This is a genomic window from Streptomyces sp. NPDC053076, from assembly GCF_044546845.1.
Classification (GTDB): Bacteria; Actinomycetota; Actinomycetes; order Streptomycetales; family Streptomycetaceae; genus Streptomyces.
This window is the reverse complement of the sequence record NZ_JBITZL010000002.1, coordinates 171092-225609: the sequence shown is the minus strand read 5'-3', so window position 1 is coordinate 225609 and position 54518 is coordinate 171092. Positions and strand designations below refer to the sequence as shown.

The window sequence follows — 54518 nt, the reverse complement described above, 5'->3', positions numbered from 1 at the left end:
GCGTCAGATGCACACCGCGTCCGGGCTCCTCGCGGAGCTTGACCACGGCACGACCCTGGAGGACGCCCAGGAGCAGGTGCTGGCGTACGTGAAGGAGTACGTGAAGGAGCCCGGCAAGGCACCGTTGTGCGGCAACTCCGTGGGCACCGACCGGGGCTTCCTGCTGCGGGACATGCCGACCCTGGAGGAGTACCTCCACTACCGGATCGTCGACGTGTCCTCGATCAAGGAGCTGGCCCGCCGCTGGTACCCGCGGGCGTACTTCAACAGCCCGGAGAAGAACGGCAACCACCGGGCCCTCGCCGACATCCGTGAGTCGATCGCCGAGCTGCGCTACTACCGCGAGGCCGTCTTCGTGCCGCAGCCCGGCCCGGACTCCGACACGGCGAAGGCGATCGCCGCCAAGCACGTCCTGCCCGCGCAGTAGCCCGCCCGCGGGCCCCCGGGCCCCGCGGGAGCCGGCGAAGGGATCACGAAGGGGCCCGCGCGAAAACCTGTGCGCGAGCACCCCTTCGGACCCTGTAGACTTCTTCTCGGCCGGTCGGGGAAACGACAAGTTCCACCACCGGTCATGGTGGGTGTAGCTCAGCTGGTAGAGCACCTGGTTGTGGTCCAGGATGCCGCGGGTTCGAGTCCCGTCACTCACCCTGAGTCAGCAGCCGGTGACTCCGTCGCGAGACGGAGTCACCGGCTGCTGCGTTTTCCGGGGGCGGCGCGGGCCGCCTCGGCCGCCCCGGGGCGCGCGCCGTTCACGACGACGCCCGGACCACCAGCTCCGTGGGCAGCACCGCCTGCCGCCGCTCCGGCTCGCCGGACGCGGCCGGCCGGCGGCCGGCGATCTCCGCGAGCAGGAAGTCGATCATCGCGCGGCCCATCTCCTCGATCGGCTGACGGACGCTGGTGAGCGGCGGGTCCATGTGGCGGGCGATGGCGGAGTCGTCGTACCCGACCAGGGCGACGTCGTCGGGGATGCGGCGGCCCGCCTCGCGCAGCACCTGCCGGGCGCCGGCCGCCATCACGTCCGAGCCGGCGAAGACCGCGTCCAGGTCGGGATGGCGGGACAGCAGGGTCGTCATCGCGCGGCGGCCCCCCTCCTCGGTGAAGTCACCCGCCTCGATGAGGAGTTCGTCCACCGCGTGGCCGGCGTCGCGCAGGGCGTCGCGGTAGCCGGCCACGCGGCGCTCGGCGCCGTAGACGTCCAGCCGGCCGGTGATGTGCGCGATCCGGCGGCGGCCCCGGCTCAGCAGGTGCTCCACCGCCGAGCGGGCGCCGCCGTAGTTGTCCGAGTCCACCGAGGTGAGCGACTCGGCCGCCGAGCGCGGGCCGCTGATCACGGCCGGGATCTCCAACTGGGCCAGCAGATCGGGCAGCGGGTCGTCGGCGTGCACCGAGACCAGCAGGACGCCGTCGACGCGGTGGGCCGCCAGGTACTGGGCCAGACGCTGCCGTTCCCGGTCGCTGCCGGCGAAGATCAGCAGCAACTGCATCTCGGTGTCGGAGAGTTCCGCGCCGACCCCGCGCAGCATGTCGGAGAAGTACGGCTCGGCGAAGAACCGGGTCTCCGGCTCGGGAACGACCAGGGCGATGGCGTCGGTACGGTTGGCCGCGAGGGCTCGGGCCGCGGTGTTGGGGACGTAGCCGAGCTCGGCGACGGCCGCCTCGACGGCGGCGCGGGTGGTGTCGCTGACCCGGGGCGAGCCGTTGATCACCCGGGAGACCGTGCCCCGGCCGACCCCGGCCCGGGCGGCGACCTCTTCCAGGGTCGGCCGCCGGCCGCCCCGGCCCCTCACACCGTTGCCCGCCATAGTCGCCGCCTTCCGCTCACCGCCGTCAGGCCAGGAATGTAACAGCCGTGACGGCGGTGCCCTCGATTCCGGCGGCTGCGGCGGGCGGGACCGGAGCCCGGGTCACGCCCGCCGTCCGGCGCAGGTCAGCCGGGCAGGGCGTTGCCGCGGATCACCTCGGCGTACCAGTGGGCGCTGTCCTTCGGGATGCGGCGCTGGGTGGGGTAGTCGACGTAGACGGCGCCGAAGCGCTTGGAGTAGCCGTAGGACCACTCGAAGTTGTCCAGCAGTGACCACAGGAAGTAGCCGCGCACGTCGGCGCCGTCGGCGATGGCGCGGCGGACGGCGTCCAGGTGGGCATGCAGATAGGCGATCCGCTGGGGGTCGGCGACCCGTCCCTCGGGGGAGACGTAGTCGTCGAACGCGGCGCCGTTCTCGGTGACCATGAGCGGCAGTCGCGGATGCGAGGCCGCCAGTCCGGTCAGCAGTGTGTGCAGTCCGTCCGCGTCGATGGCCCAGTTCATCGCGGTCAGGTCGGCATTGGCGAGGTGGAAGGCGATGTGCTCGGAACCGGTCCACGGCGAGTGGTCGCTCGCGCCGTGGCCGTCGTTCCCGGTGCTCGCGGCTCCGTCGGCGGGCAGGGAGACCACGGTCGGCGAGTAGTAGTTGACGCCGAGCACGTCGATGGGCCGGGAGATCTCCGCCAGGTCCCCGTCGCGCACCAGCCGGCCCCAGTCGACCAGGTGCGCGGTGTCGGCCAGCAGGTCCTCGGGGTAGGCGCCGTCCAGGAGGGGGCCGGTGAAGATCCGGTTGCCGACCGCGTCGATGCGGCGCGCGGCCTCGGCGTCGTCGGGGCTGCCGGTGAGCGGGCGCACCTGGTGCAGGTTCAGGGTGATGGAGGTCTGGGCGGTGGCCGGCAGGGCGGCGCGCAGGGCGCCGACGGCCTGGCCGTGGGCCAGGTTCAGGTGGTGCGCGGCACGCAGCGTGGCGGCCGGATCGGTCCGCCCCGGCGCGTGGACGCCGGAGCCGTACCCCAGGAACGCCGAGCACCAGGGTTCGTTGAGGGTGGTCCACGTCCCGACCCGGTCGCCGAGAGCGCGGGCCACGAGATCGGCGTAGTCGGCGAAGCGGTGGGCGGTGTCACGGTGCGGCCAGCCGCCCACGTCCTCCAGTTCCTGCGGCAGATCCCAGTGGTAGAGGGTGGCGACCGGGGTGATGCCCGCCTCCAGGAGCGCGTCGGTGAGGCGGCGGTAGAAGTCCAGACCGCGTTCGACGGCGGGCCCGCGGCCGGTGGGCTGGACCCGGGACCAGGAGACGGAGAACCGGTACGCCTTGAGGCCGAGGTCCTTCATCAGCGCCACGTCGTCGCGGTACCGGTGGTAGTGGTCGGCGGCGATGTCACCGGTGTCGCCGTTGCGGACCTTGCCGGGGGTGTGGCTGAAGGTGTCCCAGATGGACGGGGTGCGGCCGTCCTCGGCGGCGGCGCCCTCCACCTGGTAGGCGGCGGTGGCGGCACCCCAGACGAAGCCGGTCGGGAAGGACGGTGCCGAGGCCGGCTGGGCCGTGATCTCGGGTCGTACGGCGGTCATCGTGAGAACGCTCCCAAGGGGGTCGGAAACGGGCGGCGGACGGCGGTCCGGCGGTGCGGGAGTAAGAGAGAGGAGGGCGGAGGCAGGAGAGAAAGGGGGCGGGACGCGGTGCGCGGATCCGGGCGGAGCGCCCGGTCCGGTACGGCCCACCGCGGGGCGGTCTCAGGGGCGGTCGGTACCGGACCGGACACGCGGGGCGGGCCGGCGGGGCCAGGTGCGCGCCGGCCACGGGACGGGCCGGCGGGATCGGGTGCGCGCCGGCCACGGGGCGGGCCGGCACCGTGGCGGCCGGCCCGGCGGGCCGTCTCAGCCCTTGACCGCGCCCGCCATGATCCCGCCGACGATCTGCTTGCCGAAGATCACGAAGACCACCAGCAGAGGCAGGGTGCTGATCAGCGCCCCGGCCATGACGATGCTCTGGTCCGGGGTGTACGAGGCACTGAGCTGGCCGAGCGCCACCTGGATGGTGGGGTTCTCCTGGTTCAGCGCGAGGAAGGGCCAGAAGAAGTCGTTCCACGCCTGGACGAAGGTGAGCATGCCCAGCACCATCATGGCGGGCCGGGCCACCGGGAGGACCACGCTCCACACGATGCGGAAGTTGCTCGCCCCGTCCACCTTGGCCGCCTCGATCAGCTCGTACGGCAGGGCCTCCACCAGGTACTGGCGCATGAAGAAGACCCCGAAGGCGCCGACCAGGGTCGGGAAGATCACCGACTCCAGCCTGCCGCCCCACCCGATGTCCGACATCATCATGAACAGCGGGACGACGCTGAGCTGCGGCGGGATCGTCAGCGTGGCGATGACCGCGGTCATCAGCGCGCCACGGCCGCGAAAGCGCATCTTGGCGAAGGCATAGCCGGCGAGGGTGCAGAAGAAGAGGGTGGCGGCGGTGATGCAGCCGGCCACGATGACGCTGTTGACGATGGCCTTGCCGAGGTGAGCCTGCTCCCAGGCCGCCTGGAGGTTGCCCCACAGCCTGCCGCCCGGCACGAGCGGTGGCGGGCTGTCCAGGACGCGCTGCTGATCGTGCGAGGCGGCCACCAGTGTCCAGTACAGCGGGAGGACCGAGCCGAGGCCGACGACGATCAGGGCGGCATAGGTGAACGGGCCGCCCCGCAACTGCTGGCCGGCTCCCACCCGGAAGCGGCCGGGGCCCTTGCCGGGGGCGGTGGGAAGCGGTGCCGGGCCGAGGTCCGGCACGGTCGTGGTGGGACTGGTCGTGGTCATCGATGTCGCTCCCGTCAGGCCGCGTTGTTGCGCACGAACCGGCCGACGATCCAGTTGATCAGGGCGATGAGCAGCAGCAGGACGAGCATGGCCCAGGCCACGGCCGCTGCCGGACCCAGATGACCCAGCTTCCAGCCGTAGTTGAAGAGGTAGATGCTGAGCGTCTCGTACTGGTGCTCGCTGCCGCCGATCGAGCCGAGAGTGCCGCCCTGCAACAGCAGCGGCTCACCGAACAGCTGCATCGAGCCGATGGTGGAGATGACGATGGTGAACAGGATCGTCGGCCGCAGCGAGGGAACGGTCACCTTGCGGAACTGCTGCCAGCGCGACGCCCCGTCGATCGACGCGGCCTCGTACAGGTCGGTGGGGACCGCCTGCATGGCCGCCAGGTAGATGAGCGCGTTGTAGCCGGTCCAGCGCCAGATCACGATGACCGAGATGGCGATCTTGGAGGTCCACTCCCCGTTGCCCCACTCGATGTTGCCGGCGCCGAAGAAGTGCAGCACCCAGTTGAGGATGCCGCCGTCGGCGCGGAAGACCAGCGCGAAGACCAGGGCGGCGGTGGCCACCGAGGTGGCGTAGGGGGTGAGGATGACGGTCCGCCAGAACGTGCTGGCCCGCAGCTTGTAGTTGAGCAGGTGGGCCAGGCCCAGCGCCACCAGCAGCTGCGGGACGGTGGAGATGACACCGATGACGAAGGTGTTGAAGACGGCCGTCCAGAACTCGGAGTCCTGGAGGATCTTGGCGAAGTTGTCCCAGCCGACCCACTGGGACTGGTCGAGGCCCGTCATCTCCACCCGGTGCAGGGCGATCCAGCCGGTGTAGAGGAGCGGGTAGAGCCCGAAGGCACCGAAGATCAGGAAGAAGGGGGCGATGTAGGCGTACGGGGACACCTTGTCGTCGAAGCGCCACAGCCGGGCGCGCCATGTGCCGCGTCCGTTCGACGCGGCACCGGTGCCGCCTGGCGGCGGGGTGCAGGCACCCCGGGCGGGGGTTGTCGTTGCCACGGAGGGAGTCCTTCCCTGAAGGTTTCGGCCGGGTGGGGCGGCAGGCGCGTCCGGGACCGGGACCGGCCCGCCGCTCCCGGTGCCGGATCGGTACGGTGGCGAACGGCCCACGCCGCGGCCTGACGCGCGAGTGAGGCGAAGCCCGGCCGTCGGCTGCCGGGCCCCGCCGGGTGGTGCGGCGGCGCCGCCCGTTCGCCGGGCAGCGCTCACGTCGTCGAGCGCTCACCGGCGCGGTGCGGGCGCCTGGTGGGCCGCCGCGCCGGAGCGGCTAGCCGAGCGCCTTGTCGATGGACTCGCTCGCGGCCTTCCACGCGTCGGCGGACTCGGTGCCCCGCTGCTCCATGTTGTTGATCTGGGTGGAGATCGTGTCCTTGATCACGCCGTCCTTCGGGCCGAGCACCGCCTCGGGGATGGACTTGGCCTCCTCGGCGTAGATCTGCCCGATGGGGGCGTCGCCGAAGTACGCGAGTTTGGCGTTCTTCACGTCGGCCAGCTCGTAGGCGCCCTTGTTGGATGGGAAAACCCCGATCGCCTTGAACACCGCGGCCTGCTGCTCGGGGGCGGTCAGCCACTTGACCAGCTCCGTGGCCTCCTTGAGGTGCTTGCCGCTCTTCGGGACGGCCAGGAAGGAGCCGCCCCAGTTGGCCGCCGTCGAGCCGGGGGCACGGGAGATGTCCCACTTGCCCTTGTAGGCGTCACCGGAGTTGACGGAGATCTGGCCGGCCATCCACGCGGGGCAGGCCACGGTGGCCACCGTGCCCTTGCGCAGCGCCGCGTTCCAGGCGTCGGTGAACTGCGGCAGGCCCTGGCTCAGCTTCTTGTCGGCGGCCTCGGCGGCCAGGTCCCAGCCCTGCTTCACGGACTGGCTGTCCTTGTACACCGGCTTGCCGTCGGCGTCGTAGTACTGCTCGGAGGAGGAGCTGACGACCGCGTTGTACATGGCGGACGCGGAGTCCATGAAGTACGTGCCGGACGGCGCCTTCTTCTTGTACTGCTCACCGAGCCGAAGGTAGTCCTCCCAGCCGCCGGCGACGGCCTTGGCGACGGCCTCGCGGTCCGAGGGCAGGCCCGCCTTCTCGAAGAGGTCCTTGCGGTAGCACAGGGACATGGGGCCGATGTCGGTACCGGCGCCTATCACCGTGCCGTCCTCGGCGGTGGCCTGCTTCTCCTTCCAGGACACCCAGTCGCTGACGTCGATCGTCTTGCTGAGGTCGGCGAACTTGCCCGCCTGGGTGTCCACGACCTCCTTGATGCGCCCGACCTCGATGCCCGTGACGTCCGCGAGGCCACTGCCCGTGTTCAGCTGCTGCAGGAGCTTCGGGTAGTAGTCCTGCTCGTTGGCGGTGGTCTCTTCCTTGACCGTGATGTTCGGGTGCAGCTGGTGGTACTTGGCGAACAGATCGGCCTCCTTGTAGCCGAACTGCCCGAAGTCGGCCACCGTGAGGGTGATGTTCCCGTTGGCATCCGAGCTGTCCGAGTCGTCGTCGCTGCTGCAGCCGGTCAGCAGCAGGGCGGAGGCCGTCAGGACCGTCGTGGTCAGGGTCGCCGCTCTGCGGCCGTGACCGCCGCCGGTACGGGTGATGCGCATTCCACTACTCCTTGTTCCAGTGGGGAACGGGACCTCAGGAATCGGACCGCCGGGCCCGGCGGTCCGGACCTGCCCTCTCGGTTTTGAGCAGCGACTAGCCGACAGCACATGGCGTGCGGAGGAAAGGTGCTGGTCAACGGTGTGCCATGCAAGGTAGAGGGGAAGGCCATGGGTGGTTCGATCCGAACGGGAGAGACCCCCGGTCACCCCGTGGGACCGCTCCCACGCGGCATGCCGGAAGACTCGTTGGTGCCGGGCCGGGTGTCAAGACTTGAAGACGGCGTTGTTGCGTAAGCGTGTTCAGCGCGTCACGTGAACGTGTCGCGCGACACCGCGCGGCCGGCTCGCCCTTCGGCCGTGCGGTACCGCGTCGGGCCAGGTCACCGGCGGGTCCATCGGCGACTGCGGACAATTCGGCATCGGCGCGGGGTGGTTGCCGCACGCTCTGGTCCAGAATGAAGCGCTCTCCCCCCGACATGCCGGAAGGTGAACGATGAGCCCTGCCGAACCGCCGCAGCCGCCCAGAACCGCGGAGGCCCGGCGCCCGACGTTGAACGCCGTGGCCGCACGGGCCGGCGTGGGCCGCGGCACGGTCTCGCGGGTCATCAACGGCTCGCCGAAGGTCAGCGACCGGTCCCGGGCGGCCGTCGAGCGAGCGATCGCGGAACTCGGCTACGTCCCCAACCGTGCCGCCCGTTCGCTGGCCACGCGCCGCACGGACTCGGTCGCGCTGGTCGTGCCCGACGCCGAGAACCGGCTCTTCTCCGAACCGTACTTCTCGGGGATCATCCGGGGCGTGTCCGCCGGACTCGCCGACGCGGGGATGCAGTTGCTGCTGGTCCTCACGGGCGACGAGAAGGAGCACGGCCGGCTCGCCGCCTACCTCGCCGCCCAACGGGTGGACGGTGTACTGATGATGGCGGTCCACGGCGAGGACACGCTGCCCGACCGGCTCGACGAACTGGCCGTGCCGACCGTGCTGGCCGGGCGGCGCAGCGACCGGGAGCGGCTGGGCCATGTCCGCGCGGACAACCGGGGCGGCGCCCGGCTCGCCGTACGGCATCTGCTGGCGAGTGGCCGCCGGTCCATCGGCACCATCACGGGCCCCCTGGACATGGACGTGGCGAGGGCGCGGCTCGACGGCTACCGCGAGGCCCTGCGGGAGACCGGGGCCGCCGTCGAGGAGGACCTGGTCGCGGCGGGCGACTTCACGGAGGAGGGCGGGCGCGCGGCCATGCGGGAACTGCTGCACCGGCGCCCGGATCTGGACGCCGTCTTCGCCGCCTCCGACGTGATGGCCTTCGGCGCGGTGCAGGAACTGCGCGCGGTGGGCCGCCGGGTACCGCAGGACGTCGCGCTGATCGGTTTCGACGACTCGATCGTGGCCCGGCACGTCGACCCACCGCTGACCAGCGTCCGCCAGCCGCTGGAGGAGATGGGCCGGGCGATGGCGGGTCTCCTGCTGGAGGAGATCGCCCACCGCGGCACCGGACAGCGGGGCGTGGTCCTGCCGACCGAACTGGTGGTACGCGAGTCGGCCTGACGGGACGACACCCCGCACACACTCCGGCCCGCCCGCCTCCGCCGCCCACCGACCCGGCCCGCCCGGAGCAATCCCCTCGGCACACCGTTCCGGCCCGCCCGAATCGGCATCCTCCGCACATCGGTCCGCCCGCCCGGATCGACTCCCTCCACGCACCGGCCCGCCCGCCCGGATCGGCAGTCTCCACACACCGGTCCGCCGAATCGGCACCCTTCGCGCACCAGCCCCGCCCCCGGATCGGTGCCCTCCGCGCGGCGAACCTGGCCGCCCCCTTTCTCGCGGGAGCGCTCCCCTGCATAATGCGAGCACCTGATGCCCTGGGAGACCGGACGGGAGTGTCGGCGCAGGTGCGACCGCGGTCTGACCACAGCCGGAAGGGGCGCGGCCCTCCCCCCGGAGTACCGCGCCCCCGCTCAGGCGACCCGTCGGCGCCGGGTCAGTTGAACGCCCCGAACGCCTTCGAGAAGGCGGACTTGTCCTGGATGATCGAGCTGCACGTGGCGTCCGCGGTGGGCTTGGTACCGCCGTCGCACTGCTTGTCGCGGGTCGCGGACCACATGGAGAGCCCGCCGAGGCCCTTGGACTTGGCGAAGTCGACCAGCTGGCCGGCGTCCTCGACCTTGAAGACCTCGGAGGAGACGTCGTTGACACCGATCATCGGGGTGACCGCGACCGTCTTCCAGGCGGCGGAGTCCGACCGGCCCAGCACGCTCTTGACCTGCGCCTGGGTGGCGGTCGCCGCCTGCTCCGCGTAGGTGCCCATGTCACCGCTGTACGAGGCGCCGTAGTCCATCGCCATGATGTTGACGGTGTCGATCCGCACGCCGTTGGACTTGGCGTCGGCCAGGAGGTTCACGCCGTCCTGGGTGAGCCCCTCGGGCATCACCGGGAGGGTGAAGGAGACGTCCAGGCCGGGGTGCTGGGCCTGGAGTTCGGCGATGGCCCGGGCGCGGCGGGTGTTGGCGGCGGTGTTCGGCAGCGCGCCGCCCTCGATGTCGAAGTCGACCTTGGTGAGCTTGAACGCGTCGATCGCCTTGCCGTACGCCGCCGCCAGCGCGTCGGCGGAGGAGCAGGTGGTGGCCAGCTCCGAGCCGGAGGCGCCGCCGAAGGAGACGCGGACGTCACCGCCCTTGGCGCGCAGGGCGCCGATCTGCGCGGCCACGCCATCGCCGGTCAGGTCCGTGACACCGCCCCACTTGGGGGTGCAGCCGCCGCCGTCGGTGAGGAAGGCGAGGTTGTAGTTCTTCACTCCGGTGGCCTCGGCCGTGCCGAGGAGGTCGAAGGCCGGATAGAGGGAGGTGTCGACGTAGGGGGCGAAGCCGGCGGAGGCGGTGGTGCCGGTGCCCGTGCTGGCGGTGGGGGTCGGGGGCGCGCTCTTCGTGGGGGTGGCGGTGCTGGTGGGGGCCGGGGTGTTCGTCCTGGTGGGGGTGGGGGTCGGCGACTGGGGATCGGTCGGCCGGCCGCTCGGCTCGGGGGTGGCGCCGCCGTCCGCGGAACACCGGGTGTCGTCGATACGGCAGCCCGTCGGGTCGCCGCTGCCGCTCACCACGAAGCCGAGGGTGACCGACTTGCCGGGGGCCAGGCCGGCGGTGTCCCACTTCGCCGGCTTGACGGTGACGTGCCGGCCGCTGACGCTCGACTCGCCGTTCCACAGGGAGCTGAGCCGCGCGCCCGCCGGCAGGTCGAACTCCAGCGTCCAGGTCTTCTCGGTCTGGCCGCTGTTGTTGGTGACGACGTACTGGGCGGTGTAGCCGGTCGACCAGTCGCTGGTCCTGGTGTACGCGGCGTTCACGCCGGCCGCGTTGGCGGTGCCGGTGAGCAGGACCGCGGCGCCGCCGACCACGGCCGCGGCGACCAGGCCGCCTATCGCCTTGTTCCTGCCGCTGATCCTGCGCCGGTGCGTGCTCATGCGCGTGCCTGCTTTCGCTGCTCACTGGGGGTTCACAGGGGGTGGTGGGCCCTGTGGGTGTGGCAGCACGCTAGCGAGCCCGATTCGGACAATCGGCTTGTTCAGGGCGGTGGTTGAGTAGCTTATGGTCCGCTTAAGGGAGCGATCGGGATCGGTTAAAGGTAGAGACCAGTCGGCCCGGCCGGCGGCGCCGCACCGCACCCCGGTGACCCCGGCCCACCGGTTTGCGCCCGTCCAGCTGGAACCAGATCCGCACCTCGGTGCCGCCCAGCACCGACGCGCCGATGCGGACGTCGCCGCCGGTGGACTCGGCGAGCCGGCGGACGATGTCCAGGCCGAGGCCGGTCGAGCCGGCGGCGCCGGAGCCCCGGCCGCGGGCCATCGCCGCCTCGGGGTCGGGTATGCCCGGGCCCGCGTCCGAGACGAGCACGATCACCGCGTCCTCCCCGTTGTGCACGTCGACCGCGAAGGCGGTGCCCTCGCAGGTGTGCCGGAAGACGTTGCCGAGCAGGGCGTCGAGCGCGGCGGCCAGGTCGGCGCGGGCCACGGGCAGCCGCACCGGCCGCTCGACGCCGGCCACCCGCCACTTGCGGCCCTCGTCCTCGGCGAGCGCGGACCAGAACTCCATGCGCTGGCGAACCACTTCGGCCGCGTCGCAGCCGGCTCCGGGCACGGCGGCGGCCGTCTGCGGCTTGGCCTCCCGGGCCGTCCGGATGATGGTGTCGACCTCGCGCTCCAGCTGGGCGACGGCGGCCCGGGTCTGCTCGGCGGCCGGTCCGGCGCCCAGGGAGGCCGCGTTCAGCCGGAGGACGGTGAGCGGGGTGCGCAGCCGGTGCGAGAGGTCGGCCGCCAGCTCGCGTTCGTTGGCGAGGAGCTGGACGACCTGGTCGGCCATGGAGTTGAACGCGACTGCGGCCAGGTGGAGTTCGGTCGGGCCCTCCTCCGGCACCCGGGCGCCCAGCTTGCCCTCGCCCAGCTCCTGCGCGCCCTCGACCAGCCGCCGTGCCGGACGCACCATGCGCACCCCGAGCCGGTCGGCGACGGCGACCGAGCCGACGATCAGCCCGAGACCGACGGCCGCGAGCACCGCCCAGGCCGTTCCGACGCCGTTGGTCATCTCGGTCTCGGGGACGTACACCTCGACCACCGCGATGGCGCCGGAGCCGAGCGCGACCGGCTGGAGCAGGGTGGAGCCGCCGGGCACGGCGGTGGTGGAGGCGCGGCCGAGTCTTCGCACGGTCTCGACGTCGCGGGCGGCGGCACGCTGCCGGCCGAGGTCGAGTGCGGCCCGGCCGTCGTCGGCCGGCAGGTGGACGGCCATCCCGGAGTCGGCACCGGCCGAGGCCACCACCCGCTCCAGCTCGTCCCGGTCGGCGGTGATGGACAGGGCGGGCGCGACCGCGGCGGCCTCCCGTTCGGCGTTCGAGAAGGCGCGGTCGCGGGCCATCTCCTTGACGACCAGGCCGAGCGGCACGGCGAAGGCGACCACGACCATCGTGGTGACCGCCAGGCAGACCTTGACCAGCGCCCACCTCATCGCGGCTCCCCGTCCACAGGGGGTTCGAGCTTCACGCCGACACCCCGGAGCGTGTGCAGATAGCGGGGCCGGGCGGCCGTCTCACCCAACTTCCGGCGCAGCCAGGACAGATGGACGTCGATGGTCTGGTCGTCGCCGTAGGACTGCTGCCAGACCTCCGCGAGGAGTTCCTTGCGCGGGACGACGACCCCGGGCCGACCGGCCAGGAAGGCGAGCAGGTCGAACTCGCGGCGGGTGAGGTCGAGCCGGACGCCGTCCAGTTCGGCCTGGCGGCGCAGCGGGTCGACGGTCAGGCCGCCGACGCACAGCACGGTCGAGGGCGTGGCCTCGGCGCCGCCGGTACGGGCCCGGCGCAGTACGGCCGCGATCCGGGCGGAGAGGTGCTCGACGGAGAACGGCTTGGTCAGATAGTCGTCCGCCCCGGCGTTCAGCAGTCGGACGACCTCCGTCTCGTCGTCCCGGGCGGTGGCGATGATGACCGGCACGTCGGTGATGCCGCGGAGCATCTTCAGTGCCTCGGAGCCGTCCAGGTCGGGCAGTCCGAGGTCCAGGATGACCACGTCGAAGCGGAAATGGGCGACCTCGCGCAGCGCCTCCAGTGCCGTACCGACGCTGCGCACGGTGTGTGCGGCGTCGGTCAGATGCCGGATGAGCGCCGAGCGTACGAACTGGTCGTCCTCGACCACGAGCACACTTGCCATGCGCCGCACCGTACGCCATGCGGGCCACGCCGGGCGGGCCCCTGTGGACAACTCCGGGCGGCGCCTGTGGACAACTCCCGCCATGTGCGCACGGCGGTACCGCTGAGGCAGTATGGCCCGCGATGCGCAGAGGACTCGTACACCTACTGGCGTGGCTGCTCGCGACCGGAGCGGCGGTCACGCTGTCGTGGTGGGGCGTGCACACGGTGATGGCGGGGACGGCGTACGACCCGCCGCGCGCCCTGCCGGTCACGGCTGCCGACGCGACGGCGCGGGACGCGGGGCCCGCGTCCCGGGTGCCCTCTCCCTCCGCCACCGTCTCGCGCGAGCGGCCGGCCCGGCCGACACCGACCCGCACCCCGGCCCGCGAGCGGCCCCCGTCCCCCACCGCCACCGCCTCCGCCTCCGCGTCCGGCCGGGTCAGGTCCTACGACACCGACGGCGGCCGGGCGGTGTTCGACCTGGGCCCGGCCGCCGCCACGCTCGTCTCGGCGACCCCGGGAACCGGCTGGTCGATGCAGGTGTGGAAGACGGAGAGCTGGATCCGGGTGGAGTTCAGCCGCGGCGCGGACCGGGTGTCGGTCTTCTGCACCTGGCACGACGGTCCGCCGCGGGTGGAGGTGGGCACGTACTGAGCCGCCCGGGGCGAAGGGGCTCGGACGGTCAGCGGAACACCGAGGGCGGCGGGGCCGGTGAGGCCACCGCCGCCTCGTCCGTGACGGGAAGCGCGCCACCGGTGAAGTCGGTGAGCGGCCGGCCGTGTTCGACCCGGCCGGGGTGCGGGTCGGAGGCGGCTCGGCGGGTGAGTTCGGCGAGCGGCAGCGGCAGGTCGGAGGCGACCAGGATCGCGTTGCCGAAGCGCTTGCCACGCAGCACGGCCGCGTCGGCGACCAGCGCCAGTTCACCGAACCGGGCGGCGGCGGTGGCGATCTGGCCGCGCAGGTGGGCGAGCGGCGGGCCGTCGGCGAGGTTGGCCGCGTAGACACCGGACGGCTTCAAAGCCCGGCGGACCTCGTCCAGGAACTCGGTGGAGGTGAGGTGGGCGGGGGTGCGGGCGCCGCTGAACACGTCGGCGACGACCAGGTCCGCCCATCCGTCCGGCACCTTGGCCAGGCCCGCGCGCGCGTCCACCGCCCGTACCCGGATCCGCGCGCCCGGGTCCAGGGGCAGTTCGCGACGGACCAGTTGGACCAGAGCGGCGTCCCGTTCCACGATCTGCTGGGTGGAGCGGGGGCGGGTGGCGGCGACGTACCGGGCCAGGGTGAACGCCCCGCCGCCGAGATGCACGGCGTGCACGGGCTTGCCGGGCGGGGCGACCAGGTCGATGACATGGCCGAGGCGGCGCTGGTACTCGAAGGAGAGGTGGGCCGGGTCGTCCAGGTCGACGTGCGACTGGGGCGCTCCGTCGATCAGCAGCGTCCAGGCCCGGCCGCGGTCCGGGTCGGGCAAGAGCTGCGCGAGCCCGCCGTCGACCGGCTCCTCGACGGCCGTGACGGCGGCCGACCTGCGCCCTGTCTTCCCGGCCGCGCTCCTTGACCTGCCCACCGCTCCATTCTCGCAGCTGCCGCGGGGGCGCGCGTCACCGGCAGCTGTCGGCCGCCTCGATCAGCCGGGCCGCCTCCCCCAGGGCCCGGCGCAGCACCACGGGGTCGGTGGCGAGGTCGGCCTCGCCGGGCGGCAGCAGCCAGTCGGAGCCCTTTACCGGTGGGTCGGGATTCAGCCGCAGCCCGCGCCCGTCCGTCTCGGTACAGGTGCTGCCGGGCAGGTCCCAGCAGGCGGCGGTGCCGGCCGGCACCAGGAAGCCGAGGGTGTCGCAGCCGTCGTCGTGCAGGACGGGCCCCACCGCGTCCGCGGCTCCGCGCCGCAGGATGTCGACCGCCTCCAGCCCCTGCCGGGCCGGTACCGTCACGAGGTCGCATGCCGGGTCCCCCGGCACGGACGCGGACGGCGACGGCGACGGCGACGTACAAGGTTCGTTGCTCTGGCTGGTCTCCATGCCCGCCTCCACCACACAGCCCTGTTGCGGTCCATGGGGTCCAACGCGCGAGCCCGTCAACGGCTACGGCACAAGTGCGCCGCAAAGGATGGCACTTCATGGCAGATCTTGGATGAGATATCCGGTTTGTAGCCAAACACCGCGTGGCGGGTCCTTCACAGCAGGTACGTTCATGCCCGCCGGAACCAGGGCGTCACACGGGCGACTCGTCCCGAAATCGCCCCGGCCCGGCATGGTTCGACGGTTCGCACGAGAGGACCCGGCCATGGCGTCGTCAACCGTGACCTCGTCACAGCCCGAACGGCCACCCCGGCCGAATCCGGCCTTCCGACAGCTGCGCGGCAGGCGCTCACCGGCCGAGTTCGCGGCGCTGGTACGGCGGGCGGCACGCGAGATCGGTGAGCGCGTGAGCTGTGACGCGCGCTACATCGGCCGGGTGGAGGCCGGCGAGATCCGCTGCCCCAACTACGCGTACGAACGGGTGTTCCTGCACATGTTTCCCGGCCGCACGCTCACCGACCTCGGCTTCGCGCCCCGCTCGTCCGTCCGCGGACGCGCGGCGCGCCCGGCCGTGGAGACACCGGAGACCTCCGCCCCCGACGGGGTACCCGGTGAGGCCCGAGGAGCCTTCGAGCCGTACGACAGGCAGGAGCCGCACCAACCGCACGAACCTCCCCCGAGTTCTCGGCTCCGCTCGAACAGAGGGGACCCCCATGCGAAAGACCCCCTGAACCACGAGGAGAGCGACGTGCTGCGTCGCGCATTCATGACCGGCGGAGGCGCCACGGTGGCCGCCGCCACGCTGGCCCCGCTGGGGCTCACCACCGGTGCCGCGGCGGCGCAACGGCCGCTGCGGCGCGCCGGGACCCCCGAGGCGACCGCGCTGGAGGAGGCGGTCCGCCGCATCCGGCTGCTCGACGACCGGCACGGCGCGGACGGCCTGTACCGGCGCGCGGCGGCTCCGCTGCGCGCGGCCTACGCGCTGCTCGACGCCGGCGCCACCCGGCAGACCACCGCCGACCGGCTGCACTCGGGCGCCGGTGAACTCGCCATCTCCGTCGGCTGGCTGGCCCACGACTCCGGCCGCTTCGACGACGCGCGCTCGCACTACGCGGAGGCACTGGCCACCGCCCGGGTGACCGGAGACCCGGGGCTGGAGGCACACGCCTTCTGCAACACCGCGTTCCTCGCCCGGGACACGGGCCGTCCCCGGGAGGCGGTCCGGGCCGCGCAGGCCGCGCAGCGTGCCGCCCGGCCGCTCGGCTCCGACCGGCTGATGTCCCTGCTGGCGCTGCGCGAGGCGGGCGGCTGGGCGGGGCTCGCCGACCGCACCGGCTGCGAGCAGGCACTGGTGCGCGCGCAGACCCTCTTCGAGCGGGGCCGCTCGGACGCCGACCCCGAGTGGATGAGCTTCTACGGCGAGGCGGAACTGGAGGGGCTCGAGGCGCAGTGCTGGTCCACGCTGGGCGACTGGCGGCGGGCGTCCCGGCACGCGCGGCGGGCGACACATCTGCAGGACCCGCACTTCACGCGCAACATCGCTCTCTACACCGCCGAACTGGCCGACGACCTCGCCCGCGAGGGCCGTCCCGACGAGGCGGCGGAGGCGGGGCTGCGGGTGCTGTCCCTGCTGGACCAGGTCCAGTCCTCGCGGATCCAGAGCATGCTGGCGGGGACGGCGAGGGTGCTGCTGCCCCACCGGCGGGCCTCAGGAGTGTCGGAGTTCCTGGACCGTCACGCTTCCGCTCCGCGGACGGGGCGGGCGTAGTTCCGGTCCCGGGGTGGGACGCCTCGTCGTCCCCGGACCGCGGACCGGTGGCGGGCTGGTCGCGCAGTTCCCCGCGCCCCTCCGGGGGCGCTGCCGCGAGCCCTGGACGGGACGGCCCGGTTCGGGGTCCTGGGCGCGCTGCCCCTCATCCCCGACCGTGAGCGGGCGGTGGACCGGTCGCGCAGTTCCCCGCGCCCCTCCAGGGGCGCTGCCGCAGGCCCTGGACGGGACGGCCCGGTTCGGGATCCTGGGCGCGGCGCGCTGCCCCTCATCCCCGACCGTGAGCGGGCGGTGGACCGGTCGCGCAGTTCCCCGCGCCCCTCCGGGGGCGCTGCCGCGCGGGCCCTGGGCGGGACGGCCCCCTGAGGGAAGGCTGTCCCGGGGGCTGGGCGGGGCTTCAGCCCGCCAGGTGCCCCACGTCGTTCCAGCTCTCGATCGCCGGTTCGCCATAGGCCCAGCCCAGCACGGACAGCGAGGTCGGATTCAGTCGTATCCGGGCCGCGAAGTCCAGCGGCAGCCCCAGCCACCGCGCGCCGATGGACCGCAGGATGTGGCCGTGGGCGAAGACCAGGACGTCGCGGTCGGCCGAGCGGGCCCAGGACACCACCTCGTCCGCGCGCGCGGAGACCTCGGCGAGGGTCTCGCCCTCGGGAACCCCGTCCCGCCAGATCAGCCAGCCCGGCCGGACCGCCTGGATCTCGGCCGGGGTCATCCCCTCGTACGCGCCGTAGTCCCACTCCAGCAGCGTGTCCCAGCGCTCGGCACGCTCCCCGAACCCGGCGAGTTCGCACGTCTCACGCGCGCGTGACAACGGGCTGGTGCGCACCTCCGCGCCCTCCAGCCCGTCCAGCGGAGGGCGGTGCAGCCGCTCCCCGAGCAGCTTGGCCCCGCGCCGGCCCTCCTCCAGCAGCGGCACGTCGGTCCTGCCGGTGTGCTTGCCGGACAGCGACCATGCCGTCTGTCCGTGGCGGGCCAGCAGGATGCGCGGTGCCATGAGAGACCTCTCCGGGAGAGCGACGTCACATGGACGCCACGGAAACGACAACTGGACTGGGTCCCTCCATCATCGCGCACACCACGCCCAGGCAACCCGGCGGGCGATCCCGGCGTCTTCGAGGGCTGAGCGCGCGCCAGGCGGAACCGGAGCGCCCTCATGGGTGTCGCAGGGACGCCGTAAAGTGGCACGGTCGCCCGCCGGGGCGCACCGCACAGCAGACGGGGGAGGGCGATCGGATGCCGCAGACCGAGACACCGGGCACCGAGGTGGCCCCACGATCCCGGCTGCGCTGGTGGACCGAGCTGCCGCTGATCCTGCTGGTCTACGCCTGCTACTCGGCCGGACGGCTCCTGGCGCGCGGCGACGTCACCAGCGCCGTCGACCACGGCCTGGCGATCCTGCGCATCGAGAAGGCGCTGCACCTCGACGCCGAGCACCCGCTGAACCGGCTGTTCACACGGGAGTCCTGGCTCGGGGTCCCGGCCGACTTCTGGTACGCCTCACTGCACTACCTGGTCACGCCCGCCATCCTGGTCTGGCTGTTCCACGCGCGTGCCCGGCACTACCGGGCGGCCCGCACCTGGCTGATGACGTCCACCTTCATCGGCCTGATCGGCTTCACGCTGCTGCCGACCTGCCCGCCCCGCCTGCTCTCGGCCGGGCACGGCTTCGTGGACACGATGGCGCAGTACAGCTCGTACGGCTGGTGGGGCGGCGAGGCCAGCGCCCCGCGCGGCATGGGCGGCATGACCAACCAGTACGCGGCGATGCCGAGCCTGCACGTGGGCTGGGCGCTGTGGTGCGGTGTGATGCTGTGGCGGTACGGCGGCACACGCGGGACGAAGGTCTTCGGTGTCGTCTACCCGCTGATGACGGCGCTCGTCGTCATGGGCACCGCCAACCACTACTTCCTGGACGCGGTCGCGGGCATCGCCGTGATGGGCGTCGGCTTCCTGCTGGCACCGCGCGTGATGCGGGCCGCGGACCTGGTCCGGGCCCGGCTGCCGCGCCGCACCGCACCGGTCGCGGGCGACACGGGTTCCCCGATTGTCAGTGCCGGATGTCAGACTTCCGCGGGTGAGCGAATTCCACGGCAGCGAGAGTCGCAGCTCGACACCGCGGCCGGACCGGACGTCTCCCCCACCGACGCGGGCGAAGGGGCTCCGGCACCGGCTCGCTGAGCTGCGCGGTCCCGGCGTACCGGCCAAGTCCCTGGACGCGCGCGCCCTGGCGGCGCTCGCCGCCAACCCCGGGTGCGCCCGGCGGGCGGTCCTGGACGGCGCCGGGGTGGACAAGGCCCGGCTGGCCACCGCGCTGGGCGCGCCGTCCGGCTTCGGGCAGTCCCAGTTCGCGCTGACCCGGGGCAACGCGTTCGAGGCGCGGGTCAAGGCGGACGGCGGCGCCGAGCTGCTGCGGCTGGTGCACGCCCGCCTGGATCCGGGGGCCGCGGCGCCGGAGGGCGCCGCCGTGCCCGACCTGAGCGCGCAGGGCCCCGAGGGGCGTACGGCCCGTACGGCGCTGGCGCTGCGCGAGGCCCTGCGGGACGGCGGCTGGACGCTGCTGGACCATCCGATGCTCGCCCTGGACGTGGCGGGATCGCTCGCCTTCCTGGAGCCGGACGCGGTGGTGGTGCACCCCGACGGCAGCTGGTCGGTGGTGGAGATCAAGTCCTTCCCGATGGTGGACGGCGCCGCGGACCCGGCGAAGGTGGGCGCGGCGGCCCGGCAGGCGGCGGTGTACGTGCTGGCTCTGGAGGAGGTCGCCGCCCGGCTCGAACCGGCCCCGCGCGTGCACCACCGGGTGCTGCTGGTGTGCCCCAAGGACTTCTCCAACCTGGCCACGGGTTCCGCCGTGGACGTCCGCAAGCAGCGCGCGGTGACCGCGCGCCAACTGGCCCGGCTCACCCGTATCGAGGAGCTGGCCGGCGCACTGCCCGAGGGCACGTGCTTCGCGCCCGACCGGCCCGCCGAGGAACTGACGGCGGCCGTGGAGGCGGTGCCGGCGACGTACGCGCCGGAGTGCCTGTCCGCCTGCGAACTGGCCTTCCACTGCCGGGACCGGGCCCGCGCGGCCGGCGCGGTCACCCGCCTCGGCCGGCCCCTGCGGGCCGAACTGGGCGGCCTGGCCACGATCGAGGAGGTCCTCGCGGCGGCCCGCGGCGAGTCCGGCGACCCGGACGACCCGGCGGTGGCCGCGCTGCGCCGGGCGGCCGTCCTGCGCGCGGAAGCCCTCCGGGAGGCCGAGGAGGCTTCGGCCCCGACGGCCGCGGACTCTACGGTGGTGACCGCGTGTCCCTGATCACCACGCTCGCCCGGCTGGAAGCCGTCCACAGTGGCCGGGCGCAGCCGGCCGCGACCGTCCGGCACCGGCATCTGTCCGACCGCCCGCTGGTGTTCGTGCCGCTGACCACCGCCGGTGAGACCGGCGCCCCGCTCGGCGCGCTGGTCGGCACCGACCGGGACGCGCCCCGGCTGCTGGTCGTACCGCAGCCCCGGGACCGCGATCTGCGCTTCACGTTCCTCGCCGAGCTGGCCGACGTCGTCCTGCCGTACGTCGACGGGTACGCCGGGTCCGTGGAGGCGGCCGAGCGCACCGAGACCGACCCGGAGACCGGCAAGCGGGTCAAGGTGGAGGCCGAGCTGTGCGCGGACGCGCCCCAGCTGATCGTGCCGAGCCGCGCCGGCCTGGACCTCGTACGGCTGCTGGGCCGCTCGATGCGGTTCCGGCGCACCGCCGAGCAGGAACCCGAGGCGCCCTATCCGGCGCCGCCCCGGGTGCCGTTGCTCGGCCGTTGGCTGACGCACTACGGCGAGCGGGCCCGGGTCCCCGGCTCCTCGCTGCTGCTCGCCCTGACCGAGGTGCTGTCCCGGCACTGGGCGACCGGCCAGTCCGGCCTGGAGGACCAGCATCTGGGCGCGCTGCTCGCCTGGATCGACCCGCCCGAGGGGCTCAGCGGCGCCGAGGCCGCCCACCGGGCCGAGCTGGCGCGGGACACGGCCGGGCAGCTGCTGTGCCCGCCGGCCGGCCCCGCCACCGACCCGGCGTTCGACAACAAGCTGCTGGCTCCGGCGATCGAGCGCTACGACCGCGCGCGTACGGCCCTGGCCGCCGCCGAGGATCCGCTGGAGGCCGACGACCGGCTGGCCGCGCTCACCGCGGCCGAGCGGGACGTCAGGGACCTCGTCGAGAGCCGCACCCGGCCCACCTGGGACGCGGTGTGGCGGGGCCTGGACCTGCTGCGGGCGCTGCCGGTGGGCGGGCACGTGGACGGGCGCTGGACCCGGGACCGCTGGTCGTTCACCGGGCACCGGGACCGGGTGCTGGCCGGCGAGCCCCCGCAGCCCCGCCGGGACGACGCGGTGACGGCGGCGAACAAGCTGGCCACGCGCGAGCGCGAACAGGCCCGTCTGGAGGCGCAGGAGGCGCTGGACGATCCGCTGGTGATGGCGGGGCGGCGGCTGGCCGGGGAGGCGTTCGCGGGCGAGGTGACCGACGTCGTGATGACGTACAGCGAGGGCAGACGGCTGAGCCCGCGCCCGCTGGTGACGGTCCGCACGGAGGACCGGCCGCATCTGGCGGAGCGCGCGAAGGTGTATCGCTCACTGAACGGCAGGCCCCAGGCTGCGGAGTTCGCCGGACCGCAAGGTGACGGCGTGCTGGTGCTGCGGATCCTGGACAAGATGGGCCGCGGCAAGGAGCCCGAGCCCGGGTCCGTGCCGGAGAAGGGCGACCGGGTCTGCTTCACCCTGTTCGAGCACGAGCAGCGCGGCGGCGCGAAGCTGCCCGAGCCGGAGGAGACGCCGTGGACGCACGGCGGCCCGCCGGGCGAGGCCGCGCCGGAGGCACCCGACACCGTGACCGAGGAGGACGTGCTGTGACGACCGTCGACTTCGATCCCGGAGCCGCGGCCGGCCGCGCGACCGACGCCATCCTCCACGACACGCTGCACGGCACCGAGCGGGGCGTGGTGGTGGATTCGCCGCCGGGCGCCGGAAAGTCGACCCTGGTGGTCCGCGCGGCCCTGGAACTCGCCGACGCGGGGCGCCCGCTGATGGTGGTGGCCCAGACGAACGCCCAGGTCGACGACCTGGTCCTGCGTCTGGCCGAGAAGAACCCGCAGCTGCCTGTCGGCCGCCTGCACAGCAGCGACGCGGACGCGTACGACAAGGCGCTGGACGACCTGCCGCAGGTCCGTACGTCGGCGAAGGCGGCCGACCTGAACGGCCTGCCGGTCGTCCTGTCCACCGCCGCGAAGTGGGCGCACGTCAAGGTGGACGAGCCGTGGCGGCACGCGATCGTGGACGAGGCGTACCAGATGCGTTCGGACTCCCTGCTCGCCGTCGCGGGCCTGTTCGAGCGGGCGCTGTTCGTGGGCGACCCCGGGCAGCTCGACCCGTTCGCGATCGTGGGCAGCGAACAGTGGGCGGGCCTGTCGTACGACCCCTCCGCCTCCGCGGTCACCACCCTCCTGGCCCACAACCCGGGCCTCCCCCAGCACCGCCTGCCGGTCTCCTGGCGGCTGCCGGCCTCCGCGGCCCCGCTGGTCTCGGACGCCTTCTACCCGTACACCCCGTTCCGCAGCGGCACGGCCCACGGCGACCGGCGCCTGACCTTCGCCGTCCCCTCCGACGGCTCCGGCCCGGACCGGGTGATCGACGAGGCCGCGGTGTCCGGCTGGGGCCTGCTGGAGCTGCCCGCCCGGCACACCCCGCGCACGGATCCGGAGGCGGTCCGGGCGGTGGCCGCGGTGGTCCGCCGCCTGCTGGACCGGGGCGGCGCGGCGACCTCGGAGCGCTCTCCCGCCCCCGCTCCCCTGACCGCCGACCGCATCGCCGTGGGCACGGCCCACCGCGACCAGGCGGCGGCGGTCCGCGCGGCCCTGGCCGAGCTGGGCGTGCCGGACCTCACGGTCGACACCGCGAACCGTCTCCAGGGCCGCGAGTACGACGTCACGGTCGTCCTGCACCCGCTCTCCGGCCGCCCCGACGCCACCGCCTTCCACCTGGAGACCGGCCGCCTGTGCGTCCTGGCCTCCCGCCACCGCCACGCGTGCATCGTGGTCTGCCGCGCCGGCGTGACCGACCTCCTGGACGACTACCCCTCCACGGAACCGGTCCAGCTGGGCACGCTGGTGAAGTTCCCGGACGGCTGGGAGGCCAACCACGCGGTCCTCGCGCACCTGGGCGAACACCGGGTGGCCTGGCGGGCCTGAGCTGGGGCTTCCTCGCCCGCTGACGCTGACCAGCCCACGAGTATCGAGATCGTTTATGCCGGATCGGGAATATTTCGGAGTCGGCATGGACGAGGCGCGGTGTGCTCCCTAGCGTCGTCGGGCAGGGGCCCCAACCGGGGCCGGACGAGAGGGGGCACCATGTCGCGGAGCGATCTGACGCGGCTGACGGGCAACTTCAACGGGCCTGACTGTGATGACGACGACTGCCCGAACGTCTACCGCACGGCCAGTGGCTCCATCGTGGTCCAGGGGGACCTGTCCAGCGCCTTCCAGCCACCGGAAGGTGAGGCTCTGGTGGAGATCCCTGAGGCGGTTCTCAGGGAGGCTGTACGTGCTCTTGGATGGTGACGAGTGGCGGAGGACGTTCGACGCGTACGAGCGTGAGGCATGGCGCTTCGAGGCCCAACCCACCTACACCATGCCCAAGGAGACTGAGAACGTCGCCCGCTTCCTTCGCGGGGAGCCGAAGCCTGTGGACCACAACGCGCGATGGCACAAGCGCGTACAGGGCTTCGTGACGTCGGGACGCAGCATCGGGCGAGTGCGGATCGTTCGGCAGCCACTTACGGACTACCAGCGGTACCAATTCACTTGGGGAATTCCCGGAAACATCGAAGCCGGGGAAGACATCCGCATCCTGGATGTGACGAAAAATGACTTCGGGCTCCCCCTATCGGGTACCGACTGGTGGATGTTCGATGAGTCGAGAATCGTCCATTTGAATTATCGGCCGGACGGTACGCAAATTAACCGTGAGCTGCTTACGGGCGACATTGCCCCTTATCTGGAGTGGAAGCGGATCGCTCTGACACACTCCGTACCGTTCGCCGAGTACGTGAAAGAATCTGAGTGACATTCGAGCCTGAACAGCTAGGTCAGTCCAGGACCGACCTGGCGGAAAAACTCCGCGAGTTGCGTAAGCGGGCCGGTCTCACAGGGGACCGGCTCGCTCGGCGTTGCAACATGTCTCAGAGTCAGATTAGTAAGTTCGAGACAGGCAAGAAAACGCCGAAGCTCACTGATGTCGAACGTATCCTTCAGGCGCTTGACGCTCCTCCCGAAATCGTAGCGGAGATTACGTCCCTCGCACGCATAGCGAATACTGAGTGGCAGGACAAGCGCTCTTCCTGGCGGCGCGGCATGGAGAAGCGTCAGACGGAATTGGCTTCGCTGGAGGCCGAGGCCACGGAGTTGCGCTACTTCCTCCCCTCCATGATTACGGGCCTGTTGGCCACCCCCGAATTCATTCGCGCCAGCCTGAGCCACACCCCTGGCGATCCCTCCAAGACAGTGGCACGCAAACTAGAGCGTCAGACGGTTCTGTACGACATGTCGAAGTCGTTTACCTTCCTGCTCACCGAACAGGCCGCAAGATGGGCTATCGTTCCGCCCCCAGCCATGGCCATGCAGATTGACCGTCTCATATCACTGTCTCGCCTGCCGAATCTTCGTATCGGCGTCATCCCAACAGGGACCGAGATACCGCGCGGGCCTATGAACACGTTCACGGTCTATGACGGCCGGCTTGCCACGGTGGAAAACTTCACAGGCCGAATGGTTTTTCGGGATGCTCGTGACGTCTCCGAGTACCTCGCCGTGTTTGCACTCTTCGAACGCCATGCACGCTTCGATGAAGAAGCAAGGATTCTGCTTCAGCGATGGGCAGAGGCCTACCGGTGATCTTTAGTTCAGAACGGGAATAATGTTCGGTGAATCCCTCCGCCTGGTAGATCATGGATAGGTCATAAGGCCGGGGAGGATTGATGACGGGCACACAGAAGCCCCAGGGGTACGTATTGACGGAACTGCCCGCGGAACCGAAGGCCGTGCCAGGGTGCAGCACATGTCTCAGCTTTTGCGTGAGCCGGGATAATGCTCGATCCACAGGCGACTACAGCGCCGTATCTGATGCGAACGTGGAACTGCGTCAGCACCAGGCAGAGGCACACAGCCCGTGAGCCAGAACGCGTACGCGAAACTCTTCGCAGAACGGCCTCTGATGACGCTTCGGGTGTCGCGCGACTCCGGGCGGACTTGGGGTTCCGAACAGGCCGTGTTCGGTACGGATGATCTCCCACCGCTGATGACTGAGGCGTGGCCGCCGTGCGAGTGCGCGCGGTGCGCCGAGCCCAACAAGCGTTCCAACCGCTGAAGCGTTGCGTATTCCCTCGAACTCCCGCCCGAACGGGCGGCGGCGGTCAACCACGACCGCGATCAGTTGGCAGGAAGGTGCAGTGATGCAGAACGGAACCGACCTGTACGCGCTCGACATCAGTGGGGCCTCGTTCCTGAAGGCGTGCGGCGGCAGTACTCACCCGGACGGCGAGGCGTGCGTGACCCTGGCCCGGATCGGCGACGGTCTCTGGGCGCTCGGTGACAGCAAGCGGCCGGAGGCGCAGCCGCTGCGGTTCACCACGGAGGAGCGAAAACGGTAGCCGGTCGGCCGGTCTGCCCCGACTGCTCGACAGTCACGACGATTCCGGGCAGTTCCTTGACCTCTGCTGCGGTCGCTCCTCTTCTGAGGCCTGGGAGGCCAACCACGCGGTCCCCCTGGACGAACACCGGGTGGCCTGGCGTGCCTGACGTCCCCTGGCACATCTGGGCGAGCACCGGGTCCCGTGGTGGCGGCGAACACATCACGGAATAACCGGGGACTCCCTCCTGTTAGTGCGTCGAGGACAGAGCATGCTCGGAACAGGAGGCCATACCGTGGCGGCAGACGAGGCAGACGAGATCCGGGGCAGGGTGCACGGGACGGCTCCCGTCCCCCTCTCCGTGCTGGATCTGGTGACCGTCGGCGCGGGCAGTACCGCCACCGACGCCCTGCGCACCAGCGTCGCGCTCGCCCGGCTGACGGAGTCCCGCGGCTTCCACCGGTACTGGGTCGCCGAGCATCACTCCATGCCCGGCGTGGCCTCCTCCTCGCCCGCCGTGATCCTCGCCCACCTGGCCGCCCACACCGACCGCATCCGGCTCGGCTCGGGCGGCGTGATGCTGCCCAACCACGCCCCGCTGGTGATCGCCGAGCAGTTCGGCACGCTGGAGGCGCTGGCACCGGGGCGGGTCGATCTGGGCCTCGGGCGGGCGCCGGGCACGGACGGGGCCACGGCTGCGGCGCTGCGCCGTACCGAGACCCTGAGCGAGGGCGCCGACGACTTCCCGCAGCAGCTCGCCGAGCTGACCCGGTTCCTGGACGACGACTTCCCGGACGGCCATCCGTACCGGCGGATCCACGCGATTCCGGGCCCGGTGCAGGGCAGCAGCCCGGGCGGCGTCCAGTCCCCGCACCGCCCGCCGGTCTGGCTGCTCGGCTCCTCCGGCTTCAGCGCCCGGCTGGCCGGAGTGCTCGGCCTGCCGTTCGCCTTCGCGCACCACTTCTCCGCGCAGAACACCATCCCGGCCCTGGACCTGTACCGGCAGACCTTCCGCCCCTCCGCGGTCCTCGACAAGCCGTACGCCCTCATCGGTGTCTCCGCCCTCGCCACGGACGACGAGCGGGAGGCCCGCCGGCAGACCCGGGCGATGGCCCTGAACATGATCCGGCTGCGCACCGGCCGTCCGGGCCTGTTCCCCGACCCGGAGGAGGCCGAACGGCACGAGTTCAGCCCGATGGAGGAGGAGTTCGCCGCCTCCTGGACGGCCAACATCGTGCACGGCACGGCCGACGAGGTCCGCTCCGGCCTGGACGACCTGCACAAGCGCACCGGCGCCGACGAGCTGATGCTCACCTCGCACGCACACCGCGGCGACCTGCGGCTGCGTTCCTACGACCTGATCGCGGACACCTACGGGCTGCCGACCGCGTAGGTCTCCGCGCCTGCGTTCCGGCCAGCTGATCGCGGACACCCACGGGCTGCCCATCGCGTAGGTCTCCGCGCCTGCGTTCCGATGAGCTGATCCGGACGCCTACGGATTGCCCACCGCGTAGTCTCCGCGGCTGCCTTCCGATGAGCTGATGCGGACGCCTACGGGTTGCCGACCGCGTAGGTCTGCGCCCCCAGCAGCTCGGAGATACGATCCGGCGGCACCGGGCGGGAGTACAGCCAGCCCTGCCCGGTGTCGCAGCCGATCCGGCGCAGCCGGGTGGCCTGCGCCGCGGTCTCCACGCACTCCGCGGTCACCGTCAGACCGAGCCGGTGGGCGAGCTGGATCATCGCCTCCACGATGACCTCGTCGGCGGGATTCGGCACACCTCCCTTGGCGGCCTCCTCGTACTGGAAGCCCCGGACGAAGGAGCCGTCCAGCTTCAGCGTGGAGACCGGCAGGCGGCTGAGGTAGGCAAGGTTCGAGTAGCCGGTGCCGAAGTCGTCGATGGCGATGCGCACCCCCATGTCGCTGAGGGCCTGCAGCGCTTGGAGCGGGCGGCCCGCCGAGCCCATCACCGCCGACTCGGTCAGCTCCAGCTGGAGCAGGTGCGGGGCGAGCCCGGTCTCGGCGAGGATCTCCGCGACGTCGGCCACCAGGTCCGAGTCCCACACCTGCCGTACGGCCACGTTCACGCTGACGAAGATGGGCGGCTCGCCGGGGTGGTCCAGCTGCCAGCGACGGGCCTGGCGGCAGGCGGTGGCGAGCGCCCAGCGGCCGAGCTGCACGATCGAGCCGTCCTCCTCGGCCAGTCCGATGAACCGATTCGGCGTCAGCGTGCCGAACTGCGGGTGGTGCCAGCGGATCAGGGCCTCGACGCCGTTGAGCCGGCCGTCCTCCATGGCCACCAACGGCTGGTACTCGAGGACGAACTCCCCGCGTTCGATGGCGGGGCGGAGGGTGGAGGACAGGGCCTGACGGGTCATGCGGTGCGCGTTGCGCTCGGGGTCGAACAGCGTCCAGCGGCCCTTGCCGTCGGCCTTGGCCCAGTACAGGGTCGTGTCGGCCGCCTGCATCAGCCCGGTGGCCGTCGTACCGGCCGCGAGCCGCTCGACCACGCCGATGGACGCGGTCAGCGACAGCCGCTGCCCGGCCAGATCGAAGGGTTCCTGCAGCGCCTTCAGCGCGGACTCGGCGAGGTCGGCGAGCTGTTCGGTGCCGGTGGAGTCCTCCACCAGCAGGGCGAACTCGTCGCCGCCGAGCCGGGCCACCAGGGGCGTGGCGGCGCGGGCGTACCCGGCCTGGTCGGCGACCCGGGTCAGGCGTTCGGCCACGGCCGCGAGGAGCCGGTCGCCGATGCGGTGGCCCAGGGTGTCGTTGACGGCCTTGAAGCCGTCGACGTCCAGGTAGCACAGGCCGATCCGGCCGGTGCCGCCCTGCTCGTACGACTCCGCCTCCAGCGCGACCGTGAGCCGCTCGAAGAACAGCGTGCGGTTGGGCAGCCGGGTCACCGGGTCGTGCATCTGCAAATGGCGCAGCTGTGCCTGGAGTTCGCGGCGGGCGCTGATGTCGGCGACCGACAGCAGGACGCCGGGCTCGCCGCCGGTCAGCGGGGCGACGGTGACCTGCACCCACACCGCGTGCCCCGCGGGGTGTTTCAGTCGGCGGGTGCAGCGCAGGCGGGCCTGCCGGCCGCGCAGCACCTCGCGATAGGCGTGCCAGCTGCGGGCGTCCGAGGCCAGGTCCACCAGGTCGGCGGCGACCCGCCCGGTGAACGTGGCCGGATCGGTGCCGAGCAGTTCACCGAGGGCGGTGTTGGCGATGACGACGAAACCCTCGGGGGACACGACCGCCATGGCGAGCGGGGCGGCCGCGAAGACACGGTGGTAGGTGGTGTAGTGACTGTCTGTGACGGCTGACCGGTCGAGGTCTGCCGCGGGCGTCGGCCCTTCGGACGTTCCGCTCACCGCTCGCTCCCGCAGTGCACTCGATCTCTGTCCGTGCCGGAAAGTGTGCCGATCATAGAGGCTGGCCCCGGGCCCTTCCAGCCACTCTCCAGTGTCCCCGACCGAGCACAGGTTCCGACAGATCGTTTCTGCCCGCACCTGGACAGGTTCTTCGCACCCCCGACCAGTTGTGACGTTCCGTGAGTGTTTCGGGGTGTCGGGCGCCGGAGCGCGCCGGCGCCCGACGGGGGCGCGCTCACCCTTCCGGTGCAGGCAAACAGGGCATACAGCAATGAATACCAGCAATCTGGTTGCGGGTCCCGCCAACCGCATCCGGAGGTCACGTCCGTGCCCAAGCTGCGCAGCACCGCCGCCGTGTTCACCACGATGTCGGCGCTCGCCGCAACCTCGATCCTCACCGGCCCGTCGGCAGCCGAGCCCTTCTCGACGGCCCCGTGCGCCCTGCACCGCACCGAGGCCCACCACTCGGAGGGCGTCGACGACTGGAACCCCTCGTACACCCGTCCGACCGGCACGCTCGACGCCGCGCTGGTCTTCCTCTCCTTCCCGGACGCGGCCCCGCGCACCACCCCGGCCGAACTGACGGCCGACCACTTCCCGGCCACCAGTGCCTTCTACGAACAGTCCTCCTACGGCAGGTTCACCCTGCGACCGCACCCGCTGAAGCACTGGCTGCGCATGCCGCGCCCGTCGTCCTCGTACGCCATGAGGCGGGACTGGAGCGCCGAGGACCGGGCCGCCTACCTGCGGGACGCGTTCGCCGTGGCGGACAAGGAGGTCGACTTCTCGCGGTACCAGGTCGTCTATCTCGTCGCCGACCCGGACGCCCCCGGTGTCGACTCGGACGCCACCAAGGTCGTCAATCTCGACTCGCCCCTGCGCCTGGACGGCACCGACGTCCGCCGGGTCGTCACGGTGTTCGAGCACCATCCGCCGGACCGTCTCGTCCTCGCCCACGAGACCGGCCATGTCTTCGACCTGCCCGACCTCTACCACCGCCCGGTCGACGGCAAGGGCGACTGGGACACCCATGTGGGTGACTGGGACCTGATGGGAAGCCAGTTCGGCCTGTCCCCCGACCTGTTCGGCTGGCACAAGTGGCGGCTCGGCTGGCTGGATCCGCGCCAGGTGGTGTGCGTGCGGGGGGCCACGCCGACCCGCCTCACCCTGGAGCCCCTCGCGGCCGGGCCGGGCGTGCCGGTGCGGGGTACGGGCGGCGCCCCCGCCTTCGGTCTGGGCCACGGCACCAAGCTGGCCGTCGTGCGCACGGGCCCGGACAGCGCCCTGGCCTTCGAGGCGCGCGGCGCGGCCGGCAACGACCACTCGTCCTGCCGGCAGGGGATCCTGGTCTACCGGGTGCGCGGGGGCTCCGCGTCCGGCGACGGCCCGGTCCAGGTCGTGGACGCCCACCCGCGCACCGACGCGTGCTGGGAGAACTCGGTCTACCCACCCCTCGCCGACGCGCCGGTCTCCCTCGGGGAGAGCTTCACCGTGCCCGGGGAGGGCGTGCGGGTGGAGGCGGAGGACCGCACGGCGTCGGGAGCATGGACGGTGAAGATCACCCCGGGCACCGACGACTGACCTCCCGGCCGACGGCCACGGAAGCGAGCCGACACCGGCGGACGGCCACGGAAGCGAGCCGGTCTCGGCGGACGGCCACGGGAACGAGCCGATACCGGCCGACGATCACGGAAGCGAGCCGGTCTCGGCCGACGCTCGCGGGTCCGACCTGGACGGGGGCGTGGATGGCGAATCCCCCCACACCGCGCGACGAAGGCGCGCAAAAACAACGATGGCGAGCCGGACCGCGTTCTCCGCGGTCATGACTCGCCATCGCCAACGTGCGCCGCCAGGGACTCGAACCCCGGACCCGCTGATTAAGAGTCAGCTGCTCTAACCAACTGAGCTAGCGGCGCCTGCTGACGTCGTAGACCTTAGCATCCTGGTCGGCGGGAGGAAAAATCGAAATCCGTACGGCGGCCCGGGCGGCCCGCACGGCCGCCCAGAGCATGACCTCGGGACCGGGCAGCCAGGGATGCCGGGTGTCGGGCGCGACCAGCCAGCGGGCGCTGCCGGGGGCGTCGCCGCCGGTCAGGGGCGGGACGGTCACCGCGTCGCCCGTGCCGTGGCACAGCAGCGGCGGCACCTCCTGTGCCCGCTGGGACCCCCACTCCTCCCAGGCCAGCAGCGAGGGCAGTCGCTGGGCCGTGCCGGGGGCCGCGAAGAGCAGCATCCGGCCCCGGAACACCGCGACCGGCCCCGATCCCGCTCCCTCGTCCCACAGCCGGTCCAGCATCCGGCGCCCGAAGATCGCCGGGACGCTCACGACGTCGAAGACCATGCCGCAGGGCAGGACGACCGGGGCGTCCGGGCGTTCCCGCCACAGGGCGAGCGTGCTCCGGGAATATGTTCCTGCCGAGGCGAGCCAGGCGACGCCGTCGGAGCTGACACACGTGACGTTCGGGGCGCTGCTCATGACATCTACATGTACAGCCGGTGAGCGGACCGTTCTCCTGAGTTGCGGAAAGACGGGACAGGGACGGCCGGGGAGGAGTATCTTGCCCGCCTGGCATATGCCCCCGGGTTGCTACAGCGGATCGGCGGGCGTCCGCCCGTCGCCTTCTCCGCGGATCAGATCCCGCCCGAACTCGACCATCTTCTTCGCGTAGTCCTCGGTCCACTCCGCCCGGTCGGCGATGTCCGCCGGGGTCAGCCGGTCGAACCGGCGCGGGTCGGCGAGCTGGGCCGCCGCCATGGCCTGGAACTCCACGGCGCGGTCGGCCGCCGCGCGGAACGCCTGGGTCAGCTCCGTCGCCCGGGCCAGCAGCTCCCGCGGGTCCTCGATCGACTCCAGGTCGAAGAAGTGCTCGGGATCGGAAGCCGCCTCCGCGGGCTCGAAGAGCAGGGGCGCGGGGCGTAGCCGCGGTTCGTTACGACGCGGCGTGGGCTCCGCCATGTCTTTACTCCTCCTCGTACGGTTCGCCGGCACCGCCTTCGGGTGGGCCACCGTCCATTGTCCCGCGCCCGCGCAAGAGGACGTACGACGAGGCGAGCGGGGCCGGGGCCCGGCGGGCGGGACCCAGGGGGCGGGGCCAGGGGGCGGCCCCGCCGCCGAGGGGAGCGGGCCCGAGGCCGGGGGTGGAGCGGGCCCAGGGCCGGGGGTGGAGCGAGCCCGGGGCCGGGGCGGAGCGGGCCGGGGGCCGGGGCGGAGCGAGCCCGGGGCCGGGGGCGGGCCTATGCCTGCACCATCGGCTCCCGGGTGAACAAGGTCCCCAGCGTGGGCGCGTTCACCCGCCGGTCGGCGAGCCTCAGCCCCTCCCACACCGTCACCTGGTTGGCCGTGAGCACCGGCTTGGACAGCGCCTTCTCCAGCAGCCCGAGGTGCGCGGCGGTGTGCAGCGCCGTGTCCGGCAGCAGTACGGCCTCCGCGTCGGAGTCGTCCGCGGCCCGCGCCAGCGTCAGCACGTCCTCCTCCCCCCAGGTGCCGACCTCGGCCGCGGTGACGATCCCCGAGGAGCGCGTGCCGGTCACCTCCAGGCCGCCGGCCCGCAGGAAGTCGGCGAACAGCACGGCGACGTCCTCCGGGTAGGTCGCGCCGACGGCGACCCGCCGTACCCCGATCTCCCGGGCCGCGTGCACGAAGGCGAAGGACGTCGACGAGGCGGGCATCCCGGCCAGCCGGGCCAGGGCCCGTACCTGGTCCTTGGCGCCCTCCCAGCCGCGGACGAAGCCGCCGCTGGTGCACGCCCACACCAGCGTCTCGGCCCCGGCCAGCCGCAGCCCCTCCACACCGTCGGCGAGCCGCTCGGCGGAACCCATCTCCAGCAGCGCGTCCACCCGGTGCGCGTCCTCGCCGATGTCGGTGTGGATCAGATCCAGTCGGATGTCGCTGCCCAGGAGTTGCTCCATGCGCGGATAGTCGTCCTCGGCGGAGTGGCCCGGGTAGAGGAATCCGAGTGCGGTCATGTCCAGCCTTCCTGCTGTTCTTCGGGCAGTACGGGCCACACGCGGGCGGCGTCGTCCAGCAGCGCCTGATAGGGCCCCACGGCTCGGGTACCCAGTCGGCGCAGCGCCGCCCACATCGTGACCTGGTTGGCCGAGATCACCGGCATGCGCAGTTCGGCCTCCAGTTGGGGGATGACGTCGTAGGTCGGGAGGTTGGTGCAGGAGAGGAAGAGGGCGTCGGCGGTGCCCGGGCGGGCCGCCCGGCGGGCCATGGCGACGACGTCCCGGTACGGCACCCGCCAGATGTGCCGGGTCAGCCCCATGTACGCGCAGCCGGTGACCCGTACGCCGGCCGCGGCCACGTACTCCTCCAGCGCCCGGGTCACGGACACGGTGTACGGCGTGACCAGGGCGACCCGCCGGGCGCCCAGCTCCGCCAGCGCCTCCAGCAGCGCCCCGGAGGTGGTCAGCGCGGGCAGGGCGCCGGCCCTGGTCATCGCCGCGCACATCGCGCGCTCGCCGGGGATCAAGCCGACGAAGCTGCCGGAGGTGCAGGCGTAGGCGACGACCTCGGGGGAGACGGCGGTCAGCGCCCGGACCGCCTCGGCGAGGGTCTCGTGCTCGCTGACCAGCCGGGCCAGGTCCAGGCTCACCTCCACCGGCACGAACGGGGTGCGGGTCAGATGCAGCGAGACCTCGTCGGGCACCCAGCGCCACAGCTCGCGGTCGAGAGCGAAGTCGAAGGGCGCCACCACGCCGACACCGCGCTGGGGGCGGGGACCGCCGAGAAAGGAGACGTCCATGGCTGACACCGGCCTCACGCTGGGAGACGAGTGGGCAACGGATCGTGGGTACGCCCGTGTTGACGAAGGTAGGTTCGGGTGCGAGCGTGGTCAATCCGCGCATGTCAGACGCCGGGAGCCGCCCCGCATGACGCCGACACCCCCCACTCTTCTGGTCCTCGACGCCGATCCGCCGCCCCGGCTCGGCAGCCTCACCGGCCGCGCCCGGATCGTGCGCACGGACGCGGCGCACCTGGCCGAGCGGCTGCCCGGCGCGGACGTGCTGCTGGTGTGGGACTTCACCTCGCACGCGGTGCGGGAGGCGTGGCCCGGCGACGGGCCCCGGCCGCGCTGGGTGCACACGGCGAGCGCGGGCGTGGACCATCTGATGTGCCCGGAGCTGGCCGCCTCGGACACGGTGGTCACCAACGCACGCGGGATCTTCGAGCAGCCGATCGCCGAGTACGTCGCGGCCCTCGTGCTGGCGGTCGCCAAGGACCTCCCGCGCACCCTGGAGTACCAGCGGGAGCGCGTCTGGCGGCACCGGGAGACCCGGCGGGTGGCGGGCACCCGCGCGTGTGTGGTCGGCTCGGGTCCGATCGGACGGGCGATCGTCCGGGCGCTGAAGGCGCTGGGCGTGACGACGGCGCTGGTCGGGCGGGTGTCGCGGACCGGCGTGCACGGCCCGGCCGACCTGGACCGGCTGATCTCCCGCGCGGACTGGGTGATCGCGGCGGCTCCGCTGACCGAGCAGACGAACCGCATGTTCGACACCCACCGGTTCGGGGTGATGCAGCCCTCGGCGTTCTTCGTGAACGTCGGCCGCGGCGCTCTGGTCGACGAGGAGGCCCTGGCCGGGGCGCTGACCCGGCGCTGGATCGCGGGCGCGGCCCTGGACGTGTTCACCGCCGAACCGCTGCCACCGGACAGCCCGTTGTGGGAGCTGCCCGGGCTGATCGTGTCCCCGCACATGAGCGGCGACACGATCGGCTGGCGGGACGAACTGGGCGCGCAGTTCGTGGAGTTGTACGAGCGGTGGGCGGTGGGCAGATCTCTGCCGAACGTGGTCGACAAGACGCGTGGTTACGTGCCCGGTCATTGAACCCCTTGGAGGGTGCATGCAGCTCACCGACCTGACCGCCGGCCGGCTCCTCGACGGTTACCGCAAGGGCGAGTTCAGCCCGGTGGAGGTGACCGGACAGGCGCTGGAGCGGGCGCGGCGGATCCAGCCGGAGGTGAACGCGTTCGTGCGGCTCACCGAGGAGGACGCGCTCGCCCGGGCCCGGGAGTCGGAGGCGCGCTGGCGGCGCGGTGAGCCGGCCGGGCTGGTCGACGGGGTGCCGGTGACGGTCAAGGACCTCCTGCTGCTGCGCGGTCACCCCACCCTGCGCGGCTCCACCGCCGTCTCCGAGGGGGGCGGCTGGGAGGAGGACGCGCCCTCGGTGGCCCGGCTGCGCGAGCACGGGGCGGTGTTCCTCGGCAAGACGACCACGCCCGAGTACGGCTGGAAGGGGGTCACCGACTCCCCGCTGACCGGGATCACCCGCAATCCGTACGACCGCGCTCGCACCGCGGGTGGCTCCAGCGGCGGCAGCGCGGCGGCCGTCGCCCTCGGCGCGGGCCCGCTGTCGCTGGGCACGGACGGCGGCGGCAGCATCCGTATCCCGGCCGCGTTCTGCGGGATCTTCGGGTTGAAGCCGACGTACGGCAGGGTGCCGCTGTATCCGGCCAGCGCGTTCGGCACGCTGTCGCACACGGGGCCGATGACCCGGGACGCGGCCGACGCGGCCCTGCTGCTCGACGTGATCGGCGTGCCCGACGCGCGGGACTGGTCGGCGCTGCCGGCCGCGCCGGGCTCCTTCACGGAGGCGTTGCGGGGAGGGGTCCGGGGGCTGCGGGTGGCGTACTCGCCGTCGCTCGGCGGCCAGGTGGCGGTCCAGCCGGCGGTGGCCGCGGCGGTACGGCGGGCGGTGGCCTCCCTCGCCGGACTCGGGGCGTACGTGGAGGAAGCCGACCCCGACTTCAGTGACCCGGTGGAGGCGTTCCACACCCTGTGGTTCAGCGGCGCGGCCCGGCTGACCCAGGGCTTCTCACCGCACCGCCGGCGGCGGCTGGACCCCGGGCTGCGGGAGATCTGCGCGCAGGGCGCCCGGTTGAGCGCGCTGGACTACCTGGCCGCGGTGGACGTCCGGATGGATCTCGGGCGGCGGATGGGACGCTTCCACGAGCGGTACGACCTGCTGGTGACGCCGACCTTGCCGGTGACGGCGTTCGAGGCGGGCCGGGAAGTGCCGGCGGGTTCCGCTCACGCACGCTGGACGGGGTGGACGCCGTTCACGTACCCCTTCAACCTGACCCAGCAGCCGGCGGCGACGGTGCCGGTCGGGGCCGACGGGGACGGACTGCCGGTGGGCATGCAGATCGTGGGCGCGCGGCACCGGGACGACGTGGTGCTGCGGGCCGCGCATGCCCTGTACGAGGCCGAGGTGGCTTCGGCACCGCCGGCTTCCGCCGTCGTGGCTCAGCGCCGCCACGGCGACTAGAGAAACCGGCGGCCCAGCGGCCCGCGCCCGGCGGAGCGGCCCGCAACCAGCGAAGCCGCCCACTCCTGTCGAAGCCGCCCGCGCCTGCCGAAGCGGCTCGCAACCAGCGGAGCCGCCCACACCGGCCGAGCCGCCCGCGCCCGGCGGAGCCGCTCACACCAGCTAGGCGGCCCGCGCCCGTTGGAGCCGCCTACGCCCGGCGGAAGGCCAGCCTCTCCCCCGCCGCCCCCGTCCGCCACAGGTCGTTGCACGCCTCGGCCATCCGGTCGAGGCCCTCGACGACCTGGCCCCAGACGATGCCCGGCACCCAGCCGACGTCGCCGTTGAGGAGCAGGTTGTTGCGCTCGTAGAACAGGGCCAGGTCGACCACCGTGGCGCCGGGGCGGACCTCGCGGTCGTAGCCGTAGGCCCGTGTGCCCAGTTCGGTGCCGGTGAAGGCGAAGTAACAGAGGTCGCCGGGAATCGGAGTGACCGTCGGGTTCTCCAGTGGGGGTTCCGTGGAGGCGAACGGCGGGAAGAGGGCGTAGATCTCGTTGCGCGCGTACTTGGCGTGGTAGACGTCCCCCGAGAGCGGCAGTGCCTCCCCCACTGCCGCGCAGGTCAGGGGCGCGCGGTCGTCCAGCAGTCGTGCCGTGCAGTGCACGTCCCGCAGTTCGAGCGAGACGGTGACGAATCGATCGGCCATGAAACCCAGGGTGCATAGCCCGGATGCGCTTGGGTAGCCGCGCCGCCATGGCTCCACCACTTGGGAACGACGTACACACGGTTCGCCCGGAACTCAGACACACCCGGCGCTCGGTGCTCGCGGGCCTCGCGGCGTTCGGCGCGCTGGGCGCGGCGGGCTGCACGCGGGTGGCGTCGGCGTCCGGCGAGAACGGCGGCGATCTGCTGGAGAGGCTGCGCGCGCAGGGTGTCGTGCGGCTCGGGATCGCCGGTGAGATTCCCTTCGGGTACATCGACAGGGACGGCAACCTCACCGGGGAGGCGCCCGAGCTGGCGAAGGTGATCTTCAAGCGGCTCGGGGTGGACCGGGTACAGCCGGTGCCGACCGAGTTCGGCTCGCTGATCCCGGGCCTGAACGCGCAGCAGTTCGCCGTGGTGGCCGCGGGCATGTACGTCACTCCGGACCGCTGCGAGCAGGTGATCTTCGCGGATCCCGACTACCGGATGCCCGACGCCTTCATCGTCCGCAAGGGCAACCCGCTGGGCCTGCGCACCTACGCGGACGCGCTGCGCCGGCACGCCAAGGTGGCCACCGGTACCGGGTACGCGCAGATCCAGCACGCGGTGGAGGCGGGCTTCGAGGAGAGCGACCTCGTCATCGTCCCCGACCAGGTCGCCGGGCTGAACGCGGTGGAGTCGGGCCGGGTCGACATGTTCACGGCCACGGCCGTCACCGCCCGGCTCGTCGCGCGGGGTTCCGCCAAGGCCGAGTCGACCGAGCCGTTCGTGGCGCTCGTCGACGGCAAGCCGAAGGTGGACGGCGGGGCGTTCGCGTTCCGGCCGACGGAGACCCGGCTCAGGGACGCCTTCAACACCGAGCTGCACAAGCTGCGCCGGAGCGGGGAGCTGTACCGGATCGTCCGGCCCTTCGGTTTCACCAAGGCCGAGATGACGACCCTGACCGCGAAGGAGTTGTGCGGCTCATGACCCGGGGACTTTGGGCCCACGTCCTGCACGGCATAGGCACCACGCTCCAGTTGCTGGTGTACAGCGCGCTGCTCGCCGTCGCGGTCTCCTTCGTCGTCGGTGCCGCGCGCACCCACCGGTCGCGGCTGGTCCGCTTCGTCGCGGCCTTCTACACCGAGGTGTTCCGCGGCATCTCGGCGCTGGTGATGATCTTCTGGGTGTTCTTCGTGCTGCCGGTCGCCTTCGGGTGGCAGCTGGTGCCGATGTGGGCCGGCACGCTCGCGCTGGGCCTCACCTACGGCGCCTACGGCTCGGAGATCGTGCGCGGCGCCCTGAAGGCGGTGGACCCGGCACAGCGGGAGGGCGGGATCGCGCTCGGCTTCTCGCCCTGGCAGCGGCTCCGGCTGATCCTGCTGCCGCAGGCGGTGCCGGAGATGATCCCGTCCTTCTCCAACCTGCTGGTGGAGCTGCTCAAGGGCACCGCGCTGGTGTCCATCACGGGCATGGGCGACCTGGCGTTCAGCGGCAACCTGGTCCGCCTCGCCCTCCAGCAGAGCGGCGAGATCTACTCGTACCTGCTGCTGATCTATTTCGTGATCGCGTTCCTGCTCACCCGCGGCATGCGCGGCCTGGAGCGTCGGCTGAAGGCGGAGGTGGCCCGATGACCTGGGACTGGGGCGCCGTGGCCGATTTCCTGCCGTACTTCTGGAGGGGCCTGGTCGTCACCCTGGAGGCGCTGGCCCTGGGGTCGCTGATCGCGTTCGCGCTGGGGCTGGTGTGGACCCTGCTGATGCGCATGCCGACCCGGTGGGTGCGCTGGCCGGTGGGGGTCTTCACGGAGTTCGTACGGGACACCCCGCTGCTGGTCCAGCTGTTCTTCCTGTTCTACGTGCTGCCCGAGGCGGGCCTGACCCTGTCCCCGCTGGCCACCGGTGTCCTCGGGCTCGGGCTGCACTACTCGACGTACACGATGCAGGTGTACCGGGCCGGTATCGAGGCGGTGCCGGCGGGTCAGTGGGAGGCCGCGACGGCGCTGAGCCTGCCGGTACGGCGCACCTGGGTGGCGGTGATCCTGCCGCAGGCGCTGCGCCGGGTGGTGCCGCCGCTCGGCAACTACGTCATCTCGATGCTGAAGGACACGCCGATGCTGATGACGATCGGCGTGCTGGAGATGCTGGGCCGGGCGCGGCTCGTCTCCCAGCAGCACTTCCAGTTCACCGAGCCGCTGACGGTGATCGGGGTCGCCTTCATCGTCGTCTCTTACCTGGCCTCCCTACTTCTGCGCACCCTGGAGCGACGTCTTGTCCGTTGAGACCAGCAAGCAGCCGGCCGCGACCGGCACCCTGCCGACCGAGTTGATACGCCTGGAGGGCGTGACCAAGCGGTTCGGGGACAACACCGTCCTCGACGGCCTCGACCTGTCCGTGGACGCGGGCCGGCACGTCACCCTGATCGGCCCCTCCGGCTCCGGCAAGACCACGATCCTGCGGCTGTTGATGACCCTCGCCAAGCCGGACGAGGGCACGATCACCGTGGACGGGCAGCGGCTGTTCCCGGCGCCGGAGAAGGAGGTCCGCGAGGTCCGCAAGAAGATCGGGATGGTGTTCCAGCAGTTCAACCTGTTCCCGAACATGTCGGTGCTGCGCAACCTCACCGAGGCCCCGGTCCGCGTGCTCGGCCTGTCGAAGGACGAGGCCGAGGCGCGGGCCCGGGAGCTGCTGGACCTGGTGGGCCTGGCCGACAAGTGCGACGCCCGGCCGACCCGGCTCTCCGGCGGGCAGCAGCAGCGGGTGGCGATCGCCCGGGCGCTGGCGATGCGGCCGCAGGTGCTGCTGCTGGACGAGGTGACCTCCGCGCTCGACCCGGAGCTGGTCGCGGGCGTGCTCGACCTGCTCCGCGACATCGCGCGCAGCACCGACATCACGATGCTGTGCGTGACCCACGAGATGGGTTTCGCCCGGGACATCTCCGACCAGGTGCTGATGTTCGACGCGGGCCGGGTCGTCGAGACGGGGCCGCCGGAGAAGATCTTCGGCGACCCGGAGCAGGAGCGTACCCGGGAGTTCATCAGCGCGGTGCTGTGAGCCGGAGGTCCCGGGGGGAAGTGCCGAGGTCCGGTCATTGGGGCATGCCGCTGGCATATGCCAGCGGATCTCCGCCGCAGTTGGGGGCGTGAGCGCGCGGGCCGGAATCTCGCCAAGCCCCTCTCCGCCGCGACTGTTTGACGGCTATCGTGGACACGATCCGCCGACCCGGATCGCGGCCGAGGGGGAACCGACATGAGGATCGAGCCGACCGCCCCGTACCACTCCGCCCAGGACGCGCTGCGCGTGCTGGAGACCGTGGCCCGGCACTCCGCCGGCGTCACCGACACCGAGCTGGCCCGCCGCACCGGCCTCGACCCCGAGCGCCTCACCGCCCTGCTGCGGATGCTGCGCCGCGAGGGCTACGTCGAGCAGATCACCGACGGGGCGTACGTCACCGGTGACACCCTGCGCCGGCTCACCTCGGCGCACGACCGGGAGCGCGCCCTGCGTGACAAGCTCCAGCACACCCTGGACCGGCTGCGCGACTCGGTCGGCGCGGCCGTGTACCTGAGCCGGTACGTCGACGGCGAGGTCCGGGTCACCCAGTACGCCGCGGGGCCGGCCACCCCGGCGGTCAACGAGTGGGTGGACTTCCGTTACTCCGCCCACGCCACGGCCGTCGGCAAGAGCCTGCTGACCCAGCTCGACCACAACGCCCGTCGCGACCACCTCGCCCGCCACAAGATGGCCCGGCTCACCTCGCGCACCATCACCAGCGACAAGCTGCTGCTGTCCCGCCTGGAGTCGCAGCCGCCGACGGTGCCGGTGCTCGACCTCCAGGAGTACGCGGTGGGCACGGTCTGCGCGGCCGTACCGATCACCGCGGGCTCCTCGGTCGGCTGCCTGGCCCTGTCCCTCCCGGTGGAGCACGCGCACCGGCTGAAGCAGGCCGCGGACACGCTGAACCGCAGCGCGGCCCCGGTCCTGCTGTCGCTCGCGATCTAGCGCGATCCAGGTGGTCACCAGCACCCCTCGGGACCAGGTAGTATTTTCTTCGTCGCCAGCCGCGGGAACGAAAAACCGCGGTCGGCGAGAGTCATGCGCCGCTAGCTCAGTTGGTTAGAGCAGCTGACTCTTAATCAGCGGGTCCGGGGTTCGAGTCCCTGGCGGCGCACAGTGACGATGGCGAGCCACGTCCGCGGACAACGCGGACCTGGCTCGCCATCGTCGTCTTCGCGTGGCTTCACCACGCGCGGCGGAGGCTTCTCCCCCCTCACCCCTGATGCGGGCCTCTCGTGGAAGCGAGGGGCCCTTCGGCGTCCGGCGGGGCCGGTCTGGCGGTACGCCTCCTCCCCCGGTGGCCGCCACCACTCGCCAGATGGCGAGGGTCACGGCAGCAGGCCGCCCGACTCGGCGAAGATCACGTGGGCGAAGAGCATGAAGCCGACGCAGAAGGCCCCCGCCACGCCGAGGAAGACCAGTCCGCAGCCGGTGCCCGCGGCGAGCCTGCCGGGCGCCGGGGGCTTGGCGGTGGCCTGCTGGGGGAACTCGGCGAGGTAGCGCACGGTCACGAAGTCACCCTCCAGGACCGTCGCGGGGCCGTCCTCCTCCTCGAAGCGGACCGTGCGGCCGTCGCGGGTGGTGAACTCGTAGACGTGGTGCAGGGTGGTGTGCACGGACGTGTCCCCGCCGCCCCCGCTGGTCGTCGTGTACATCCGCAGGCAGCGCGCCTCGGCGGTCAGGCCGTGCGTCCACGTCCGGTTGATCCTGCGCGCCCGGTGGACCAGCAGGTACGCGGCGTACGCGAAGCCCGCCAGCATGAGGCCGGGCACGGCGTAGAAGAGCAGTTCGAACATGAGGTCCCCCGAGGTCGTCACGCCCGCTCCACTCGGCCGGCGTGCGAGGAACGTACCCGGCCGGCGGGGTGACCGGCCTCAAGAGAAGCTCAGTATCAGTATCGGGACAGTTCGACCCACTCGTGCAGGAGGTAGACCGCGCAGCCCGCGATCACCGCCAGCCAGACGACCGCTGCCGCCATGTCCTTGCCGGGCCGCGGCTCGGCCGCGGTGGCCCTGTCCGGCTCGTGCGAGGCGTAGTGGACGAGGACCAGATCGCCCACGGCGCGCTCGCGCGGGCCGCCGGCCTCCTTGAAACGGACGGCGCCGCCGTCCCGGGTGGTGAAGTCGTACTCGTGCCACTGCACGCGCCGGGCCGCGTTGTTGACCACCTGGGTGGTCGCCCAGGCCCGCACGACCCGGGCCTGCGCGGTCAGCCCGCTCTCCCAGGCCGAGCGTCGTTGCCGGGTCCGGCGGACGATGGCGACGGCCGCCCAGACCAGGCCGCCGAGCAGCCCCAGCATCGATATGTTGAACAAGGCGTCCACAGCGCTGTACCCCCGTACGTCGGTCGCGGGATCCCCACGTGCGCCGGCCACCGGAATGACCCGGCACCGGCGCACGCGGACCCTACCCGAGGGGGATCAGAAGGTGACGTCCGAGCAGGCGTAGAACGCGTTGCCCGTGTCGGCGATCGTCCACACCGCGAGGATGACGTGGTGCCCGCTCAGGCCGGACGGCAGCGTGCCGCTGTGGCTGAGCGTGGACGGCGGGCGCTGCCCGTTGTACGGCACCGTCAGGAACGGGGTGAGGTTGAGGTCCGAGCGGGAGAGGTTGTGGTTCTGGTCCCAGCCCGGCTTGGTGACGTAGTACTTGAAGTCCGTCGTGGCGTGCATGGCGGTGAACTGCCAGCGGAAGGTGTACGACTGGCCACCCGTCACCTTGGTGGTGGGCCAGGCCGCTCCGGACGGCGTCTTCGGCGCGCTGAGCTGGGCGAACTGGCTCAGGCCGCCGTTGCAGAGCTGGCCGTCGGCGGGACCGCCGGCCGGGAAGCCCTTGGGGCCCTCGACGCTCTGCGGCTCCCACTGGATCTGGCCGCAGTTCGTCACGGTGCCGTTCTGACAGAGTTTCTGCCTGCTGACGGGGAGGTCGGTGTAGCCGTGACCGCTGGCGCCGCCGGTGGAGAGCGCGAACGCTCCGGCGGTCACCGCGCCCAGCACGACCGCGGACAACTTGGTCTTGGTGCGCATGCTGCCGCTCCTGGGGAACGTGGGGAGTTCGGTGAGCCCTGCAGGTAGGTCTAGACCAAGTCTCAGATTATTGCCCGTAGTTGACTGTGTCCATACAAACGACATGCCGCCGCGAACGACGTGTCCGCACCCGTCGCCGGACGTGGGCTAGACCGGCTCCCCACGCCCCGAGCAGAACGCCACCGTCAGGTCCCGGACCAGCACCTTGCGCTCGTAGTCGTCCAGTTCGACCAGGCCGCGCACGGTCAGCCGGGTCACCGTGTCCTCCACCGAGTCCACCACCGAGCTGAGCATGGTGGCCCGCTGCCGGGCGTCCAGCGCGGCGATCCGGCGCCGCTGCATCGCGCCGGCCACCTCGGGGGCGTAGTCCACCCGGACCGGCTGCACCGAGAACACCTCCAGGCCGACCGGCGCGGTCTCCGTCGCCACCAGCCGGGTCAGCGCGTCCCCGGCCGCCGTCGCCCCGCCCCGCGTCCCACCCGCCGGCTCCACCGGCACCCGGGCCAGCGCCGCCTCCACGCACTCGCACAGGTACGCCTCGTGGTCCTCGACGCCGAGCAGGGCCCGCGCGGTGTCCCGCACCCGCCACACCACCAGCACGGCCACCCGCAGCGCCATCCCGTCGGGATCCGCCGCCGGCATCGCCTCGCTGCGCCAGTGCCGCAGCCGCACGTCCGCCCGGCGGCGCAGCACCAGCGGATTCACCCACAGCAGCCCGGTGCGCCGGACCGTACCGCGGTACCGCCCGAACAGGCCCAGCACAAAGGCCCGTCCGGTCCGCCCCCGGGCCAGGCCGCCGAAGCCGGACACGCCGAGCAGCCCGGCCCCGGCGTACGCGGCCCACTGCGCGGGCCCGAGGCCGGCGCCCGGGTACGCCGGCAGGCCGAGCGCATGGGCGGCGAACGACGGGAGCAGCCCCGCCCACCAGGTGGTGGCCAGACAGCCGGTGAGCCCGCAGGCACCGGCGAGCAGCCCGGCCGCCCCCGGCAGCACCCGCGCCGGCCGCTCCGCCAGCTCCGGGTCGACCTCCGGCAGCGGCCTTCTGCGCACCGGCGCCGGGCGGCGCAGCCGGGGCTGCTCGCCGGTGCCCTGCCGACGGGCCACCACGGCCGGTCTGAGCGGCACCCCCACCGGGTCGGGATCGTCCCGGAACAGCAGGTGGACGGGGATCTCGGTGGTCGCCTCGTTCTGGATCAGGCGGGCCGGACGGGGACCGGGACCGGCGCCGGGGCCGTCCGACTGCCCCTCGGACTCGGGCGGTGTGTGGGATGTGGTCGTACTCATGCGTGCTCCAGCCTCCGCGCCAGACGCGTCATGAACAGGGGTGGGATGTGCGGGGACGGTCCGGGGCCGGGCCGGGCGGCCGGCCCCGGACCGGGCTCAGGCGAACAGACGGCGCCAGGTCTCCGGGCCGGGGTAGCCGTCCGCCGCGCCGCCCCGCCAGCCCTGGGTGCGCTGGAACGCCTCGACGGCCCGTCGGTCCGCCTCGCCCCAGTGCGGGCCCGGGCCGTCGGCGTAGAACCGGCCGAACCCCTTCCGCGCCAGCTGGGCGCCGAGCTGGGTGACGTAGTCGTTGGTCGCCCCCGGCCGGAAGTACTGACGGCCGGGATAGCCGGGCACCCCGTGCGAGGCGGGCCGGGCCGGACCGATGCCCTTGCCCTGGCCCGCGACCAGCAGTTCCCAGGTGCGCCGGCCCGGCAGCCCGTCGGCGTCGGCGCCCGTCCAGCCCTGCGCCCGCTGGAACGCCCGGGTGGCGCGCCGGTCCGCCTCGTCCCAGACCGGCCCCGGGCCGTGGGGGTAGTACGCGCCCGCGCCCCTGGCGATCAGCATCTCGCCGAGCCGGGTCACGTACTTGTTGTCGGCGCCGGGCCCGAAGTAGGCCGCGCCCGGGTAGGGCTCCGCCGCCTTCGCGCCGGCCGCGCCCTGGGGCACACCCTTGTAGCGGTAGGGGACGTACTTGGTGGTGTTGCTCCAGTAGGGATAGGGGGTCGTCTGGCTGCGGGTGTGCGGGGGTGTCTGCTCGTACACCCGGTAGGAGGTGTGCGTGTGGTCCGACCAGCCGCCGAAGATCACGACGTGGGAACCCTTCTCGGGGTTGTCGGGGTTGTGGTACAGCAGGATGTCGCCGGGTTGCAGCTCCTCCTTGGTGATCTTCACCCCGAACTGGTCGAGGCTGCCCGTCCACTCGTTGTTCGGCAGACCCCAGGCCATCGAGACATAGCCCGAGCAGTCCTGGCGGTAGCCGTCGGACCAGAACGCGGTCATGCTGTACGGCACCTTGGCGGCCACCCAGACCTTGGCCCGGTTGATGATGTCGGTCCGGGTGGTGGCGGGGATCGGGACGGCGGGGGTCCCCACCGGGCCGCCCGCCGGGCCGTGGAGCGGGGCCTTCTTGCCCTGCGGGGTCTCGGGTTCGCCGTCACCGGGCAGTGCCTGGCGGTGCGGGGAGTGGCCGGGGGTGAGTGCGGCGGCCGGGGAGACCGCGCCCAGGGCGGCGGAGACGGCGGCCACGACCACCACTCCGCGGGCCGCACCGTGGCGGCCGAACAGCGGGCGCGGGGCCGGCCGCCGGCCGTGGACACATCCGGGACAGTCGCAGTCGCTCGCGGGATCGACTTCCTCGAACACCGGAACGGTCATGCGATCTGCCTCACATTCAGGGGTGATTTGTCCGCGTGTGTGCACGTTGATCAGTTTCCCAACTACGTTCCGAACGCGCATTTTGACGGTCCGAACGATGTACGCGCCCCGCCGGGCGACGGACAGGACACCTGAGGGTGGTCCGGAGCACCCCGGGAGGTCGGGTAGAGTTTTCTCCGTCAGCAGGCGCCGCTAGCTCAGTTGGTTAGAGCAGCTGACTCTTAATCAGCGGGTCCGGGGTTCGAGTCCCTGGCGGCGCACCGACCGAAAAGCCCCTCGCGCAAGCGGGGGGCTTTTCGTCTGCCCCTCCCCCCGAATGGCCGGATACCCTCTGGCCATGGCAGCCCGGGACCTTCAGGAGCGGATCAAGAAGCTGATCGTGGACCAGCGGCTGCCCTCGGGCGCCCCGCTGCCCACCGAGCCCGAGCTGATGCGGCTGCTGGGAGCGAGCCGCAACTCGGTGCGGGAGGCCCTGAAGGCGCTCCAGGCGATGGGGATCGTGGAGATCCGGCACGGGTTCGGGACATACGTCGGCTCGATGTCGTTCGCGCCGATGATCGAGGGCCTGGCCTTCCGGACCGTCGCCGGCCACTACCGCGGCGAGGACTCGCTGCTCCAGCTGCTGGAGCTGCGCGAGGCCGTCGAGACCGGGCTGGTGTCACGGCTGGCCGGACGGCTGCCGGAGGCGGACCTGGTGGAGCTGGACGCGCTCGTCCAGCGCATGGAGCGAGAGGCCGCCGAGGGAACCGGGCTCGCCGAGACCGACCGCGCCTTCCACGCCACCCTCTACCGGGGACTGGACAACGTGCTGCTCGGCGAGGTGCTGGAGGCGTTCTGGGACGCCTTCCACCGGGTGCAGCAGGACCTGATGGACGTTCCGCAGGACCCGCGGGTCACCTGCCGCCAGCACCGGGAGATCCTGGACGCCGTCCGGTCCGGTGACTCCCTGCGGGCCGAGCGGGCCATAAGGGAGCACTTCGGCAACGTCCGTACCCGCCTGTCCCGGGTGGCCGTGTCCCACCGCTGACCCGTCCCCCGGACGCTCAGCCGGCCGTCCCCCGTCCCCCGGACGCTCAGCCGGCCGTCCCCCGTCCCCCGGACGCTCAGCCGGCCGTCCCCGTCAGGTACGACGAGACGACCACGTTCGCCGTGTAGCTGCGGGTGGCGCGGTCGAAGGTGCCGCCGCAGGTGATCAGACGGAGTTCGGCCCGGCCGGGCTCGCGCGGACCGTACGCCTGCCGGGCGTCGAAGCCCTCGCGGGGCAGGACACGGACATCGTCGACGGTGAACTCGGCGACCTTCCCGTCCGCGCGGAACACCCGGACCCTCTGGCCCGGCTTGAGGGTGCTGAGCTGGTAGAAGACCGCGGGCCGGGTCTCGGTGTCGACGTGGCCCACCAGCAGGGCCGCCCCGGTGGCACCGGGCTTGGGGCCGGCGCCGTACCAGCCGACCACGCCCGGCTGGTCGTAGGGCGGCGGGTCGACCGCGCCCTGGGCGTCCAGGCCGCGGGCCACCACCGGGGCCTGCACGCCCAGGGCGGGGATGTCGACACGCTGGGGCACCGCGTCGCCCAGGGGGCGCTGCGCGCGTGGCAGCCCGGCGAGCCCGCCGACGGCGAAGACGTCGCCCGTGCCGGGAGCGGCCGTGCCCGGCTCGACGTCGGTCACCCCGCGCCCCCACAGCCACAGCCCGAACAGCAGCAGCGTCCAGGCCAGGCCGGTGACGAGCCGCCCGGTGCCGGTGGTGCGCCCCTGCTCGTCGTCGGACATCGGCGTTCAGCCGGTACCGCGGCTCCGGCGGGCACGCAGCCCGACGGCGACCGCGGCGATCCCGGCGAGCGCCAGTCCGGTCACCGCCTGACCGGTGTCGGGGCCTGAACCGCTGGTGGCCACCGTGGCGAAGTGCGCCGTGCCGCCGCCGCCCGCGGGGACCGGGGCGACCGGCGAGGCGGAGGAGGTGAGCGGGCCGACGGGCTCCGCGGGCTGGGCGCCGTCCGGCCCGCCGACCGTGAGACTGCCGGTGATCGTCCGGTCCGAGCAGGTGACCTTCACGGTGTAGGCGCCCGGCTCCAGACCGGAACGGACGCGGGTCTCGCCGCTCATGACGCCCTGGGCGCGGTTCAGGATGCCCTCGGCGCCGGTCAGCCGGGCGTCGGACACGAAGGCGGACGAGGTGGCGGTGCCCTGCTCGCCGGTGCAGCCGCCGACCCGCAGGGCGACGTCGGTGCCCGGCGCCGGGGAGGCGGGAGTCACGGTGACCGAGCCGCCGTCCGCCGCGTGGGCCGCGGGAGCGACCGCGGTGACCGCGGCGGCGGCGAGTGTTGCCGTACAGAGAGTGAGGCGTAGTGAGCCCATCGTGAACCTCCAGTTACCAGGAGGCTCCCCCGGGCGGGGCGCCCCCGCATCCTCGGGAGGCACCCCGCTGCTCCGAACGGGTGACAGCGGGTTTCGGCCGGGCGGGACCCGCGCTCAGAGCACCAGGTCGACCAGGTCCGCGATGGAGTCGACGACCTGCGAGGGCCGGAACGGGTAGCGGTCGACGTCCTTGGGCTGTGTGACGCCGCTGAGCACGAGGAACGTGCGCATGCCGGCCTCCAGGCCCGCGAGCACGTCGGTGTCCATACGGTCCCCGATCATCGCGGAGGTCTCCGAGTGGGCGCCGATCGCGTTCAGCCCGGCCCGCATCATCAGCGGGTTGGGCTTGCCGACGAAGTACGGCTTCTTGCGGGTGGCAGCGGTGATCAGGGCGGCCACCGAGCCGGTGGCGGGCAGGTCGCCCTCGGTGGAGGGGCCGACGTTGTCGGGGTTGGTCGCGATGAACCGGGCGCCGTCGTTGATCAGCCGGACGGCCTTCGTCAGGGCCTCGAAGGAGTAGGTGCGGGTCTCGCCGAGGATCACGAAGTCGGGCTCGTGGTCGGTGAGGATGTAGCCGATGTCGTGCAGCGCGGTGGTCAGGCCGGCCTCGCCGATGACATAGGCGCTGCCGCCGGGCCGCTGGTCGTTCAGGAACTGCGCGGTGGCCAGGGCCGAGGTCCAGATGTTCTCCACCGGCACGTCCAGGCCCATGCGCCGCAGCCGGGCGTGCAGGTCACGGGCGGTGTAGATGGAGTTGTTGGTGAGCACCAGGAAGGGCCGGCCGGACTCGCGCAGCTTCTTCAGGAAGGCGTCGGCGCCCGGGATCGGCACGCCCTCATGGATCAGGACACCGTCCATGTCGGTGAGCCATGACTCGATGGGCTTGCGGTCTGCCATGTCGTTGCGTCTCCTGGCCTGTGTTCGAGCGAGCAGCGGGGGCGCCGGAACCACGGCGTACCGACGCCCCCAGCCTAGTCAGAACGGGCCGATCCTGACCCCGTCGATCACCCGGAACCAGTTGTCGCCGCCGGTGTACCGGAAGCGGACCCGGGCGCCGGCCGCTCCCGCGGGCACCTGGAGGGTGACGGTCTCGGTGCGCGAGGGCACGTCGGCGGTGTACGTCCGCACGGTCACCGGGGTGCCGCCGTCGTAGCCTCGGCGCGGCGGCACCCGCGAGACGGCACCCGCGGGGGCGGCCGGACCTCCGGAGGACTCAGCTGCCGGTGGCGGACTTCCAGTCCTCGACGTACGAGGTGAGGTTCTTGTCGATGTCGTTCCAGTCGGGCTCGAAGACCTCGACGCCGTCCATCAGCCTGGTCAGCACGATGGCGTTGGCGTCGGTGGCCTTGACGTCCTTGCGGGCGCTGAACCCGCCGCCGATCTCGCTCACCTCCTGCTGCTGCTTCCGCGCCGGCATGAAGTCGAGCAGCTTCTCGCCGTTCTCGCTGTGCGGGGCCTTGGTGACCAGGCCGGCCGCGTAGGGCGCGTCCGGGCACGGGAACCGGTCGAGGGTGACGAGGGTACGGCCGGGCGTCCGCCCCTGCCGGCGTACGCCCTCGGTGTAGCTGGCGAGGGACAGCGGCTGGGCGAGCTTGGGCCCGGCGACGACCGTCCCGCGCCCCCGGCGCCGCAGCCGCCTCTCCAGCACCAGCTCCCGTACGGCCTGCCGCACGGTCTCGCGGGCCACGTCGTAGCGCTCGGCCAGGTCCCGCTCGGTGGGGATGACACCGCCCTCGCCCAGCTCCTCCAGCAGCGCGGCGATCCGTGCCTTCACCGCGTAGTACTTGGGAATGCGCCCGTGCTCGGGAATTCCGGAGCGGACGGGGGCACCGGGGGCCTGGTCGTTCGGGTAGTCCACGCAGGGATCGTCGCAGACGGGTAGACGCCCCGGGAACGGGCCCCGGCTCAGCGACGGCTGCGGCGCCGGCGCCTGGTCGTTCACGTAACTCACCGAGAGGTCACCACGGACGGCGCCGAACGGACCGCGGACGGAACCCGGCTCAGCGACGACTGCGGGCCGGCGCCTGGTCGTTCATGTAATCCCCCGAGAGGTCACCACGGACGGCGGACGGAACCCGGCTCAGCGACGGCTGCGGGCCAGCAGGAACGCGCCGGCACCCGCGGCGAGCAGGGCGGCGACGGCGGCGAGCAGCCCGAGGGCGAGCCCCGGCCCGGTGCGCGCCAGCTCCCGCGCCTCCCGGGCGAGGGAGAGGGAGGAGTCCGGGGCGCCGGTGCCGGTGGGGGTGGGCGCCGCGCTGCCGGCGGGGACGGTGGGCACACCTGCCGCTTCCTGCGCGTCCCCGGGGTCCGGGGCGTCCGCCGTGTCCTGGGGGTCCAGCGTGTCCGGGCCGTCCTCCGTGTCGCCCGTGTCACCCGTGGCGCCCGTGTCACCCGTGGCGCCCGTGTCCTGCGAGTCCTGCGGGTCTTGCGGGGCCTGCGGGGCCTGCGGATGCTGCTTGTCCTGGGCCTCCTGCGTGTCCTCTTGCGTGTCCTCTTGCGGGTCCTCGGTTTCCTGCGGGTCCTGGGTGTTCTCCCGCTCCCGGTCGATCCCGAAGCGGTAGGCGTTCGACTCCCCCACCCAGTCCCCGTCCTCGCCGCGCCGCTGCACGGCGGCGACGTGGGCGGTGACCTGGTCGGACACGGCGTCGGAGGTGAGCGCGAGCCGGACCCGGACACTGACGGTCCTGCCGGGCGGCACGGTGAACCCGCCGAATCCGGAGCCCGCCAGCACACCGACCAGTTCCTGCTGATCGGTGGTCTCGAAGGTCACCGGCCGGGCCTTGGGCCCGTCGTAGAAGTCCAGCTGGGGCTGGTTCGCCCGCAGGGCACGCTTGTCGTCGACGAGGACCACGACCGGGTGGACGCCGGCGCAGGTCGTACGGGTGGTGTTGGTGAGGTCGATGTACCAGGTGCCGTATCCGCCGCCGGCCTCGAAAGAACCGGGCCCACCCCGGATCCGGGTGGCCAGCGGGAAGGCCCGCGCGTCGGCGCCCGCACAGGCGGGCTCGGCGAGCGCGTGCGCGTCCCCCGCCGGGAGAAGGAGGAGGGGGGCGGCGGGGGCGACGGTTGCGGCCAGGCCGAGGGACAGGGACGTACGCAGTCGCATGAACACATGACCATGCCGGAAGCACCGGAGGGACCAGGGCCGCCACTCCGGGCACGCCGGCGAGGTCCCCCCGATCGGCGCACGCCCGGCCCCCCGGCCAGGACCTCAGACACGCCGCACGCCCCCGCACTCCGCTCGACCACCACACCATGGACGGACCTCCGGTGCGGGATTCCCGGTCAGGACGAGAGCCTGACCCATCGACCGCTGTCACTCGTGCTGACGCATTCCTGGTAGGGGTTGGGGTCCCCCTGGCGTTCCCGGCACTTCCACGCGGTACCGGCCGCGCGGACCTCGACGGGCGCGGCCGCCGAACCATTCGAGACCTTGGTGTAGGCGGCCGCCACCTCGAGAGCGGTCGCGCAGGACCCCTTCTCGGCGGCCCACACCGCCAGCCCGGTCGCCTTGTCCGTGCCGCAGTACGCGACGGGCTTCCGTTCCGGCGCCCGATCCGCGCCCGCGCCCGTGTCCGCGAAGGCAGGGGCGGGGACCGTGAGGCAGAGCGCGAGGGCTCCCAGCAGGCCCGCGGCCGTTCTCGTCCTGGTCGAATGCACTTCGTGTGCCCTCCTTGCCGAACGGGGAAGACCGGATGCGTCGAGTACCCGGCCCTCCTTCCCCATACCCGCGGCGGGGGTCGTGGGGGCGGGTGCGCGGTGGGGTGGCGTCCTGCCGGCTGAGGCTCCGCTCCTCGCGGACGCCGCGGATCCGCTCACCCCTCTCGTGGTGGCGGGGCCGACGGCCCGGTCGCCGGGCGGAGCGGGACGAGACACCCATGCACCCGTACACGTCACCCATCCCGTGGCGGCGGGCGACGCCCCGGTCGCCGCGCGAAGCGGCACGAGACACCCATGCACCCGTGCACCCGTGCACCCGTGCATCCGTGCAATGCCGCCAAGGCCGTGGAGAGCGTTTCGGGTGCCGTGAGACCGCAGGCGGTGCCGCCTCTCCGGCTCCCGGACCGCACCAGGCACCGACTCACGACTCAGACGTCTCCCCGCCCGAACAACGGCGCCAACAGCAACTGCGCGGCCCCCTCGGCCACCACCCGCTCGCCCCGCGGGGCCATCCGCACCGGCACACCGCCCCCGCTCGTCCCCTCCCGCCGGGCCCGCGCCCCCAGTACTTCACCGACCCCCCGCACATACGCCCCGGGCGCCCGGGCCACCGTGCGCCCCCCGAGCAGCACCACGTCGATGTCCAGCAGCCCCACCAGATTCCCGGCCGCGACCCCCAGCACCCGCGCCGCCTCGGCCACCTCGCCCCGCGCCACCGCCGCGAGGCACAGCACCTCCACGCAGCCCCGGTTCCCGCACTCGCACAGCGGGCCGTCCAGCTGGACCACCTGGTGCCCGAACTCCCCCGCCCCGGTCCGCGCGCCGCGGTGCACGCTCCCGCCGATCACCAGCCCGGCACCGAGCCCCGTACCGAGGTGCAGATAGGCGAAGGACCCGCCCGCCACCTCCTCCGCGCCCCCGACCGCCAGCCCGAGCGCCGCCGCATTGGTGTCCTTGTCCACCACCACCGGCACCCCGAGCCGCTCCGCGAGGGCGTCCCGCAGCGGAAAGCCGTCCCACTCGGGAAATCCGGTGACCCGGTGCAGCACCCCGTGCGCATGGTCCAACGGCCCGGGCAGCGCGACCCCCACCCCCACCAAGGATCCGACCCCGGCGAGCCCCGCACCCCCACCAGCCACCGCCCCACCGGCAACCACACCCCCACCAGCCACCGACCCACCCCTCTCACCCGGCTCCTCCCCCGCCAGGTCGCCTCCACCCAGGTCGCCTCCGTCCAGCGCCCCGCCGTCCAGCGCCTTCTCCGCCAGGCCCCCGCCGTCCAGCTCCCCACCTTCCAGCGCCTCCCCCGCCTGGCCCCCGACCGCCAGTGCCCCGACCGTCTGGCCCGCGACCGTCTGGCCCGCGACCGCCAGTTCCCCGACCACCTCACGCACCGCCGCGCACACCGCCCCCAGCACGGCTTCCGCGCCTGCCCCCAGGTCCAGGTCCCCGTGCCGCTCCCCCACCACGGCGCCGTCGAGATCGACGAGCACCACCCGCAGCTCGTCGCGGTCCAGGTGGACCCCGACCGCGTGCCCCGCCTCCGGCACCAGTCGCAGTACGGTCCGCGGCTTGCCCCCGGTCGACGCGCGCCGCCCGGCCTCCGCCGCGAACCCCTGCTCCCGCAGCCGCGCGGTGATCTTGCTGACCGCCTGGGGGGTCAGCCCGGTGCGCTCGGCCAGCTCCAGCCGGCTGATGCCCTCGGCCCCGGCGTCCCGCAGCAGGCCCAGCACCAGAGCGGTGTTGTGACTGCGTACGAGGCCCAGATTCGCCCCCGCCGGACCGCCGCTCCTCGGCGTCGTCCTGGCCGCCGTCCCGGTCGCCGCACCCGTCGTCGCCCTTGTCCTGTTCACGACCCCATTCTCCCCACCGCTTGCACTTCCGCAACAGCGTTGCCAAAGTGGGAGGCATGACTGCTACTCCCCTCCGCGTCGGCCTGATCGGCTACGGCCTCGCCGGCTCCGTCTTCCACGCCCCGCTGATCGCCGCCACCGAGGGCCTCGCCCTGGACACGGTGGTCACCTCCAACCCGGAGCGGCAGCAGCAGGCCCGTGCCGAGTTCCCGGACGTGCGGACGGCCGCCACCCCCGAGGAGCTGTTCGACCGCGCGGCCGAGCTGGACCTGATCGTCATCGCCTCCCCGAACAAGACGCACGTCCCGCTGGCCACGGCCGCCCTCAAGGCGGGCCTGCCGGTGGTCGTGGACAAGCCGGTCGCCGGCACCGCGGCCGAGGCCCGCGATCTCGCCGCCCTCGCCGAGGAGCGCGGCCTGCTCCTCTCGGTCTTCCAGAACCGCCGCTGGGACAACGACTTCCTGACCCTCCGCCGGCTCCTCGCGGACGGCGAACTCGGCGACGCCTGGCGCTTCGAGTCCCGCTTCGAACGCTGGCGTCCGCGGACCAAGGGCGGCTGGCGCGAGTCCGGCGACCCGGCGGAGATCGGAGGTCTGCTCTACGACCTCGGCAGCCACGTCGTCGACCAGGCCCTGGTCCTCTTCGGCCCGGTCACCGAGGTGTACGCCGAGACGGACATCCGCCGCCCGGGCGCCGAGACCGACGACGACACCTTCATCGCGCTCACCCACGCGAGCGGCGTGCGCTCCCACCTCTACGTCTCCGCGACGGCCGCCCAGCTCGGCCCCCGCTTCCGCGTGCTGGGCTCCCGCGCGGGCTACGTCAAGTACGGCCTGGACCCACAGGAAGCGGCCCTGCGCGAGGGGAGCCGACCCGGCGCCATCGCCGACTGGGGCGCGGAGGACGAGTCCCTGTGGGGCCGTATCGGCTCCGGGGAGTCCCCGCTGACCGGCGGCGGCACCCCCGTGCCGACGCTCCCCGGTGACTACCCCGCCTACTACACGGCCGTCGCCGACGCCCTGCGCGGCACCGGCCCCAACCCGGTGACCGCCCTGGAGGCGGCCGCCGCGCTCGACGTACTGGAAGCGGCCCGCAGGTCCGCCCGCGACAAGGTGACGGTGACCCTCTGATGCCCCGGTCCACTCCTGGAACCACTCCCGAGCTCACCCCGTCCATCGAGGAACTGGAGGCGCAGCAACGGCGCCTGGTCCTGCGGCGGTTCACCCATGACGACGCCTGGGCCCTCGGCTCGCTCCTGGTGGAGCTGGCCCGGGAGCGGCAGGCGCCGGTCGCCATCGACATCCACCGCGCCGGTCAGCAGCTCTTCCACGCCGCCCTGCCGGGCTCCAC

Annotated in this window: 54 protein-coding genes and 4 tRNA genes (2 of these 58 running past the window's edge); 27 read left to right on the top strand and 31 right to left on the bottom strand. The window is 72.6% G+C overall.

Going from position 1 to position 54518, the window contains the following annotated elements; all coding sequences use genetic code 11:
- Positions 1-427 carry the 3' portion of an oligoribonuclease gene (orn, locus tag ACIGYR_RS08350; protein ID WP_399596280.1) on the top strand. It extends 176 nt beyond the left edge of the window, so 427 of the gene's 603 nt are visible here — the last part of the coding sequence; the start codon falls outside the window, past its left edge; the stop codon is at positions 425-427.
- Positions 428-574: 147 nt separating this feature from the next.
- Positions 575-647 (top strand) — tRNA-His (locus ACIGYR_RS08345).
- A 102-nt stretch (positions 648-749) separates the two neighbouring features.
- Here ACIGYR_RS08345 and ACIGYR_RS08340 read toward each other — a convergent pair.
- From ACIGYR_RS08340 to ACIGYR_RS08320, 5 genes are all read right to left on the bottom strand, one after another.
- The gene (locus ACIGYR_RS08340) at positions 750-1805 is read right to left on the bottom strand and encodes a LacI family DNA-binding transcriptional regulator (protein ID WP_399596282.1); all 1056 of its coding nucleotides are present in this window, start codon (positions 1803-1805) and stop codon (positions 750-752) included.
- Between the two features lie 125 nt (positions 1806-1930).
- A complete protein-coding gene (locus ACIGYR_RS08335; protein ID WP_399596283.1) occupies positions 1931-3373 on the bottom strand; it encodes a GH1 family beta-glucosidase in 1443 nt (480 codons plus the stop codon).
- A 306-nt stretch (positions 3374-3679) separates the two neighbouring features.
- Positions 3680-4600, bottom strand: coding sequence for a carbohydrate ABC transporter permease (locus tag ACIGYR_RS08330; protein WP_391845230.1), 921 nt, complete (start codon positions 4598-4600; stop codon positions 3680-3682).
- A 14-nt stretch (positions 4601-4614) separates the two neighbouring features.
- A complete protein-coding gene (locus ACIGYR_RS08325) occupies positions 4615-5607 on the bottom strand; it encodes a carbohydrate ABC transporter permease (RefSeq protein WP_399596284.1) in 993 nt (330 codons plus the stop codon).
- A gap of 268 nt (positions 5608-5875) precedes the next feature.
- Positions 5876-7195: an ABC transporter substrate-binding protein gene (locus ACIGYR_RS08320; RefSeq protein WP_399596285.1), complete on the bottom strand. Its 1320-nt coding sequence runs from the start codon at positions 7193-7195 to the stop codon at positions 5876-5878.
- Between the two features lie 493 nt (positions 7196-7688).
- Between ACIGYR_RS08320 and ACIGYR_RS08315 the strand changes: the two genes are divergently transcribed.
- Complete coding sequence (locus tag ACIGYR_RS08315) at positions 7689-8738, top strand: LacI family DNA-binding transcriptional regulator (RefSeq protein WP_399596286.1); 1050 nt, start codon at positions 7689-7691, stop codon at positions 8736-8738.
- A gap of 436 nt (positions 8739-9174) precedes the next feature.
- On the opposite strand, the gene ACIGYR_RS08310 is transcribed toward ACIGYR_RS08315, so the two are convergent.
- From ACIGYR_RS08310 to ACIGYR_RS08300, 3 genes are all read right to left on the bottom strand, one after another.
- Complete coding sequence (locus ACIGYR_RS08310; RefSeq protein ID WP_399596287.1) at positions 9175-10647, bottom strand: cellulose binding domain-containing protein; 1473 nt, start codon at positions 10645-10647, stop codon at positions 9175-9177.
- A 133-nt stretch (positions 10648-10780) separates the two neighbouring features.
- Positions 10781-12184 (bottom strand): sensor histidine kinase, encoded by a 1404-nt coding sequence (locus ACIGYR_RS08305; protein WP_399596288.1) that lies wholly within the window; start codon positions 12182-12184, stop codon positions 10781-10783.
- Positions 12181-12885 carry a response regulator transcription factor gene (locus ACIGYR_RS08300; protein WP_391845222.1) on the bottom strand — a complete coding sequence of 235 codons (705 nt, stop codon included), beginning with the start codon at positions 12883-12885 and terminating at the stop codon, positions 12181-12183. The genes ACIGYR_RS08305 and ACIGYR_RS08300 overlap by 4 nt, the downstream gene beginning before the upstream one ends.
- A 122-nt stretch (positions 12886-13007) precedes the next feature.
- Between ACIGYR_RS08300 and ACIGYR_RS08295 the strand changes: the two genes are divergently transcribed.
- A complete protein-coding gene (locus ACIGYR_RS08295; protein ID WP_399596290.1) occupies positions 13008-13520 on the top strand; it encodes a hypothetical protein in 513 nt (170 codons plus the stop codon).
- Between the two features lie 28 nt (positions 13521-13548).
- Here ACIGYR_RS08295 and ACIGYR_RS08290 read toward each other — a convergent pair whose 3' ends face one another.
- On the bottom strand, positions 13549-14430 hold the full coding sequence (locus ACIGYR_RS08290; protein WP_391845219.1) for a spermidine synthase: 882 nt from the start codon (positions 14428-14430) through the stop codon (positions 13549-13551).
- Positions 14431-14464: 34 nt separating this feature from the next.
- Positions 14465-14881 (bottom strand): hypothetical protein, encoded by a 417-nt coding sequence (locus ACIGYR_RS08285; protein WP_399596291.1) that lies wholly within the window; start codon positions 14879-14881, stop codon positions 14465-14467.
- 265 nt (positions 14882-15146) lie between these two features.
- Here ACIGYR_RS08285 and ACIGYR_RS08280 point away from each other — a divergent pair, with 265 nt between their 5' ends.
- Entirely contained in the window at positions 15147-16649 is a 1503-nt protein-coding gene (locus ACIGYR_RS08280) for a hypothetical protein (protein ID WP_399596293.1), read from the top strand.
- A gap of 397 nt (positions 16650-17046) precedes the next feature.
- On the opposite strand, the gene ACIGYR_RS08275 is transcribed toward ACIGYR_RS08280, so the two are convergent.
- Complete coding sequence (locus ACIGYR_RS08275; RefSeq protein WP_391845214.1) at positions 17047-17643, bottom strand: histidine phosphatase family protein; 597 nt, start codon at positions 17641-17643, stop codon at positions 17047-17049.
- 239 nt (positions 17644-17882) lie between these two features.
- Here ACIGYR_RS08275 and ACIGYR_RS08270 point away from each other — a divergent pair, with 239 nt between their 5' ends.
- From ACIGYR_RS08270 to ACIGYR_RS08230, 9 genes are all read left to right on the top strand, one after another.
- Positions 17883-18827 (top strand): phosphatase PAP2 family protein, encoded by a 945-nt coding sequence (locus ACIGYR_RS08270; RefSeq protein WP_399596296.1) that lies wholly within the window; start codon positions 17883-17885, stop codon positions 18825-18827.
- A gap of 1 nt (position 18828) precedes the next feature.
- On the top strand, positions 18829-19944 hold the full coding sequence (locus ACIGYR_RS08265) for a hypothetical protein (RefSeq protein ID WP_399596543.1): 1116 nt from the start codon (positions 18829-18831) through the stop codon (positions 19942-19944).
- On the top strand, positions 19935-21524 hold the full coding sequence (locus ACIGYR_RS08260; protein ID WP_399596297.1) for a hypothetical protein: 1590 nt from the start codon (positions 19935-19937) through the stop codon (positions 21522-21524). The genes ACIGYR_RS08265 and ACIGYR_RS08260 overlap by 10 nt, the downstream gene beginning before the upstream one ends.
- Positions 21521-22858: an AAA domain-containing protein gene (locus ACIGYR_RS08255; RefSeq protein WP_399596298.1), complete on the top strand. Its 1338-nt coding sequence runs from the start codon at positions 21521-21523 to the stop codon at positions 22856-22858. The genes ACIGYR_RS08260 and ACIGYR_RS08255 overlap by 4 nt, the downstream gene beginning before the upstream one ends.
- A gap of 159 nt (positions 22859-23017) precedes the next feature.
- Positions 23018-23227, top strand: a complete 210-nt coding sequence (locus ACIGYR_RS08250; protein WP_399596300.1) for a hypothetical protein — start codon at positions 23018-23020, stop codon at positions 23225-23227.
- Entirely contained in the window at positions 23211-23732 is a 522-nt protein-coding gene (locus tag ACIGYR_RS08245) for a DUF6879 family protein (RefSeq protein WP_399596301.1), read from the top strand. Before ACIGYR_RS08250 ends, ACIGYR_RS08245 begins: the two co-directional genes overlap by 17 nt.
- Positions 23729-24559: a helix-turn-helix domain-containing protein gene (locus tag ACIGYR_RS08240; protein ID WP_399596302.1), complete on the top strand. Its 831-nt coding sequence runs from the start codon at positions 23729-23731 to the stop codon at positions 24557-24559. Before ACIGYR_RS08245 ends, ACIGYR_RS08240 begins: the two co-directional genes overlap by 4 nt.
- Positions 24560-25116: 557 nt before the next feature.
- Positions 25117-25314: a DUF397 domain-containing protein gene (locus ACIGYR_RS08235; protein ID WP_399596304.1), complete on the top strand. Its 198-nt coding sequence runs from the start codon at positions 25117-25119 to the stop codon at positions 25312-25314.
- Between the two features lie 250 nt (positions 25315-25564).
- Positions 25565-26686, top strand: coding sequence for an LLM class flavin-dependent oxidoreductase (locus ACIGYR_RS08230; protein ID WP_399596306.1), 1122 nt, complete (start codon positions 25565-25567; stop codon positions 26684-26686).
- 158 nt (positions 26687-26844) lie between these two features.
- On the opposite strand, the gene ACIGYR_RS08225 is transcribed toward ACIGYR_RS08230, so the two are convergent.
- The gene (locus ACIGYR_RS08225) at positions 26845-28650 is read right to left on the bottom strand and encodes a putative bifunctional diguanylate cyclase/phosphodiesterase (protein WP_399596307.1); all 1806 of its coding nucleotides are present in this window, start codon (positions 28648-28650) and stop codon (positions 26845-26847) included.
- Positions 28651-29016: 366 nt separating this feature from the next.
- On the opposite strand from ACIGYR_RS08225, the gene ACIGYR_RS08220 reads away from it, so the two are divergent.
- Positions 29017-30231, top strand: coding sequence for a M6 family metalloprotease domain-containing protein (locus ACIGYR_RS08220; protein ID WP_399596545.1), 1215 nt, complete (start codon positions 29017-29019; stop codon positions 30229-30231).
- A 261-nt stretch (positions 30232-30492) separates the two neighbouring features.
- Here ACIGYR_RS08220 and ACIGYR_RS08215 read toward each other — a convergent pair.
- The 5 genes from ACIGYR_RS08215 to ACIGYR_RS08195 all read right to left on the bottom strand — a co-directional run bounded on the left by ACIGYR_RS08215 (position 30493) and on the right by ACIGYR_RS08195 (position 33398).
- Positions 30493-30566 (bottom strand) — tRNA-Lys (locus ACIGYR_RS08215).
- Positions 30557-31126, bottom strand: a complete 570-nt coding sequence (locus tag ACIGYR_RS08210; protein WP_399596309.1) for a bifunctional DNA primase/polymerase — start codon at positions 31124-31126, stop codon at positions 30557-30559. The genes ACIGYR_RS08215 and ACIGYR_RS08210 overlap by 10 nt, the downstream gene beginning before the upstream one ends.
- A 111-nt stretch (positions 31127-31237) precedes the next feature.
- The gene (locus ACIGYR_RS08205) at positions 31238-31606 is read right to left on the bottom strand and encodes a hypothetical protein (protein ID WP_391845196.1); all 369 of its coding nucleotides are present in this window, start codon (positions 31604-31606) and stop codon (positions 31238-31240) included.
- A gap of 278 nt (positions 31607-31884) precedes the next feature.
- On the bottom strand, positions 31885-32616 hold the full coding sequence (locus ACIGYR_RS08200) for a decarboxylase (protein ID WP_399596312.1): 732 nt from the start codon (positions 32614-32616) through the stop codon (positions 31885-31887).
- Positions 32613-33398: an aspartate/glutamate racemase family protein gene (locus tag ACIGYR_RS08195; RefSeq protein WP_391845590.1), complete on the bottom strand. Its 786-nt coding sequence runs from the start codon at positions 33396-33398 to the stop codon at positions 32613-32615. Before ACIGYR_RS08195 ends, ACIGYR_RS08200 begins: the two co-directional genes overlap by 4 nt.
- A 127-nt stretch (positions 33399-33525) precedes the next feature.
- Here ACIGYR_RS08195 and ACIGYR_RS08190 point away from each other — a divergent pair, with 127 nt between their 5' ends.
- Both ACIGYR_RS08190 and ACIGYR_RS08185 read left to right on the top strand, forming a co-directional pair.
- Positions 33526-34479, top strand: a complete 954-nt coding sequence (locus ACIGYR_RS08190) for a D-2-hydroxyacid dehydrogenase (RefSeq protein WP_399596313.1) — start codon at positions 33526-33528, stop codon at positions 34477-34479.
- Between the two features lie 16 nt (positions 34480-34495).
- Positions 34496-35920: an amidase gene (locus ACIGYR_RS08185; protein ID WP_399596314.1), complete on the top strand. Its 1425-nt coding sequence runs from the start codon at positions 34496-34498 to the stop codon at positions 35918-35920.
- Positions 35921-36110: 190 nt separating this feature from the next.
- On the opposite strand, the gene ACIGYR_RS08180 is transcribed toward ACIGYR_RS08185, so the two are convergent.
- Entirely contained in the window at positions 36111-36605 is a 495-nt protein-coding gene (locus ACIGYR_RS08180; RefSeq protein WP_391845189.1) for a DUF3830 family protein, read from the bottom strand.
- 47 nt (positions 36606-36652) lie between these two features.
- Here ACIGYR_RS08180 and ehuB point away from each other — a divergent pair, with 47 nt between their 5' ends.
- The 6 genes from ehuB to ACIGYR_RS08150 all read left to right on the top strand — a co-directional run bounded on the left by ehuB (position 36653) and on the right by ACIGYR_RS08150 (position 40750).
- Positions 36653-37570, top strand: coding sequence for an ectoine/hydroxyectoine ABC transporter substrate-binding protein EhuB (ehuB, locus tag ACIGYR_RS08175; protein WP_399596316.1), 918 nt, complete (start codon positions 36653-36655; stop codon positions 37568-37570).
- Positions 37567-38214, top strand: coding sequence for an ectoine/hydroxyectoine ABC transporter permease subunit EhuC (ehuC, locus tag ACIGYR_RS08170; RefSeq protein WP_399596318.1), 648 nt, complete (start codon positions 37567-37569; stop codon positions 38212-38214). Before ehuB ends, ehuC begins: the two co-directional genes overlap by 4 nt.
- Positions 38211-38861 carry an ectoine/hydroxyectoine ABC transporter permease subunit EhuD gene (ehuD, locus tag ACIGYR_RS08165; RefSeq protein WP_399596319.1) on the top strand — a complete coding sequence of 217 codons (651 nt, stop codon included), beginning with the start codon at positions 38211-38213 and terminating at the stop codon, positions 38859-38861. The genes ehuC and ehuD overlap by 4 nt, the downstream gene beginning before the upstream one ends.
- Positions 38851-39633: an ectoine/hydroxyectoine ABC transporter ATP-binding protein EhuA gene (gene ehuA / locus ACIGYR_RS08160; protein ID WP_391845183.1), complete on the top strand. Its 783-nt coding sequence runs from the start codon at positions 38851-38853 to the stop codon at positions 39631-39633. The genes ehuD and ehuA overlap by 11 nt, the downstream gene beginning before the upstream one ends.
- A 195-nt stretch (positions 39634-39828) precedes the next feature.
- Positions 39829-40581, top strand: coding sequence for an IclR family transcriptional regulator (locus ACIGYR_RS08155; RefSeq protein WP_399596321.1), 753 nt, complete (start codon positions 39829-39831; stop codon positions 40579-40581).
- 95 nt (positions 40582-40676) lie between these two features.
- A tRNA-Lys gene (locus ACIGYR_RS08150) sits at positions 40677-40750 on the top strand.
- 214 nt (positions 40751-40964) lie between these two features.
- Here ACIGYR_RS08150 and ACIGYR_RS08145 read toward each other — a convergent pair.
- From ACIGYR_RS08145 to ACIGYR_RS08125, 5 genes are all read right to left on the bottom strand, one after another.
- Complete coding sequence (locus tag ACIGYR_RS08145; RefSeq protein ID WP_391845588.1) at positions 40965-41432, bottom strand: DUF3592 domain-containing protein; 468 nt, start codon at positions 41430-41432, stop codon at positions 40965-40967.
- A 95-nt stretch (positions 41433-41527) separates the two neighbouring features.
- Entirely contained in the window at positions 41528-41959 is a 432-nt protein-coding gene (locus ACIGYR_RS08140; protein ID WP_391845180.1) for a hypothetical protein, read from the bottom strand.
- A gap of 96 nt (positions 41960-42055) precedes the next feature.
- Positions 42056-42661 carry a lytic polysaccharide monooxygenase gene (locus ACIGYR_RS08135; RefSeq protein WP_399596323.1) on the bottom strand — a complete coding sequence of 202 codons (606 nt, stop codon included), beginning with the start codon at positions 42659-42661 and terminating at the stop codon, positions 42056-42058.
- 147 nt (positions 42662-42808) lie between these two features.
- Complete coding sequence (locus ACIGYR_RS08130) at positions 42809-43945, bottom strand: SPFH domain-containing protein (protein ID WP_399596325.1); 1137 nt, start codon at positions 43943-43945, stop codon at positions 42809-42811.
- 96 nt (positions 43946-44041) lie between these two features.
- Positions 44042-45301 carry a peptidoglycan-binding protein gene (locus ACIGYR_RS08125; protein WP_399596327.1) on the bottom strand — a complete coding sequence of 420 codons (1260 nt, stop codon included), beginning with the start codon at positions 45299-45301 and terminating at the stop codon, positions 44042-44044.
- Between the two features lie 186 nt (positions 45302-45487).
- Between ACIGYR_RS08125 and ACIGYR_RS08120 the strand changes: the two genes are divergently transcribed.
- Both ACIGYR_RS08120 and ACIGYR_RS08115 read left to right on the top strand, forming a co-directional pair.
- Positions 45488-45561, top strand: a tRNA-Lys gene (locus ACIGYR_RS08120).
- Positions 45562-45638: 77 nt separating this feature from the next.
- Entirely contained in the window at positions 45639-46328 is a 690-nt protein-coding gene (locus ACIGYR_RS08115; RefSeq protein WP_399596329.1) for a FadR/GntR family transcriptional regulator, read from the top strand.
- 76 nt (positions 46329-46404) lie between these two features.
- On the opposite strand, the gene ACIGYR_RS08110 is transcribed toward ACIGYR_RS08115, so the two are convergent.
- The 8 genes from ACIGYR_RS08110 to ACIGYR_RS08075 form a co-directional block, all read right to left on the bottom strand.
- Positions 46405-47070, bottom strand: coding sequence for a class F sortase (locus ACIGYR_RS08110; protein ID WP_399596330.1), 666 nt, complete (start codon positions 47068-47070; stop codon positions 46405-46407).
- A 6-nt stretch (positions 47071-47076) separates the two neighbouring features.
- Complete coding sequence (locus ACIGYR_RS08105) at positions 47077-47655, bottom strand: hypothetical protein (RefSeq protein WP_391845170.1); 579 nt, start codon at positions 47653-47655, stop codon at positions 47077-47079.
- A gap of 114 nt (positions 47656-47769) precedes the next feature.
- Complete coding sequence (locus tag ACIGYR_RS08100) at positions 47770-48552, bottom strand: HAD-IIA family hydrolase (protein ID WP_391845168.1); 783 nt, start codon at positions 48550-48552, stop codon at positions 47770-47772.
- Positions 48553-48630: 78 nt separating this feature from the next.
- The gene (locus ACIGYR_RS08095) at positions 48631-48825 is read right to left on the bottom strand and encodes a hypothetical protein (protein ID WP_399596333.1); all 195 of its coding nucleotides are present in this window, start codon (positions 48823-48825) and stop codon (positions 48631-48633) included.
- A 43-nt stretch (positions 48826-48868) separates the two neighbouring features.
- A complete protein-coding gene (locus tag ACIGYR_RS08090) occupies positions 48869-49513 on the bottom strand; it encodes a GntR family transcriptional regulator (protein ID WP_399596334.1) in 645 nt (214 codons plus the stop codon).
- A 222-nt stretch (positions 49514-49735) separates the two neighbouring features.
- Positions 49736-50761 carry a hypothetical protein gene (locus ACIGYR_RS08085; protein ID WP_399596336.1) on the bottom strand — a complete coding sequence of 342 codons (1026 nt, stop codon included), beginning with the start codon at positions 50759-50761 and terminating at the stop codon, positions 49736-49738.
- 179 nt (positions 50762-50940) lie between these two features.
- Positions 50941-51315, bottom strand: a complete 375-nt coding sequence (locus ACIGYR_RS08080; RefSeq protein ID WP_399596338.1) for a hypothetical protein — start codon at positions 51313-51315, stop codon at positions 50941-50943.
- 428 nt (positions 51316-51743) lie between these two features.
- Entirely contained in the window at positions 51744-53168 is a 1425-nt protein-coding gene (locus tag ACIGYR_RS08075; RefSeq protein WP_399596339.1) for an ROK family protein, read from the bottom strand.
- Positions 53169-53224: 56 nt separating this feature from the next.
- Between ACIGYR_RS08075 and ACIGYR_RS08070 the strand changes: the two genes are divergently transcribed.
- Together ACIGYR_RS08070 and ACIGYR_RS08065 are read left to right on the top strand one after the other, a co-directional pair.
- Positions 53225-54298 (top strand): Gfo/Idh/MocA family oxidoreductase, encoded by a 1074-nt coding sequence (locus ACIGYR_RS08070; protein WP_399596341.1) that lies wholly within the window; start codon positions 53225-53227, stop codon positions 54296-54298.
- A protein-coding gene (locus ACIGYR_RS08065; RefSeq protein WP_391845159.1) for a heme-degrading domain-containing protein crosses the window boundary here: on the top strand, positions 54298-54518 show its 5' end (the start). Its footprint extends 283 nt past the window's final position; the window shows 221 of its 504 coding nt (coding positions 1-221); it begins with the start codon at positions 54298-54300; its stop codon lies beyond the right edge, outside the window. Before ACIGYR_RS08070 ends, ACIGYR_RS08065 begins: the two co-directional genes overlap by 1 nt.

Bases quoted from the DNA above. Each gene is read 5' to 3' on its own strand.
- ACIGYR_RS08340 (WP_399596282.1), bottom strand. From the start codon at position 1,805: ATGGCGGGCAACGGTGTGAGGGGCCGGGGCGGCCGGCGGCCGACCCTG.
- ACIGYR_RS08335 (WP_399596283.1), bottom strand. From the start codon at position 3,373: ATGACCGCCGTACGACCCGAGATCACGGCCCAGCCGGCCTCGGCACCG.
- ACIGYR_RS08330 (WP_391845230.1), bottom strand. From the start codon at position 4,600: ATGACCACGACCAGTCCCACCACGACCGTGCCGGACCTCGGCCCGGCA.
- ACIGYR_RS08320 (WP_399596285.1), bottom strand. From the start codon at position 7,195: ATGCGCATCACCCGTACCGGCGGCGGTCACGGCCGCAGAGCGGCGACC.
- ACIGYR_RS08315 (WP_399596286.1), top strand. From the start codon at position 7,689: ATGAGCCCTGCCGAACCGCCGCAGCCGCCCAGAACCGCGGAGGCCCGG.
- ACIGYR_RS08310 (WP_399596287.1), bottom strand. From the start codon at position 10,647: ATGAGCACGCACCGGCGCAGGATCAGCGGCAGGAACAAGGCGATAGGC.
- ACIGYR_RS08305 (WP_399596288.1), bottom strand. From the start codon at position 12,184: ATGAGGTGGGCGCTGGTCAAGGTCTGCCTGGCGGTCACCACGATGGTC.
- ACIGYR_RS08300 (WP_391845222.1), bottom strand. From the start codon at position 12,885: ATGGCAAGTGTGCTCGTGGTCGAGGACGACCAGTTCGTACGCTCGGCG.
- ACIGYR_RS08295 (WP_399596290.1), top strand. From the start codon at position 13,008: ATGCGCAGAGGACTCGTACACCTACTGGCGTGGCTGCTCGCGACCGGA.
- ACIGYR_RS08285 (WP_399596291.1), bottom strand. From the start codon at position 14,881: ATGGAGACCAGCCAGAGCAACGAACCTTGTACGTCGCCGTCGCCGTCG.
- ACIGYR_RS08280 (WP_399596293.1), top strand. From the start codon at position 15,147: ATGGCGTCGTCAACCGTGACCTCGTCACAGCCCGAACGGCCACCCCGG.
- ACIGYR_RS08275 (WP_391845214.1), bottom strand. From the start codon at position 17,643: ATGGCACCGCGCATCCTGCTGGCCCGCCACGGACAGACGGCATGGTCG.
- ACIGYR_RS08270 (WP_399596296.1), top strand. From the start codon at position 17,883: ATGCCGCAGACCGAGACACCGGGCACCGAGGTGGCCCCACGATCCCGG.
- ACIGYR_RS08250 (WP_399596300.1), top strand. From the start codon at position 23,018: ATGTCGCGGAGCGATCTGACGCGGCTGACGGGCAACTTCAACGGGCCT.
- ACIGYR_RS08235 (WP_399596304.1), top strand. From the start codon at position 25,117: ATGCAGAACGGAACCGACCTGTACGCGCTCGACATCAGTGGGGCCTCG.
- ACIGYR_RS08230 (WP_399596306.1), top strand. From the start codon at position 25,565: ATGCTCGGAACAGGAGGCCATACCGTGGCGGCAGACGAGGCAGACGAG.
- ACIGYR_RS08220 (WP_399596545.1), top strand. From the start codon at position 29,017: ATGTCGGCGCTCGCCGCAACCTCGATCCTCACCGGCCCGTCGGCAGCC.
- ACIGYR_RS08210 (WP_399596309.1), bottom strand. From the start codon at position 31,126: ATGAGCAGCGCCCCGAACGTCACGTGTGTCAGCTCCGACGGCGTCGCC.
- ACIGYR_RS08205 (WP_391845196.1), bottom strand. From the start codon at position 31,606: ATGGCGGAGCCCACGCCGCGTCGTAACGAACCGCGGCTACGCCCCGCG.
- ACIGYR_RS08200 (WP_399596312.1), bottom strand. From the start codon at position 32,616: ATGACCGCACTCGGATTCCTCTACCCGGGCCACTCCGCCGAGGACGAC.
- ACIGYR_RS08195 (WP_391845590.1), bottom strand. From the start codon at position 33,398: ATGGACGTCTCCTTTCTCGGCGGTCCCCGCCCCCAGCGCGGTGTCGGC.
- ACIGYR_RS08190 (WP_399596313.1), top strand. From the start codon at position 33,526: ATGACGCCGACACCCCCCACTCTTCTGGTCCTCGACGCCGATCCGCCG.
- ACIGYR_RS08185 (WP_399596314.1), top strand. From the start codon at position 34,496: ATGCAGCTCACCGACCTGACCGCCGGCCGGCTCCTCGACGGTTACCGC.
- ACIGYR_RS08180 (WP_391845189.1), bottom strand. From the start codon at position 36,605: ATGGCCGATCGATTCGTCACCGTCTCGCTCGAACTGCGGGACGTGCAC.
- ehuB (WP_399596316.1), top strand. From the start codon at position 36,653: ATGGCTCCACCACTTGGGAACGACGTACACACGGTTCGCCCGGAACTC.
- ehuC (WP_399596318.1), top strand. From the start codon at position 37,567: ATGACCCGGGGACTTTGGGCCCACGTCCTGCACGGCATAGGCACCACG.
- ehuD (WP_399596319.1), top strand. From the start codon at position 38,211: ATGACCTGGGACTGGGGCGCCGTGGCCGATTTCCTGCCGTACTTCTGG.
- ACIGYR_RS08155 (WP_399596321.1), top strand. From the start codon at position 39,829: ATGAGGATCGAGCCGACCGCCCCGTACCACTCCGCCCAGGACGCGCTG.
- ACIGYR_RS08145 (WP_391845588.1), bottom strand. From the start codon at position 41,432: ATGTTCGAACTGCTCTTCTACGCCGTGCCCGGCCTCATGCTGGCGGGC.
- ACIGYR_RS08135 (WP_399596323.1), bottom strand. From the start codon at position 42,661: ATGCGCACCAAGACCAAGTTGTCCGCGGTCGTGCTGGGCGCGGTGACC.
- ACIGYR_RS08130 (WP_399596325.1), bottom strand. From the start codon at position 43,945: ATGAGTACGACCACATCCCACACACCGCCCGAGTCCGAGGGGCAGTCG.
- ACIGYR_RS08125 (WP_399596327.1), bottom strand. From the start codon at position 45,301: ATGACCGTTCCGGTGTTCGAGGAAGTCGATCCCGCGAGCGACTGCGAC.
- ACIGYR_RS08115 (WP_399596329.1), top strand. From the start codon at position 45,639: ATGGCAGCCCGGGACCTTCAGGAGCGGATCAAGAAGCTGATCGTGGAC.
- ACIGYR_RS08110 (WP_399596330.1), bottom strand. From the start codon at position 47,070: ATGTCCGACGACGAGCAGGGGCGCACCACCGGCACCGGGCGGCTCGTC.
- ACIGYR_RS08105 (WP_391845170.1), bottom strand. From the start codon at position 47,655: ATGGGCTCACTACGCCTCACTCTCTGTACGGCAACACTCGCCGCCGCC.
- ACIGYR_RS08100 (WP_391845168.1), bottom strand. From the start codon at position 48,552: ATGGCAGACCGCAAGCCCATCGAGTCATGGCTCACCGACATGGACGGT.
- ACIGYR_RS08085 (WP_399596336.1), bottom strand. From the start codon at position 50,761: ATGCGACTGCGTACGTCCCTGTCCCTCGGCCTGGCCGCAACCGTCGCC.
- ACIGYR_RS08070 (WP_399596341.1), top strand. From the start codon at position 53,225: ATGACTGCTACTCCCCTCCGCGTCGGCCTGATCGGCTACGGCCTCGCC.